The organism is Pseudoalteromonas sp. PAB 2.2 (assembly GCF_001938575.1).
GTDB lineage: Bacteria > Pseudomonadota > Gammaproteobacteria > Enterobacterales > Alteromonadaceae > Pseudoalteromonas > Pseudoalteromonas lipolytica.
The window spans coordinates 1-57,671 of sequence record NZ_LYPI01000017.1; the positions used below are offsets into that span (position 1 = coordinate 1).

Below are 57,671 nucleotides of genomic sequence, written 5' to 3' on the forward strand. Positions count from 1 at the left end.
GTCAATGTGTAATGTGTTCGTTGCGGATAAAGCGGTAGGCACCTTCCATATCGGCGGGGGATTGAGTGATGTTCACAAGTGGTTTTCCTGGTTCATTTGCAAGAGTTGATGCTAACCTTACCAGACGCGCAGTTCTTCGTGGATCACCTAAGTCCGATTTACCGAATTGTTGTGTTGCCCAATGAGTATGTTCGTTAATCATGATGTGTCTCCAAACAAGATTTGAAGATCTGATCATGACGTTGAGATTTAGTTCAAAAAAATCCCTGCTAATTTCTCAGCAGGGATTTGTGTATAAGAGACAGCCTTATGGCGCCTTTTTTGTCGTTTAAAAATACCAATGGTTTACATCTCAGCGCAGGCAAAGTTCATCAATTAAGTAATCAAGGCTCTGAAGCGCTTCATTTTATTGTCACTTCAACACCCCCAGTCACGGTGATAGAGTCGAAGTGTCGCTCAGATGAGGCTTGTGCTGTTACTTAGCCTTGATGGGCCAAGATTGCGCGCTTTCTTTATACCAAAGTGCATTAGTGAATGCTGCATTCATGGCTAAAGCCATTCCTACCTCGATTTGGAATCGTGTAGGAGGCGTTTTAACGCTGAATAGCAACTTCTTCATGGCTAAAGCCATTCCTACCTTGATTTGAAATCGTGCCAAGTGTAGGAGGCGTTTTAACGCTGAATAGCAACTTCTACGTGGCTCACGCCATTCCTACCACGATATGAAATCGTGCCAAGTGTAGGAGGCGTTTTAACGCCGAATAGCAACTTCTTCGTGACTAAAACCATTCTGGCCGCGATTTGAAATCGTGCCGAGTGTAGGAGGCGTTTTAACGCCGAATAGCAACTTATTCATGGCTACTAAAGCCATTCCTACCTAGATTTGAAATCGTGCAGAGTGTAGGAGGCGTTTTAACGCCGAATAGCAACTTCTTCATGGCTCACGCCATTCCTACCTCGATTTGAAATCGTGCCGAGTGTAGGAGGCGTTTTAACGCCGAATAGCAACTTCTTCATGGCTAAAGCCATTCCTACCTCGATATGAAGTCGTGCCGAGTATAGGAGGCGTTTTAACGCCGAATAGCAACTTCTTCGTGACTAAAACCATTCTGGCCGCGATTTGAAATCGTGCCGAGTGTAGGAGGCGTTTTAACGCCGAATAGCAACTTCTTCATGGCTAAAGCCATTCCTACCTCGATATGAAATCGTGCCGAGTGTAGGAGGCGTTTTAACGCCGAATAGCAACTTCTACGTGGCTCACGCCATTCCTATCTCGATTTGAAATCGTGCCAAGTGTAGGAGGCGTTTTAACGCCGAATAGCAACTTCTTCATGGCTAAAGCCATTCTGACCCCGATTTGAAATCGTGCCGAGTGTAGGAGGCGTTTTAACGCCGAATTAAGCGTAAAGCGTTAAGGTAAATCAACAACTCAGCAATTTCTGTGTTACGGATGATTGCGGGTTTTGGAAAATCGTTTCGGTTTGGCCGTATTCGACAATCTCGCCGTGATCAAGCACCACAAGTTGATCGCTAATATGGCGCACTAAACTTAAATGATGAGTGATCAGGACATAGCTAAGGCCCGTTTCTTTTTGTAAACGTAGTAATAAGTTTACCGTTTGAGCACGCACAGAGGGGTCTAGCGACGATAAAGCCTCATCAAGCACCACAACCTTAGGATCTAGAATTAAAGCGCGTGCAAGCGCTATACGTTGCAATTGACCACTACTGAACATATGCGGGTAATAATGACGATGGTCTAACAAGAGCCCGACTTTTGCTAACGTTTGTTTAATTTTCTCTTCGCGAGCGGCTTTGTCTAGATCAGTATTATATTGTAAGCAGTCGTTTAGCATGTCACCAATAGTGAGGCCGGGGTTGAGTGAGGCTTCAGAATCTTGGAATATAAGGCGAATATGACGACAGTCATTATCGCGAAGCCCATCATTTTCAATGATATTACCATCGAGTAAAATTTGCCCTTTATCTGCGTTGTCTGCACCTGCTAATAGTTTTGCAAGGGTGCTTTTACCTGAGCCTGTTTCACCAATAATGGCGATAGTTTCTCCTTGGCCTAAACAAAATGAAATGTCTTTCAGCACCGTAAAACGCTTGCGTGAAAAGAGTCCTGCACGCAAATTAAAACTTTTCGATAGGGCTTGCACTTTTAGCAGAGGTTGCATTATTTCATCGCCTTAATTAATGGGAAGTGACACGCATAACTATGACCATGATGTTTCGTCAATTTAGGCGTTACCACACACGCTTTTTGTGCTTGTGGGCAACGGGGGCCAAGTCGGCAACCTATCGGCAAATGTTGCAAGGTTGGAATCGTGCCTTTGAGCGCATAAAAGGGCTCTTTATGTGCCAAACCTTGCTCGTAGTCAGGTAAGCTCTTTAATAATGCTTGTGTATAAGGGTGGTGTGGCTGACTAAATATGCGGCTTGTAGGGCCTGCTTCAACCATTTGTCCGCAGTATAAAACATGCATCCCATGCGACCAGTCTATGATCTCTTCAAGCTCATGAGAGATCATTAAAATTGACATGTTTTTTAACAGGTTCAAACTTTTTAATAATCTAAAAACTTGTGCACGAGTCGTGCTCTCAAGGGCTGTGGTTGGTTCATCGGCGATAAGTAATTTAGGAGTACGAGCAATCGCCATCGCTATCATCACTTTTTGGCAGATACCTTCTGAAAGCTCATGAGGATAGCTGTCGAGCACTTTTTTGTGATCTTTAATTCCCACTTTATGAATAAGTGCTTTTACGCGGTCTTTACGTTGGCGATTTCGTTTTAAGAAAAAGCCACTGGTTGCTTCAACGGGTAAGGTTTCGGCAATTTGATCAAATATTTTTGCTGTGGGGTCCAAACAGCGGCTTGGATCTTGGTAAATCATAGCAATATCTTGACCAACTAATTTACGGCGTTGCTCATTGGATAGACGCATTAAGTCAACACCGCGCCAGTGCATTCTGTCAGCAGTGATATGCCAGCGCTTATTCAACACCCCAACAATGGCTTTCGCAATTAAGCTTTTGCCAGAGCCTGACTCACCAACCAGCGCATGAACCTCACCTTCTTTAAGGGTTAGGCTCACTTTATCAACCGCACGAATTACCGTATCAGAGGTGCGTAACTCTATCGTGAGATTGCGAATATCGAGTAATTGCATAACTAGTCGGCCTTACGTTCTTTGAGCACTTGGCGTAAACCATCACCCACCAAATTGGTAGACAGCACAGCTAAAAATAATAATACGCCGGGTAAACCCACAGTCCAAGGGGCAAGGTAAATTAAACCAAGGTTTTCGGCCAAAATCGCCCCCCATTCAGTGGTTGGCGGCTGTGCACCGAGCTTTAAAAAGCCCAGTGCTGAGATATCTAATATTGCTGTAGAAAGTGCCATTGTGAATATAACCACAATATGTTCGTAGATATTCGGGAAAATTCCTCGGGCTAATATGTGCCAGTTAGACGCACCATCTAGTTTAAAGGCGGTGATATAATCTTTATTGAGCTCTTCAACAATCAGGTTTCGAACAGAGTGAATAAACTGTGGCAGTAGAGCAAGGATAATTGCCCACACGGTGTTCATTAAGCCAGGACCAAGAATCGCGATAATAATTATGGCTAAAAGTAACGAGGGAATCGACAAGGTAATGTCGAGTAAGTGATTTAAAAAGCTTGAACGAATACCACGACTAATGCCCGCAAAAGTGCCTACCAAAACCCCAATAACCGTGGTGATAAGGGCTGCTACAACAGATAAGCCAAATGTGTAAGTTGCGCCATTCATTAATCGCGACAACACATCGCGACCTAAATCATCGGTGCCTAATAGAAACCGAACATCACCGGCATCATGCCATGACGGCGGCAATAATAACGCATCGCTGTGCTGCTGGTTTACGCCATAAGGGGCAAGTAAAGGGGCTGATGCAGCCAGTAAAGCAAAGGCAATAAATAACCATAAGCCAACAAGTGCAGGGTGGTTGGTTTTAAATTTACGCCAAAATCGCGCTAACGGCGATTTATTCGACTCTTCAGAGAATAAATTAAACTTTGCCATGAGCTTGGTTCCGCGAGAGTGGGTCGAATAGAGTGTAAGTGAGCTCTGCGACAATCGTTGCTAAAATTACGAACATAGACACAGCCAATAAGCCGCCTTGAATAGCGGGGTAATCGCGTTGATAAATACTGTCAATTAACCATCGGCCTATGCCAGGCCATGAGAAAATGACCTCGGTGATCATCGCAAGGGTGATCAGCGTACTAAATTGTAAGCCGATTTGCTTTATCACAGGCAATAACGCATTTCTAAGGGCATGATGAATAATGAGCTGGGCGCGGTTTAACCCTTTAGCGCGTGCTGTTTTAATGTAACTTTGATCAAGCACTTTGAGCATTGAATCGCGCGTAAAGCGCACCAATACAGTTGTTGGGTACATAGCTAAAACGATAGTTGGCAATGTTAGGTGGTGCAATGCATCCACAAAAGCCATGCCATGATACGGAAAGTCTCCCGCAATGATATCTATCAAAATGAACCCTGTGACAGGTTCAATTTCGTAAAGTAGCCCCATACGGCCCGACATCGGAAACCAGCCTAACTGCAGTGAAAACACCATTATTAACAGCAGTGCTAACCAGAATACGGGCATTGAATAGCCAATGAGTGTGCCTGAGTTAATGAATTTATCGGGCCAACGTCTGTAATAAGCTGCGGCTAAAATACCGCTTGGCACGCCGACGACCACTGACACGATAAGCGCATAGGTACTCAGCTCGAGTGTGGCAGGAAATAGGTCAACAATATGCTGAAATACACTTTCACCAGAGGCGAACGATACCCCCCAATCTCCTTGGACAATGCGCTCTAAAAACGCGAAGTATTGCACGGCATAATTTTCAGTAAAGTGGAACTTTTCTTCAAGCACGCTGGTTTGCGAAAAAGTGCTGTTAGTAATACCACTTAAATTGGTTAAGGCATCACCGGGGAATAAATAGCTTAACGAAAAAGTAAAAATACTTAATGTCAGCATCATAAACATTAACAGCGCTAAGCGACGAAGAATATAATCAAGTATCATTATTCTTTCCTCGCGTTAGCCAGTGAAATACCGCCAAACGGGCTTAAACTTATCCCTTTCACATCGCTGCTAGATGCTTGAAAACGCATGCCGTGGGCAATTGGCAGGATCGGCAACTCTTGTACAATAATGCGCTGAGCTTGATTGTAAAATTGCTTCCGTTTTTCTAAATCGGTGGTGTCGAGCGCTTGAGTGAGTAATAAATCAAATTCAGGGTTACACCAGTTTGCCGGATTTTTACCACTAAAAGTTGCTGTGCAACTTAGCAATGGGCTCATAAAGTTGTCGGGATCGGGCGTATCGGCTGCCCAGCCGAGTAACACGCTATCGTGGCGGTGTTCACCAACGCGTTGTAAAAAGGTATTCCATTCGTATTCCACAATACTCACGTTAACCCCGATTTTGCGCAGATCACTTTGCATCAGCTCCGCCATTTTACGGGCATTCGGGTTGTAAATTCGGCTGACTGGCATGGCCCAGATATTCATATCAAAGCCATTTTTATAGCCGGCCTCTGCAAGCAGTGTTTTCGCAAGTTCAGGATTGAATTCAGGCATCGCTTTTTGTGCTTCAAAAGCCCAAGAGGCAGGGGGCAGTAACGATTGCGCTTTAATACCATTACCGTAGTAAACTGCTTGCATGATTTTGTCGACATCAATCGCGCTGGCCAGTGCTTGGCGCACACGAATATCATCAAACGGTGGACGCTCAGTATTAAATGCCCAATAACCAATATTAAGGTTTTGCTCTTTTTGAACGTTAATATCGTCTCGTTCAGCTAAAATACTTAATTGTGCGCTGCTAGGGTGAGCGGTTACATCGCATTCTTTGGTCAGCATTTTGGCGACACGGGTGGTGCCATTTGGCGTTATGTCGTAAACCAATTGCTCAAGCACCACAGGGTGTTTCCAATAATCAGGATTACGGTAATAGCGAATTAAGCGATCGCGACGGTATTCTCTGTACACATAAGGGCCCGTGCCAACGGGGTACTGGTCAAAGAGGTTTTCTTGCTTTCGCTCTTTTAATTGCATGGCGTATTCTTTTGATAGCACCACGGCAAAATCAGTTGCAAGATTCGCTAAAAAGCTGCTTTCAGCATTATAAAGTTCAAAGCGCACCTGGTAGTCAGAAACACGCACAATGCGGCGAATTAATTGATCAATACCGACACTTTGAAAATACGGGTAATTGGCATCACCCACAAAATGATAGGGATTGTATACATCAAATAAGCGGCTAAAGGTAAAAATGACGTCATCGGCATTAAAATCACGGCTCGGTGTAAAGTACTTGGTAGTATGAAACTTCACCCCTTTTCGTAAAGTAAAAGTGATGGACTTGCCGTCTGGACTGATTTTCCAATCGGTGGCAAGTTCCGCCTGAAATTCAGCAGACACAGGGTCGATACTCAATAGGCGGTCATAAAGCTGATTAGCAATAATATCAATGGTTGAGCCCGTGGTCGTTACTTGTGGATTAAACGACACCGGGTTAGCCTCAGCGCAATACACTAAGCCCTGATTTTTTTGTTCAGTGGTTTTTTCTTCGCTATCTAGGCAGCCTACTAAGCATACCAAAGACAAAGCAAGTAACGGTTTATACACCTGATTAGCCTCTAACTATTGCTGCTGGTCTAATAAATTGTATTTTTTCAAATAGCCACGTAATTGATGATACGTTAATTCGAGCTGTTCTGCAGTTTTCTTTTGATTAAATTGACTGTGTTCCAATGCTTTTTTTATGACATCAATTTCAAAGTCATTGGAAAGTTGTTTCAAGTTACAAGGAAACTGAATTTCAGGTTTGCTTAGTGATACTGACTCTTGCGCCTGTGAAGGGGGTGTAACCGCATGTTCTATATGTGCAATTGGTGCACTGTTACTACTGCCTTTAATACGTTGCTTAGGTCTGAATTTGCTGGCAAATGGATCTAAAATAATCTGGTGAACGGGAATATGTTCATTGCCGTGACGATACAAACTTCGTTCAACAACATTTTTTAACTCACGAATATTACCCGGCCAGTCGTATGACTGCAGTGTTTCGGTAGCGCTGCGAGTAAAGCCACTAAAGAGCTCCCACTCAAGATCACGCGCCATATTAATCGCAAACTGTTCTGCAAGTAACATAATATCTTCTTGGCGTTCACGAAGCGGGGGCAGGGTAATAACATCAAAAGCGAGACGATCAAGTAGGTCGCTTCTAAACTCACCTTGCTCTGCAAGACTTGGTAGGTCTTCATTTGTTGCGCACACAAGGCGAGTATCTACTTTAACGGTTTGCTTACCGCCGACACGCTCAAACTCACCATATTCAATAACGCGTAACAGTTTTTCTTGCACCATCGCTGAGGTGTTGGCTAATTCATCTAAAAACAGCGTGCCACTGTTGGCGCGTTCAAAGCGACCTTCATGGCGTTTACTTGCTCCGGTAAAAGCCCCGCTTTCATGGCCAAATAATTCACTTTCGAGTAGGTTCTCGTTAAGCGCAGCACAGTTGAGCTTGATATAGTTCTGTTCCCAGCGTTTCGATAAAAAATGTAAACGCGCTGCAATCAGTTCTTTACCTGTACCGCGTTCACCAATAATAAGCACTGGTTTATCTAAACTAGCCAGCTGTGATACTTGATCCAGCACGCTTAAAAAGCTGTCAGATTGGCCGAGTAAATTATCCTGTTGGCGAAATTGGCTCATATTCCCTAACTCTTAGTCATTTTTACTAAGATCTAGTGTATTTCATTATCTGAGAGAACTAAAGAAATTTATAAATTTAGTTTAACTGTTTGAATATATTAAGTTATTCTAGCTTTATAAAAGTTGGCAAGCATATTGATACTAGATATACCAACTGATTAAGTTAAAACACCAAAGAGGTAAATGTTATGGGAATTTTTTCACGTTTTGCAGACATCGTTAATTCTAATATCAATGCCATCTTAGATAAAGCAGAAGACCCAGAAAAAATGGTTCGTCTGATCATCCAAGAGATGGAAGATACATTAGTAGAAGTACGCTCTACGTCAGCAAAAACACTTGCTGAGAAAAAAGAATTAGTACGTCGCGTTGATACATTAAAAGTACAAGTTGCTGATTGGCAAGAAAAAGCGGAGTTAGCACTAAGCAAAGACCGTGATGACTTAGCGCGTGCAGCCCTGATTGAAAAGCAAAAGTCTGCGGATGCTGTGGCTGCCGTTGAGTCTGAGCTTGAGCATGTTGAATCTCATATTGCAAAGCTTCAGCAAGAAGTAAGCACGTTACAAGAGAAGCTGGCTGATGCTAAATCACGTCAAAAAGCGATTATCTTACGTCAACGTTCTGCTGAGTCACGTTTAGAAGTTAAAAAAGCGCTTGATAGCTCAAAAGTGGAAGATGCGCTAAACCGCTTCGAACGTTACGAAAACAAGATCGATGGTCTAGAATCTCAAATAGAGTCTTATGATCTTGGTAAAAAATCATTAGCTGACGAAATTGCGGGTCTACAGCAAGACGAAAAGATTGATGATGAGCTTGCTGAGCTTAAGAAAAAACTGGCAGATAAAAAATAAAAAATGGGGGCAAGTCCCCCAATGCTTACACACATAACGGATTGACAGGAGAGAATCATGTTCGACGCAGAAGTTTTGATGGCACCCATTATTGTATTTATGGTGGTTGTTGCCCCACTTTGGCTTATTTTACACTACCGTAGTAAAAAGCAAGTGAGTCAAGGTTTAAGTGAACACGAACATCGCCAGCTGTTAGAGCTTGCACAAAAAGCAGACAAAATGGCAGAGCGAGTTGAAACATTAGAAGCCTTACTTGATCAAGAGGCTCCACAGTGGAGACGTAAAGTATGAGTACCAAACGCGAATTATTCAGAGACGCAGAGCGCGGTAAAATAGCCGGTGTGTGCGCGGGTATCAGCGACTACTTTAATATGGAGCTTTGGCTCGTACGTATTCTTGTCGTCACCGCAGTGTTGTTATCGGGTGGGCCATTTATTGTTGTTGCTTACATTGCTGCGTGGTTTATTTTAGATAAGAAACCATCAGAGAAAACAATGAAAACTGGCGACAGTATTCACCAAGACCCGCTTGAAGTGAAATTTAAAGTATGGCAAAAAGGGGAACCACCTCGCCGTGCACTGCAAGATTTAAAAGAGCGTCTTGCGCGAGTTGATGGTCGTTTACAAGAGATGGAACGCTATGTCACCTCAACAGAATTTACGGTTAGCCGTGAAATTAACAAACTTTAAAGGATTTTAAAGCACCTTGTTTGCAATGTGAAACCAAGCGCAAATAGGGTGCTAGACACTGTATGAGCCAATCATTTGCAAAGAACACCTTTAATAAATTAAAAAACAAAGCCGAAAAAGCGCTGCATCGTGGTTTAGATCAACACGTGAAACTTGCTGTAACAGGATTAAGTGGCAGTGGTAAAACGGCGTTTATAACCGCACTTGTTAAGCATTTAACCAGTCAAGCTGATGATAAAAACCTACCATTTTTTAATGTAATGCGTGAAAAACGCCATATTGCAACCAAAGTGGTGCCTCAGCAAGCTCTCACCATTCCAACGTTTGAATATAATCAGGCTTTGTCATCATTATTGCCCCTGGAAGGTGAACCGGCATGGCCAGCATCAACTGAGCGTATCAACACACTGCGACTGGCAATCAAGTATCAAAGTAATGCCGGGCTTCGTGGTCATTTTGCACCGCAATCCACTTTGTATTTAGACATCATTGATTACCCAGGTGAATGGTTACTCGACTTGCCAATGCTTGAGCAGTCATTTGCTGATTGGTGTGAGTTACAATATTCATTGCTTATGCAAACGGCGCGCAATGAAAAAGCTCAGCCATTTTTATCTGCACTTGCAGAGCTCGATTTATCGTCCAGTGTTGATGAAAGTTTACTTGCTGAGGTGGCAGCACTGTACCAGCAGTTACTCGTCAGTTTAAAGCAAGATACCAAACTTGCCATGTTACAACCCGGGCGTATGTTGATGCCGGGTGAACTTAAAGGTGCCCCCTTACTGCAGTTTTTCCCGGTCGCAAACGTACCAGAGGAAATTGCTGAAGGGTCAAATTTAGCGCACCTTAAAAAGCGCTATAAGGCCTACGTAAAAGAAGTTGTGAAGCCATTTTATGAGCAACATTTTCGCCATTTTGACCGACAAATTGTGCTGGTGGATGTCTTGAGTGCATTGAACGAAGGGGCCGAAACGTTACATGAGCAAAGTCGTGTAATAAACCAATTGCTTGCACATTTTAATTACGGTGAAGCCAGTTTCTTTAAACGTTTGTTTAAACCTAACATCGACAAGCTGTTGTTTGCTGCAAATAAATCAGACCATATTAGCGCGCAGTATCATAAAGATTTAGCATTATTGCTTGATTCAATCGTGCATGATCAAAGCAACCATTTAAAGTTTGAAGGCGTACAAATTGAAACCATGGCTATGTCGTCAATTTGTGCGACAGAGCCGCGCCAAGTTGTAGAAAAAGGCCAGCAATTAGCCTGTATTTACGGTAAACCATTGGGCGAGCATGAGTGGGTCACTTATTTACCCCCCCAGCCACCCTCACGACTATTGAATAAACACGAGTGGCCAGCACAAGGCTTTGAGTTTTTGTCGTTTTCGCCATTACCATGCCCTGATAAACGGTTAAAGCATATTCGTTTAGATCATGTCATGCAGTATCTGATAGGAGATAAACTAACATGAGTAAACAGCCGAACGAGGTTGATTTTCAAGCTGGGCGCCGTATTGCGAGCTCGGCTGCAAATGAAGCACCGACTGAGGAGCTTACAGCTGCAAAGGTAATTGAAAATGCAGAGTTTATTGAAAACGATGACGAATTAACTGACGACATAGAACTGGCACCGGTATACAGAAAGTCAAAATGGCAAACATTAAAAAGCCTTTTTGTTGTGAGCTTTTTAGTCTTGGTCTTGCTTGAATTTGGTATGTCGCTGTATGTGGCGTTTCAGCAATCGATTATTGTCGGTTCAGTGTATTTAACAGCGGTACTAAGTGGCGTGCTCTTGATTAGCCGTGTTATTTGGCGTGAGTATCGCATGCTGCGTAGCTTAAAGCGCAATCAGCTACATCGTACAGAGGCTGATCGATTACTTAATAGTGAGCAAGTAGGTGAAGCGCTGCCTTGGCTTGAAAAACTCAATAAACATCAAGCACTCACAGGCTTTGATGACTTTAAAACACAAATAGCCAGTCATCATACCGACAAAGAAATCATGACGTTATATGCAGACAGCTTATTAGTCAGCCAAGATCAGCAAGCAAAGAAACTGATTAATCGGTTTGCCACAGAATCGGGCTTATTGGTGGCATTAAGCCCACTTGCACTGGTTGATATGATGGCGGTACTTTGGCGTGGCACTAAATTAATTGAGCAAATTGGTCGTATTTATGGCATTGGTTTTGGTTATGCAAGTCGCATAAAATTGTACCGCTTGTTGATCAAACAAGTGCTTTTTGTAGGCAGTGCTGAACTGGTGTCCGATCTGGCTGCAACGGCACTCAGTGCAGAGCTGTTGGGTAAATTGTCGGGCCGTGCCGCGCAAGGGCTTAGCGCCGGTATTTTTACTGCTCGCATTGGCTATAAAGCCATGGAGTTAAGTAGGCCATTGCCACGTTTAGAGCACAAACGTAGCTTATTAAAAGAAACGGCTAATAGTATTGCGCGAAAAATAGCCTCGCGCAGCAGCGATAAAGACACCGAAAAGACTCAATGACAACATTTGTGTACAGTTAATAAAAACGGTTGAGTGATATTTAGCCATCTGAGCATCCGGCATGCTTGTGGTTAGGCTGTATGTGCGTTTTATTTATGAGTATGAAGTACTGATAATAAAAACGAGAACAGACAATGACTAAGCATCACTTACATACACAATGTATCCATGGTCCAGAAAAGCCAAATGATCCTCACGGCGCACTGAGTGCGCCACTTTATCAAACCTCAACATTTGCGTTCACGAGTGCAGCACAAGGGGCTGCACGTTTTGCTGGTGAAGAGCAGGGGTTTATTTACACTCGCTTAGGTAACCCAACCACGCAAGAGTTAGAGCAAAAAGTTGCACAACTTGAAAATTGTGAAGCGGCTGCAGCAACAGCAACGGGAATGGGCGCAGTATCAGCCTCAGTACTGAGCTTTTTACAGCATGGTGACCATCTTGTGGCATCAAATGCACTCTACGGTTGTACTTTTGCTTTTTTTGCTCACATGCTGCCTCGCTTCGGTATAGAAGTCAGTTTTGTTGATATGAGCGATGAAGCCGCGTTACGTGCTGCTGTTAAACCAAACAGTAAAATGATTTTTGCTGAGACGCCGATAAACCCAACCATGACTGTGCTTGATTTAAGCTTAATTGCAGAAGTCGCGAAGCAACATAAGTTGCTCAGTGTTATTGATAATACTTTTTTAACGCCTTTACTTCAGCAACCCACTTCATATGGCATCGATATTGTTATTCACAGTGCGACTAAATATTTGAACGGACATGGCGATGTGGTTGCTGGGATTGTGTGTGGTTCTAATGAGCACATTAATTTAATAAAAATGACCGTGCTTAAAGATATTGGCGCAACGATTAGTCCACATGATGCCTGGTTAATAAACAGAGGGTTAAAAACGCTTGCAGTACGAATGGAGCGCCATTGTGCGAGTGCCCAAGTGGTTGCTGAGTTTTTAGAGCAGCACCCGTTGGTGAGCAAGGTTTATTATCCTGGCCTTAAATCACATCAAGGTCATAAGTTTATTGGTACACAAATGAAAGCAGCGGGTGGTGTGATCGCGTTCGAAATTAAAGGCACCCTAGAACAAGGTGAAACCTTCATTAATAATACCCAGCTTTGTACGTTAGCAGTGAGTTTAGGTGACGCTGAAACCCTCATTCAGCATCCCGCGTCTATGACTCACTCTCCCTATACACCAGAAGAACGGGCTGCGGCTGGCATTAGTGATGGATTAATTCGCTTATCAGTCGGTTTAGAGGATGTTAACGACATAATTAACGATCTTAAAACTGCATTTACATCTATTGGGTAGGGTGTGCATTTAAGTTTACACTGAAATGGTGTTTTATCCCTTATTTTACGGTTTGTGTAAACATTTAGATCTTTTGGTGTAATTTTTTATTTACAGTAGGGGTGTTTCTGCAAACAGTAGAAACACCCAAAACTATTAAAATCTCGCTTACTTTTACATAGTATCGACTTAACAAGTTAAAGTGATTCTTATCGTGCTGATCAAGATTTAACGAAGAAGGTTATTATGGCTAAAGCAAGTAATTACACCTCCAAGCAACCCGATGAAAATGGGGTGATCCATTGGAGCGAAGACGAAAACAAAATATGGTCTGAGCTGGTTGCTCGCCAACTCGCTTGCATTGAAGGCAAAGCCTGCAATGAATACCTTGAGGGTTTAAAAAAAATAAACCTTCCTTCAGATCGTATTCCCCAATTAAGTGAATTAAACGAAGTGCTGGAAAAAACCACTGGCTGGCAAGTTGCGCCTGTGCCTGCGTTAATTGATTTTGACGAGTTTTTCCGTTTGTTAGCTAATAAGCAATTCCCCGTGGCCACGTTTATTCGCACCCGTGAAGAGTTTGACTACTTACAAGAGCCAGATATTTTCCACGAAATTTTTGGTCACTGTGCAATGTTAACAAACCCTGCATTTGCTGAGTTTACGCATAAATACGGTCAATTAGGGTATGCAGCAGAGAAAAAAGATCGCGTGTATCTGGCACGTTTATATTGGTTTACTGTTGAGTTTGGTTTAATGCAAACAGACCAAGGCTTGCGTATTTATGGTGGCGGTATTTTATCAAGCCCAGGTGAAACGCAATACGTGTACTCTGATAAACCAGAAATCAATGCAATGAATGTACTGGATGTGCTTCGCACACCGTACCGTATTGATATAATGCAGCCTGTGTACTACACCATTAATTCGATTAATGACTTATTTGATATCTCACAAATGGATATCATGTCATTGGTAAGTAAAGCAAAAGAATTAGGGCTTCATGAGCCAAAGTTTCCACCTAAAGAAAAATTAGCAAGTTAAGGATTTATAATGTCTTCATTAAGCACACAAAAGTGTGAAGCGTGTCGTGCTGATGCGCCGAAAGTATCTGATGCTGAGTTAGCAGAATTAATTAAAATGATCCCTGATTGGGTACCAGAAGTGCGCGACGGCATTATGCAATTAGAGCGTGTGTATAAGTTTAAAAACTTTAAACAAGCACTTGAATTTACAAACAAAGTAGGTGATATGGCTGAAGAAGAAGGCCATCACCCAGGTTTACTTACAGAGTGGGGCAAAGTGACTGTTACGTGGTGGAGCCACTCAATTAAAGGCTTACATAAAAACGATTTTATTTGTGCTGCAAAAACTGACGATGTCTTTGCTGCATTATAAAACGCAATAAGTTCTGCCCAGAAGGCGTGACCCAAGGTCGCGCCTTTTTATTTTTGTTAAAAAGAAAAAGCCTATATAGTGTATTTGCGTTATGAAACAACACGGTAGAAAACAATGAAGAATAAAAGCCTAATCATAGCCTCATTACTTATTTTATTGCCGCTAATCGACAGCCTTTTTGTACCTCCTGTATTTGGCATTCAATGGCATAGCCCAAAAATGATGTATCAAATAGGCGTTGCGTTACTCATTATTAAGCTGTTTATGGTCATAACGGGCATTTATTTATTACTCAAAAATAACAGGTGTGACACAGGCAGAGCAGCGTTAGATACTCAACCAACCGCTAGACGACACCTTTTATTATTCATTGTCGCAGGGCTTCAACTTGTGGTTATGGTGAGTCTGTGTTTTTGGTACCTTGTTGCAGGGACACAGGCAAAGTATTTTAAGCAGCAACAGCATATTAGTGTATTTACAGCCGATTATGGCGTTTTTACAGATGTTTACCATCATATTTCATATATTTGCTATGACCGTTATGGTTTTTATCGCCAGATCCCGGTTGCTTCATTACCGTGGGCAGGTGAATTTAGTTTTAAAGTTCATCAAGATAGTTTACAGATCTATCAAAAAAGTAATGTCGATGAGCAAACTAAACAGATTTCCTTAGAGGGGTTTAATTGTTTATAAAACTGGAATAATTAGGACGATTTTTACTTACATATCAGATATTTCTTAAATTCCCCCCTATTTCCCCTCATAACATATCATTCTCACTGTTGTTTCCTATACTTAATGAGATTTTTAGTAAGGAAGCCATCACGCATAGGGTACTGCAATTAAACAGAGAGAACATTATGTTTACGAAGTTCAGGTTAAATACACAGCTGTATCTTGCATTTGGCGCAATGATTGTTCTGCTAGGAGTAGTCAGTATAGTTGCCTTGTTAGCGCTTAACTCAGGCTATGATAATTTTGTTGATTATCGCGTAAATGCACGCGATAGCAATATCACGGGACGAGTCCAATCAAACGTATTAACTTTACGCTTAAATGCACTCAAATATTTGAAAGATCAAGAACCTCAAGCCATTTCCGATTTTAACGAGCGTCATAATTTACTCAGTGAATTAATCACTCAGAGCAAAAAACAGTTTACTGATGCCGAGAAAGTAAAAGCAATGACAGCGATAGAAAAAGGAGCAAGTAATTATAAGAATGGTTTTGAAGACATCGTTAAGTTAGTAGAAAAACGCAATGATGTAGTCGAAAATAAGCTCGATGGAAACGGGCCGTTTATGCGTGAGGCCTTAACAGAAATTATGCTGCTGAGTAAAAACAAAGAAAACAGCGCAGCATTATTTTTAAGTGCACAATTGCAAGAGTCGTTATTACTTGGGCGATTGTATGCTGCAAAGTTTTTAGTCAGCAACTCGCTGGCTGATTTTGACAGAACAATGAAAGAATTTAAGAGCGTTCAAGCTAAAACTCAGCAATTGTCAGCGGGCCTTTTTGATGCAAAAGAGCAGACATTATTGTCTGATTTCAAAACCAGAACGAATGACTATATTACAGGGCTTGAGCTAGTAAAGTCCTTGATTACAGAGCGTAATAATATAATTAGCGGGACACTTGATAAAGTAGGCCCGCAAATAGCTGAGGAAATTGAACGTATTAAACTCGCCAGCCAAAACCGCCAAGATGAAATTGGTCCCATGATACAAGCCAGCAGTGAAAATGCGATTACCACCATTTTAGTCTTTGCCATCATAATTATTACTGTGGGCATTTTCTTAAGTATCTTTATCTCGCGTTTAATAAAAGCGCCTATTGGCGGGGAGCCGAGCGAAATAGCGACCATTGTGCAATCGATAGCTGAAGGTGATTTAACATATCGTTTTAGTCAGAACGGCAACGAAACGGGCATATATTTAGCAATGCGCGAAATGGTGTCAAAGCTTAACGAAATGCTGACTCAGATCAGTGAATCTACCACGCAAGTTTCGCGCACATCACAAGATTTAACAACGATAACGGCGAGTTCTAAAACAGGTGCAGAGCATCAATCTGACCAATTAACACAAACAGCCACTGCAATGCATGAAATGTCAGCAACCATTAATGAGATTACGCAAAGTGCACAAATGGCTGCTGATGCAGCAACAAAAGCCGATAATGAAGTACTGACGGGCACGCAAGTAGTTTCACAAACGCATCTCGCAATGGGCGAGTTGGTTGAGACCATGATGAACGTGAGCAAAACGATTGAAAACTTAGAAGCAGAAACTGAGTCAGTGGGCTCCATTTTAGATGTGATAAGAGGTATTGCTGACCAAACTAACTTATTAGCATTAAATGCGGCCATCGAAGCTGCCAGAGCTGGAGAGCAAGGACGCGGTTTTGCAGTAGTTGCAGATGAAGTGCGCTCTTTAGCAAGTCGGACACAACAAAGTACTGAAGAAATTCAAGTGATGATTTCTAATTTACAGAATGAAGCGAAGCGCTCAGTCGATTCGATGAAAATGAATATGCAAAATGTGGAGCAAACCGCAGAGAAAACTGAGCAAACCGGTGAAGTCCTCGAGCAAATTTCACAATCGGTGGGCACAATTAAAGATATGAATGTACAAATTGCCAGTGCGTCTGAAGAACAAAATGTCGTGAGTATGCAAATAAGTGAAAGTGTTCAACATGTTAACGAAAAAGCACATGAAACGATGGATGGTGCAGAGCGCGCAGCAGCGATTGCTGATGGCTTAGCGCAAACAGCGCTTGAGCTAGACCAAATTGTGAAGCAATTTAAAGTCAGTTAAAAACCTAGGAGTATAAAGCCAGTGACACTGGCTTTATACTTTACTCATTTTTCATTCGGGCTTTATTTGTACATCAACCTTTTGGCCTGTTTGCAACTGTTCAGCCCCCCTTATTGCCACTTTATCGCCCGCACTAAGAGACGCAGGAGTGAGGGGACTTACCTCAACAAGCTGACCCTTGCCACTGCCAACGATAACGGGAATTTGTGCTGCTGTACTGGCGTTATCAATCTTTACGATATGCGTGCCATTTTTACGTAAAATGAGGGCATCTCGGTTCACTAATAACACATCGCCTTTACTTGTTAATGGAACAGTAACATCGACAAGTTGACCTATCGCCCATACTTGCTCTTGAGATACGTGCAATGCGGCACGTACTTCGACTGTTTGTGAACGCGGGTCTGTGGATGGGATCACTGCTGTAACTTTAGCGGTTGTTGTTTCAGGTGCTGATAAATCGCCTGCTTTGACCGGCAGTGCAATGTCTTTATGTAAAAACTTAAGGTATTTAACAGGGACATATAAACGCACTTCTAAATGAGTGATATCGAGTAAGGTGACTAATTCATCGGCGCGGTTTATTTCACGTCCAGCACGTTTATAGCGCTCGCTGATAACACCTGAAAAGGGGGCGCTGATGGTCGCACGGGATAGTTTATCGTCGATTACCTTTAACTCTACCTCAGCAAGGGCAATATCAGACAAAGCGAGGTCGTGTTTATTTTGCATTCCATCAACTTGGCTTGCCGCTGCACTGCTCGCTTTTGCGAGTTTTTGTAAACGGGCTAACTCTTGCTCGTATAAACGCAGGTTTATTTTTGCACGGTTAAGCATTTCTTGCTGACGGGCTTTTTCAAGTTCCAGTGGTAAAGTGTCCATGCGTACTAGCGTATCACCTTGCTTGACTAAAGTGCCGGGCTCTACCACATAGAGTAAGCGTCCACTAATTCCTGCGGTAAGCGTGACATCGTCTTTGCCGTATAAAGTGCCACTTACTTCAATTTCACTGGTTAGCTGTGCTTTACTCACTGTATCGACCGTGACAGGAACGACCGCGAAAGCATGAAAGGCGAAGGCACATAATACCGCGGTTACAATACGTATATTTTTTATCATCGTTTTATCACTCATTGATTCGATACCAAGCTTAAAGGCGTTTTTTCGGGTTGTTGATTATTGTTTATTGGTGGTAATTGCCTGCCAAGCTGCAATAAACTCGGCATTAAAATAAGCGTAAATAGCGCGCTAATAGCCATGCCGCCTACAATGACGGTCGCAAGACCGCGATAAATCTCTGAGCCAACACCGGGCATTAACATCAGCGGTAACATGCCAAATAAACTCGTTAAGGTACTTAAATAAACGGGGCGTGCTCTAAGTAGCACAGCTTGGCGAACTGCAGCCTCTCGGTTAAGCCCTGCAGACATCGCAACACGCGTTTGATCGACCAATAAAATTGCATTATTGACCACTAATCCCAGCAAAATGATAAAGCCAATCATGGTCAATAAATCGAGTGATTGGAAAGTGAATAAATTCAGCACAAATAAGGCCAGTACCCCGCCAGCTATCGCCAGTGGCATAACTAACAGTACCAAGAGACTGTCTTTTGCAGATTTAAATAATGCTGTCATCAGCAGGAATAAAATAAACAGGGCTAGTAAAAAGTTGAGAGTCATCTCTTGCATAGCTGAATTCATTTTTTGTGCGTTGCCAGCCAAAATCGCGCCAGCACTTTCGGGTAAGCTGGCACGTACTTTTGGCATAACGTGTTCGGCTAAAATAGCTTGTGCTTGTTGCAAACTCATATCGGCAGGTGGTGTGACGACAATACTCACTGTGCGACGTCCGTTAACACGGCGTAATTGTGTAGGGCCAACAGTGCGTTTAATTTGGGCAAGCTCGCCCAGAGTTTGAATGCCCGAGAGCGGTGTAACAATGGGCAAGGCTTTTAGTTCTTCAGGGGTTTGCCATGGAGTGCCTCGCAAAATTACATTCATGCGCTCGTTGCCGTCAAAGTATTCGTTAACAAATAAGCCGCCTGTATAAGCCTGTACCGCTTGTGAAACATCACGGCGAGTTAGCCCTGCTTGAGTAATACGGCGGTCGTTAGGTGTAAGCCTGAGCTCTGGTTCGGCCATATCTAAACGCGGTTGTGGTCTTGCTGTGGCATTTGGCATTGCTTCTGTGACTGCTTGCAAGGCGACATTAGCACCTGAAATCAGGTCATCCATGTTCGGACCGGTTAGATCAATATTGATATCTCGGCCATCTCCCCCATTCGCGACTTGGATCATAGAACCTCGAAAGAAGAATACCTGCGTGTCGGGTAAGTCGATGAAAATTTCTTCTCGAGCAACTTTCATCAATTCTTCAACGCGTTGTGGATCAGCCGAATAAATAAATCCGCCAGCGTTGGAACCAAATGCATAAAAGTTAAAGTCTTTTATTCCTGGCTCTTTCTCGCCTGTGTAGTAAGGCATTAAGCGTTTTTTGATACGCATTAATAACTCTTCTTCCATAAATTGCACATTGCCACCCGGTGGGGTATTCAAGTTAAAGAAAAAGCCATCAGTTGGCGCTCTGGGCATAAAGTCAGTTTTTGGCAGCATAGTCATGGTGGCAATTAATGAGCCACCTAATAACGAGGCAATCCAGAGCAGTTGCTTAGTGCGGGTGTTAGTGAGTGCCATGATAAAGTTAGTTAGTTTTTGCCAATAAGCACGATAAGGATCGGGTTTTAGTTCAGTGTCAGGCCAAACATGGTTCGCTAATGGAATGAGTGTAATGGCACAGACCATTGAGGCAATGACCGCAATAGAGAGGGTGAGTGCTAGGTCTGAAAACAGCTGACCTTCAATGCCTGCCATAAAGAGAATAGGGAGAAAAATAGCAACGCTGGTGGTGGTTGACGCAAATAAGGCACCGGTGACTTGCGCTGCTCCTTTTAATGCCGCTTTTTTAGTATCAAAGCCTTCGCTTCTGAGTCGGGCTATATTTTCTTGGACTATGATAGCAGCATCTAAAACTAAGCCGACAGCAAAGGCTAGGCCGGCAAGGGAAATAACATTTAAGCTGCGTTCAAAAATATTAAGGGCTAAAAACGCCACCATCAACGACACCGGGATTGTAGCGGCAATCACAAACGTGGCTTTTAACCCGCGGAAAAACAACCATAAGATCAAGCATGATAAAAGTACACCTAATCCTAAGTTACTTTTCACTAATGATAAGGCGTTACGAATATGCACTGAGGCATCAAAGCTTAACTCAATCGATAAGCCATTTTCAGCAAGAGGGCCTTCGTTTAGCTCTTTAATCGCTAAATTTATGTCATCAAGAAGTGCGACAGTATTGGCTTCGTTGGCGCGCGAAATTCGAATGTAATACGCCGGTTTACCATTTCGGCCACTCATGCCTAAACGGTCAGAAAAAGTGCGTTCTACGCGTGCAATATCGCCAAGGTAAATTGGCCTGTCGCCAGAATAACCAACGCGCATTTGTGCCATGCTCGACAAATCATACTGACCCGTAAAGCGCACGGTATATTGACGGCGTCCGACATTAGCAAGGCCTCCTGAGGTATCGCGTGAACTGGCTAATACGTTACTTATTTGGTCAAGGCTTACGCCAAGGGCAGCGGCTTTGTGAGGATCAAAGGTGATGCGCAACTCTTTTGGTCGTTCACTGGCTAAATCAACGCGGGCAACACCGGGAATACGGGCTAAACGTGGCTCAACAAATTCGTCGATTTGTTTTTGAAACTGTGCCATATCAAGATCTAAGCTATCGGCGTTGTAGTGCGTCGGAGTCACTAATAAAGTGGCAGCGGCTTCGCCATTATTGCCGCCTGCAAATACCACAGGGTCGAATGCATCTAAGGGCAGTGGCGGTGCTTGGTTTAGACTTGTGAGTACATCGAGCATGGCTTGCTGCATATTTTGCCCGACTGCAAAAGTAAGGGTGATAGAGCCATTACCTCGGTTGATATTGGTATTCACCTCTAAAGCGCCTGGCGTGTTTTTTACTGCGTTTTCGAGCGGCTCAATAATCACGGATTCTATTTCTTCTGGTGCGGCTTGGCGCCAACCTGAAAAAATAGTGATTTGCGGTTGTTCAATATCGGGTGTAAGTTGAATTGGCAGCTTGAAAATACTCAACATGCCAAACAGCATAATCAGTACTAAGATGACAATAACACTCGCTGGGTTCTTCAGTGAACTGCGCGTCAAATTCATTGTGTGTGCTCCAAAATCAATTTGTGTGCATTGTAATGCGACGTAAAAAAAGTGCCAGTAAGTTTAATGGGATGTATGTCAAAGTAGACGCTGGGTTGCTGTATATACGCGATAAAGTGTGTTTTTGAAATAAGATGTAACAATTTAATAAAGTTGATGAAAATTAACAGGTATAAAAAAAGCGCTATTCCTCATTAAGGAAAGCGCTTTTTAGTCATAACAGACTGTGTAAAATCACTGATTACTCATCAATCGAGCGAAGTAGTGCATTAATGCCTACTTTTTCGCGCGTTTGTTGATCTACTTTTTTTACGATGATGGCAGCGTATAGGCTGTGCGAACCATCTTTAGAAGGCAGTGAACCCGGTACAACAACGGCACCCGCTGGTACGCGGCCGTAGTGAACCTCGCCGGTTTCACGGTCATAAATGCGCGTACTTTGGCTGATGTATACACCCATTGAAATAACGGCGCCTTCTTCAACGACAACGCCTTCAACAATTTCAGAGCGTGCACCAATAAAGCAGTTATCTTCGATAATGGTTGGGTTTGCTTGAAGTGGCTCAAGTACACCACCAATGCCTACGCCCCCTGATAAATGAACGTTTTTACCAATTTGTGCGCACGAGCCAACGGTTGCCCAAGTATCGACCATGGTGCCCTCGTCAACGTAAGCACCAATGTTGACGTAAGAAGGCATAAGCACCACGTTTTTACCAACAAAGCTGCCTTTGCGCGCCACAGCGTTAGGGACTACGCGCATGCCGCCTTGTTGGAATTGCTCTGGCGTATAGTCGCTAAATTTTAGTGGTACTTTATCGTAGAATTGATTAACACCATCGTTCATTGGTTGGTTATCACGAATACGGAATGACAGCAGTACTGCTTTTTTCAACCATTGATGAACAACCCACTCACCACTGATTTTTTCAGCAACACGAGCCGCGCCGCTATCAAGCAGTTCAAGCGCATCAATAATGGCCTGTTTTACTTCGCTTGATACTGTGCTTGGGCTGATACTATCGCGGTTTTCCCAGGCGTTTTCGATCATGGTTTTTAAATCTGACATAAGATCCTCTTATTCGGTTTCTGCGTTGAGTTTTTTACGCAATGCTTGATGAATTTTTGCTTGTTCTTCGTCTGTTAATGCTTGGTATTCATTATTCGATACCACGAAGAAATCTTCTGCGCGTTCGCCCACTGTGGTGATCCGTGCAGCATGAATATGCAGTAAATGTGCTTGGAATACTTCGGCTATTTTGGTGAGTAAGCCCGGAATATCCACTGCTTGAATTTCAATTAGACTGCGGTCTTTTCGTGCATGCGGTCTAAGCACAATTTTTGGTTTAATATTAAAGTCTTTAAAGCGCTGCGAACGATTCTTTTTAAAGCGAATTTTCTTTTTAGGATCATTAATAGCGAGATCCAATGCACGCTTAATCGACTGTGCACGACCACTGGCAATAGGGTCGCCATTCACTTCTAAAATAACAAAGCTAAACAGCACATAACCGTCTTTGGTCGTTAACACTTGCGCATGTTGGATCTGTGCTTTTTTAGAGCCTATAACACTCACAAGGCGTGCAAATAAGCCACCAGAATAGGGGCTGTAAGCAAATACCTGTGTGCCACCATGCATTGCTGTGTCAGACACCATGACACTGGGTTGGCTTAAGTCTGCACTGTTTAACAGGTGCTCTGTGTGCCATGAAATCTGCTGCTCGCTAAAAGCGGTAAAATAATTAGCTTTAAAGCGACTCCAAATTAAATCAATCTGATCCTCGTTACAGCCAAGATTAAGCAAGCGCTGTTTTGCTTGGCGCTTTTTGTCTCGAATTTGATCTCGTTGGTCCATTGGATTTTCAAGCCCCAAGCGCAGTGCGCGCTGGGTGTGTAAATAAAGCTCTCGCAGTAGGGTGTTTTTCCAATCATTCCACAAGTTATCATTTGTAGCACGGATATCAGCCAGTGTTAAACAATATAAATAATCGAGCTGGCGTTCATTTTTCACCTTGCTGGCAAAGTCTTTAATTACATCAGGGTCGTTAATGTCTTTGCGTTGCGCGGTGACCGACATAAGTAAGTGATTGCCAACCAACCACGCAATAAGTTTACCATCTGATGCAGGAAAACGGTGCAGTTTGGCAAACGCTAAGGCATCGACCGAGCCAAGCTCTGAGTGATCGCCACCACGTCCTTTGGCAATATCGTGAAAAATACCGGCTAAATATAACAGTTCAGGTTTATCCATGCGGGTGACGATTTCACTGCACAGAGGAAACTCACTGACTCGAGACTTATCAAAATATTTGTAAATATTATTAATAAGCTTATGCGTGTGCTCATCCACAGTGTAGGCGTGGAATAGGTCAAATTGCATTTGTCCGAATATATTTCGCCACTGCGGTAAGTAAGCCGCAATAATGCCGTGTTTGTGCATGAGCGTGAATGCTCGGCCCATGCCATTAGGGTGTTTAATTAACCGTAAGAATGCTTCACGACACGCAGCGTAATCTTGTAAATCACCTAATAAACGGCGACGTACTTGGCGCATTGTACGAATCGTGCTTGGGTAAATATGCGTAATTTCGGGGTTGTCGGCAATGTGCTCAAACAACACAAAGAGTTGGTCGCGACGGAAAAATACAGAAGGGTTTTTAACCCGAATCTGATGACCAATACGCTCAAAGTTCCGGTCAAGCTCTACAACGGGTAACTCGCCTGCACCTGGCAAAATGCTTTGCTCAAAGTAAGACAGCAACATTTGGTTAAGCTCTCGTACACGGCTCATAATGCGAAATAAACGTTTCATCATGCGCTCGACCGACGCTTTACCGTCGCTACCAAAACCTAAAATTTCGGCAGCATGAGGCTGGTGATCAAACAATAAACGGTTTTCAGAACGTCCCGCAGCGATGTGCAAGGCAAAGCGGATATTCCACAGGTTTTCTAAACACTCTGAGAGTTCTTGGTATTCTTCATGAGTGAGGTAACCATGATTAATGAGTTCTTGTAATGTTTCAGCCCTAAAGTGCTTTTTTGCGACCCAAATAATGGTTTGTAAATCGCGCAAGCCACCTGGGTTTTCTTTAATATTAGGCTCAAGATTATAGGCGGTTCCATGGCATTTTTTATGGCGTAATTGTTGTTCTTGTACTTTTGCCAAAAAGAATTCATCAGAGCGCCAAATTGGCGTGTCGATTAAGTGCATTTTGAGTTTTTCAAACTCAATGTGATTGCCAAATATTAAACGGCTTTCGAGTAAGCTGGTGGCAAAAGTAACGTCTTCACGTTTTTGCTCCAGTGCTTGTTCAATAGTGCGAACACTGTGACCAATTTCGAGATTGAGGTCCCATAGCATCGTCACGAACTGGCCAATTTTTTCGCATACAGCGTCACTTGGTTGTTCACTAACCAGCAGCATAAAGTCAATATCGGAGTAGGGGTGTAGCTCGCCACGCCCATAACCACCGACAGCAATAAGTGCTAAATCACTTTCGTGGGCAAGGTCAAAGTCGTGAAACAGTTTAATCAATAAGCGGTCAATAAACTCAGCGCGGGCATTGATTAAGTTGCTGACGGGTTGTTTAGAAAATTCGTTCTGTAGCCACTTATAAAAATAACCAGAACAGTCGCGATAATCGCTAAGTTGCTCAGCTTGGCTGAGCAACTTTTTTACTTTGTTGGGTAATGCCACAGGGGCTGGCTCCTAGTGTTCGATGATCCTGTCGATAGTATCATCTGATCGGAGCGTTAAAATTTCAACACCATTTTCAGTCACTAACAGTGTGTGTTCCCACTGAGCAGACAATGAACGGTCTTTTGTAACGACAGTCCAGTTATCTTTTAATAACTTACATTGGCGTTTTCCTGCGTTCACCATTGGCTCAATTGTTAAACACATTCCTGCTTTTAACACCTCGCCTGTACCTGGTTTGCCGTAGTGCATTACTTGAGGTTCTTCGTGGAACTCAGCGCCGATACCATGACCACAATATTCACGTACAATCGAATAATTAAAGCTTTCTGCGTACTTTTGAATCGCGGCACCAATGTCACCTAAGCGAACACCTGGTTTTACCATTTTTATGGCAAGGTAAAGGCTTTCTTGGGTTATATCAGCAAGGCGTTTGCCTTGAATATTGGGTGTGCCTACATGGAACATCTTTGAGGTATCACCATGAAAGCCATCTTTAATTACGGTTACATCGATATTAACGCTGTCACCTTCTTTGAGAGGTTTGTCGTTAGGAATACCGTGACAAATAACATGATTCACTGAGGTGCAGATTGATTTAGGGAAACCGTGATAGTTTAGCGGCGCTGGAATCGCGTCTTGCACATTAACGATGTAATCGTGGCAAATTGTATTCAATTCATCTGTGGTTACACCAGGCACCACATGCGGTTCTATCATTTCGAGTACCTCAGCGGCTAAGCGCCCGGCAACACGCATTTTTTCGATTTCTTCAGGGGTCTTGATCACAGCACTCATTGAGGCTCCAAAGTTGTTTTTCAGGTCATTTTTCAGTGCACAATTTTTGCACTGAATGTTGAGTTTTCAATTTTAATATGGTATAAAGCGCGCCGTCTTTTTACAAATAAATTCTTTACTGATTTTTTGTATTTAAGACAAACACAATTTTATTTTAACACACACACGTATCGTCACATACACTTGGGTGCACATAAGTTACAAATTAACTTAGGTGTTGGTGCTATGGGATATGTGGAGGCCTAACCCTAAACTATTAGAGGAATTTACAAATGGCAAACGTTTCAATGCGCGATATGCTTCAAGCTGGTGTTCACTTTGGTCACCAAGCACGTTACTGGAATCCTAAGATGAAGCCTTTCATCTTCGGCGCTCGTAACCGTGTACATATCATCAACCTAGAGCAAACTGTACCAATGTTCAATGAAGCACTTAAGTTCTTATCGAACGCAGCTTCTAACAAAGGTAAAGTACTTTTCGTTGGTACTAAGCGCGCAGCAAGCGAAGCAGTTAAAGAAGCAGCTCTTCAAAGCGATCAGTTCTACGTAAACCACCGTTGGTTAGGTGGTATGTTGACTAACTGGAAAACAGTTCGCCAATCAATCAAGCGTCTTAAAGACCTTGAAGCACAAAGCCAAGACGGTACTTTCGAGAAATTAACTAAGAAAGAAGCGTTAATGCTTACTCGTGAAATGGAAAAGCTTGAAAAGAGCCTTGGTGGTATCAAAGATATGGGCGGTCTTCCTGACGCACTTTTCGTTATCGATGCAGACCACGAGCACATCGCTATCCGTGAAGCTAACAACCTAGGTATTCCAGTTGTTGCTATCGTTGATACTAACTCTAACCCAGACGGTGTTGATTACATCGTACCTGGTAACGACGATGCGATCCGTGCTATCAACCTTTACACAAGTGCTGTTGCAGCTGCGATCACTGAAGGTCGTGAGAACAACATCGTTGCTCAAGCTGAGAAAGACGACTTCGTAGAAGCTGAATAATTAGCTGTCATCAAGTCTTCATCTTACTTAAGGTGAAGACTTGTTATTCTTGTAAAGCGGCCTATACCGCTTCCCTAATAACAGAATTCAATTGAGGATATTCTAATGGCTGTAACTGCTGCCCTAGTTAAAGAATTACGCGAGCGTACTGGCGCTGGCATGATGGATTGTAAAAAAGCGTTAACTGAAACTAACGGTGACATTGAGTTAGCGATCGAAAACATGCGTAAGAGCGGTGCTGCAAAGGCTGCTAAAAAAGCGGGTAACATCGCTGCTGAAGGTACAATCCTTATTAAAGAAGGCAACGGTTTCGCTGCACTTCTTGAAGTTAACTGTCAAACTGACTTCGTTGCTAAAGACTCAAACTTCCTTGGTTTTGCTAACGAAGTTTTAGATGCTGCTGTTGAATCAAAAGCAGACATCGATGCACTTAAAGCACAGTTCGAAGAAACACGTGTTGCACTTGTTGCTAAAATCGGTGAAAACATCAACGTTCGTCGCGTTGAGTACATCGACGGTGAAAAACTATCTGCATACCGCCACGGCGACCGTATCGGTGTTGTTGTAGTAGGTGATGCTGACGAAGAAACACTTAAGCACGTTGCAATGCACGTTGCTGCGTCTAAGCCTGAGTTCGTAAACCCAGAAGACGTTCCAGCTGACGTTGTTGAAAAAGAAAAAGCAGTTCAAATCGACATCGCGATGAACGAAGGCAAGCCTGCTGAAATCGCTGAGAAAATGGTTGTTGGTCGTATGAAGAAATTCACTGGTGAGATCTCTCTTACTGGTCAAGCTTTCATCATGGAACCTAAGAAAACTGTTGGTGAAATTCTTAAAGAGAAAGGCGCAACTGTTACTAACTTCATCCGTTTAGAAGTTGGTGAAGGTATCGAGCGTAAAGAAGAAGATTTCGCTGCTGAAGTTGCTGCACAAATCGCTGCTGCAAAAGGCGAGTAATTTTCAACGTAAGTGACGCAACGATAATTAGATGAAATTAATCTGCTATTAGCTTTTGCGTCACTGACGAAAATTCTTTAAAATAACCGCGTTTTATGTGTAACCATAAGCGCGGTTATTTTTTATCTCATTATTAAGGCTGGCCCAAATACTATGACTATCAATCGTAAACCTATTTTTAGACGTGTTCTTCTTAAACTTAGCGGTGAAGCATTAATGGGAGACGAAGGCTTCGGCATCGACCCGAAAGTACTTGACCGTATGGCGCAAGAAATTAAAGAACTTGTAGAGCTCGACGTAGAAGTAGGTTTAGTTATCGGTGGCGGTAACTTCTTGCGTGGTGGTTCATTAGCCGAAGCGGGTATGAACCGCGTTGTAGGTGACCACATGGGTATGTTAGCGACTGTAATGAATGGTTTAGCGATGCGTGATGCGCTTCACCGTGCATTTGTTAATTGTCGTCTAATGTCTGCTATTCCACTTAATGGTGTGTGTGATGCATACAACTGGGCTGAAGCGATTAGCTTATTAAAATCTGGCCGTGTTGTTATTTTTGCTGCGGGCACAGGTAATCCATTCTTTACAACAGATTCTGCTGCGTGTTTACGTGGTATTGAAATTGAAGCTGACACCGTGATCAAAGCAACGAAAGTAGATGGTGTTTATTCTGATGACCCAGTTAAAAACCCAGAAGCTACACTATATCGCCACTTAAGCTACAATGAGATCATCGAAAAAGAGTTAAAGGTGATGGATTTGGCGGCATTCACACTTGCACGTGACCACAAAATGCCTTTAAGCGTTTTTAATATGAATAAATCAGGCGCGCTTAAGCGTGTTATTATGGGCGAAGATGAAGGAACGCTTATCTCTTCACAAGCCTCAGATGAAATTGTTAAATAGATTAGGATTGAACCGTGATTAACGATATCAAAAAAGATGCGTCAGAGCGCATGCAAAAAAGTGTTGCGGCACTAGGCAGTCAATTATCTAAAATTCGTACAGGTCGTGCTCACCCAGCATTACTAGACGGCATTCAAGTGTCTTACTACGGTGCAGACACGCCATTAAACCAAGTTGCAAATGTGACGATTGAAGATTCTCGTACTCTTGCAATTAGTGTGTTTGATAAGTCGCTTGCACAAGCGGTAGAAAAAGCAATTATGGCATCTGACCTAGGTTTAAACCCTATGTCAGCAGGTACTGTAATCCGTGTACCACTTCCTCCACTCACAGAAGAGCGTCGTAAAGACCTTATCAAAATTGTGCGTGGTGAAGTTGAAGGTGGCCGTGTTGCCATTCGTAATATTCGTCGTGATGCTAATGGCGATATTAAGAGCTTATTGAAAGATAAAGATATTTCTGAAGATGAAGCACGCCAAGCTGAAGATGAAATTCAAAAGCTAACGGACAAATTCATTAAAGAGATGGATACACAGCTGGCTGCGAAAGAAGCAGAGTTGATGGAAATCTAAGCAACTAAATTTATTAGTTTTGAAACGCCGTCTGGGGTATACTAGACGGCGTTTTTTTATGGAATACTCGATATTTATGGTTCTTAACGCTGATAAAATTTCCCAGCAAAGTTTGCCTAAGCATGTCGCTATAATCATGGATGGCAACGGTCGTTGGGCGCAAGCGAAAAATCGCCCACGTGTATATGGGCATAAAAAGGGCGTTGATGCGGTTCGTCAATCAGTGCAATTTTGTACTCGCTTAGGTATACAGTCGTTAACACTATTCGCATTTAGTAGTGAAAATTGGCGACGTCCAGAAGACGAAGTAAATACACTCATGGAACTGTTTTTATTCGTACTGGGCAAAGAAGTTAAAAAACTTCATAAGAATAATGTAAAGCTCACTATTATTGGTGATTTATCGCGCTTTTCAGAAAGTTTGCGAAACAAAGTTGATGCAGCCCATGAATTAACTCGTAATAATACGGGTCTACAATTAAATGTTGCAGCTAACTATGGCGGTCGTTGGGATATAACCAACGCAGCAACCGCACTTGCAAAAAAAGTCGCTGCGGGTGAATTAGCAGCTGAAGAGATTACAGAAGACCTCATGAATGAACACATGAGTATGGCAGGTCAAGGTGAGCTTGATTTAATGATCCGCACTGGTGGTGATTTACGCATTAGTAATTTTCTTTTATGGCAAGCTGCCTATGCTGAGCTTTACTTTACCGATACGCTTTGGCCAGACTTCAATGAAGCTGCTTTTGCTGATGCTGTCGCATGTTACGTTGCCAGAGAGCGACGATTTGGTTGTACCGGCGAACAAATAAAACAATTACTCGCCGAGACCTAATTACTAGTTGAAGGTACACACATTGCTTAAACAACGAATTTTAACCTCGCTGGTGCTGGCACCGCTTGCACTTGTACTGGTTTTTTATACCCCACTAACATTATTTAGTTATATCGCCGCTGGTATTGTTTTACTTGGTGCGTGGGAATGGTCAGCTTTTATGGGCCTGTGCGATAAAATTAAACGTTTTTCATTTGTGGCAGCCACGGCGGTCATTCTTGCTCTTTTCAATTGGCATTGGCCTATTGAAGCGTTGTGGCAAAATGGTCAGCTTGTTGGTGACGCGAACTATTTATTTACCCTTTCATTTGCATGGTGGATTGTTGCGACGTACTTAGTATGGCGCTACCCAGCCATGGCAAAAGCATGGAATGAAGGCATTCTCATGCGCGCGATTGCAGGATTCCTTACTTTAGTACCGTTGTGGCTTGCGCTCAATACCTTAAGAAGTGCAGGGTATACCGAGTCGACGCATTTTGGATCAGTGCTTATTTTAGTCGTGCTAGGTATTGTATGGAGCGCAGACATCGGCGCTTATTTCACCGGAAAAAACCTAGGTAAACGCAAGCTCATGCCGAAAGTCAGCCCAAATAAGACGATTGAAGGTCTATTGGGTGGCATTGTTGCCGCGGTTATTTTTGTTTTGGCGTTTTGTCACTTTACCAATGTAGACATGGCAGTATGGCCTATCTACGCCGTAATGACCGCGTTTATCGCCTTGTTTTCAGCAGTCGGTGATTTATTAGAAAGTATGTTTAAACGTGAAGTCGGCTTAAAAGACAGTGGCTCATGCCTACCCGGTCATGGCGGCATTTTGGACCGTATTGACAGTTTAACAGCTGCGGCGCCTATTTTTGTGCTTTGTTATGCATGGACGTTAAGTTTATGAGCAAAATAGAACAGCTTGTCGTACTTGGCGCAACTGGCTCAATCGGTTTAAGCACCTTAGACGTTGTTTCTAGAAATACAGATCGTTTTGCTGTTTTTGCATTAACCGCCGGGCAAAATGCAGAAAAAATGGCAGAGTTGTGTATTACGCATCAGCCTAAATTTGCAGTGATGGCGGATGAGAACGCTGCAAATAAATTAAAATCGTTGTTAGCTAATACCGCTTGTACAACAGCTGTGCTCGCGGGTGTCACTGCTATGAGTGAGCTGTCGGCGCATGGTGATGTTGATACAGTTATGTCGGCCATTGTCGGCGCGGCAGGTCTATTACCCACGTTAAGTGCGGTTGAAGCAGGTAAAAAAGTACTGCTTGCCAATAAAGAGTCGTTAGTTATGTCGGGTCAGTTGTTTATTGATAAAGTAAAACAACACGGTGCAACCTTGTTGCCGATTGACAGCGAACATAATGCTATTTTTCAATGTATGCCAGCAAAACTGCAAGCCTCTGCGGGGTTACTGTCCGACAACGGCGTGAGTAAAATATTACTGACAGGTTCTGGTGGGCCATTTTTGACACGTGACTTAAAGAGTTTGTCATCGGTCACTGTGGCAGAAGCTGTTGCGCACCCAAATTGGTCTATGGGACAAAAAATCTCAGTCGACTCAGCAACCATGATGAATAAAGGGCTTGAGTTTATCGAGGCTAAATGGCTGTTTAATTGCCATGCCAGCGATATTGAAGTGGTGATCCACCCACAAAGTATCATTCATTCTATGGTGCAATATCAAGATGGTTCGGTGCTTGCGCAAATGGGAAATCCTGATATGCGTACACCGATAGCGCATGCACTGGCGTTTCCTGAACGTGTTGATGCAGGGGTTAAGCCGCTTGATTTTTCTCAGATTGCTGATTTTACATTTACCAAACCTGATTATGCTCGTTACCCTAACCTTAAACTGGCGATTGATGCGTGTGAAATGGGACAGGGTGCAACAACAACAGTCAATGCTGCGAATGAGATTGCCGTCGCTGCATTTTTAAATGGGCAAATCGGTTTCACTGATATTTACCGTATAAACTCACAGACACTCAACGCGACTGAAGATGTGAACGTACACACGCTGGAAGAGATTTTAGCGTGTGATGAAGCTGCACGTATCAAAGCGAGTGAGTTTATAAAAAGGGGTCTGAACTAACATGTTTGATTTTTTCTGGAACCTTGGTTCGTTTATCTTGGCACTGGGTATTTTAGTGACTGTCCATGAGTATGGGCATTTTTGGGTAGCCCGTAAAGCGGGTGTAAAAGTGCTACGTTTCTCAATAGGTTTCGGTAAACCACTGATTAAGTGGTACGACAAACACAAAACGGAATATGTTATTGCTGCTATTCCCCTTGGTGGCTACGTTAAAATGCTGGATGAGCGTGTCGATGAAGTGCCTGCTGAAGAGCGTCATTTATCATTTAATGCTAAGTCAGTGAAAGCGCGAATTGCGATTGTAGCAGCAGGTCCTATGGCCAATTTTTTGTTCGCTATTTTTGCACTTGCTGTAATGTACATGGTCGGTGTGCAATCATTAAAGCCTGTGGTGGGGTCTGTAACCGAGGGCAGTCGTGCTGCAGCGGCTAAGATCGAACCTAATCAACAAATTATTAAAATTGGTGAAGATGATATCAGCACTTGGCAAGATGCCACATTCTCATTAATGAGCCGTTTAGGTGAGCAAAGTGTGGTCGTCACATTACGTGATCAGAATTACCAAAAACATGTCCGCACTTTAAATCTAGATGGTTGGAAACTTGATCAGCAAGATGTCCCACCATTGACCTCAATCGGTATTGTGCCCTTTAGACCTGAAGCAACATTAACCGTTGCGCAAATCACTAAAGACTCAGCCGCTGAGCTGGCTGGTTTACAGGTTAATGACACAATTGTGGCTGTAAATGGCGAAAATATCAGCAGTTGGACCCAGTTAGTTTCAGTTATTCAGCAATCACCTAACAAATCCTTACAATTTAGTGTACAAAGGCAAGATAGTATAAGAAAGTTGACTGTGACACCTCAGAGCAGAACCAATGCAGATGGTGTAGCGCAGGGCTTTTTGGGTGTGGCTCCTGTAGTTGAAGCATGGCCAGAAAATTATATTGAAACTAGACATTATGGCCCTGTCGATAGTATTGTGCTGGGCATACAAGAAACATGGCGTTTAATCACCCTAAGTTTTGACATGATTGGTAATTTAATTACAGGTCAAGTCTCGGTTAAAAATTTAAGTGGCCCTGTAGGCATTGCAGTTGGAGCGGGAACTAGCGTAAGCTATGGCTTGGTTGCATTTTTAAGCTTTTTAGCTTTGATCAGTGTAAACCTTGGCGTATTTAACTTATTACCGTTGCCAGTGCTTGATGGTGGGCACTTAATGTATTACATAATTGAACTTTTTCGCAAAAAGCCGGTCTCTGAAAAGACGCAAGAATTTGGTTTTAAAGTGGGTGCCTTGCTACTCATATTTTTAACATGTTTCGCTTTGTTCAATGATGTATCGCGTTTATAACAAATAAGTGAAAAATTCCAATTTGAACACGATTGTAAAACACCGCAAAAGTTTAATTTATAAGGTGTTGAGCGGTAATACAGTTGTAAAGGATAAAGATAACAAAATGGCTATAAAAAAACATTTGGCAGTTTCAAGTTTATTAGGTGCAAGCTTTGCAGCCCTAGGCCAAAACTCCTTTATTGTAGAAGATTTAAAAGTTGAAGGTTTACAACGTGTTGCTCTAGGTGCAGCGCTAACCCATATTCCGATCAACGTGGGCGATAATATTGATGAGTACACAATTTCAAGAACCATAAAGGCTCTCTATCGCTCTGGTCACTTTGACAATATTAAAGCGTTACGTGACGGTAATAACGTCATTTTTCGAGTAACTGAGCGCCCTACGATTAGCCTCATTGAGTTTGATGGTAACAAAGACATCAAAGATGAGCAGTTAAACGAGTCGCTAGACCAGCAAGATATTCGTACTGGTGAGCCGCTTGATAAAACGGTACTTGATAACATTGAAAAAGGCTTAGTTGAGTTTTTCCACAGTATTGGTAAATACAATGCAAAAGTGGAAGTTAGCATCACAAAGCTGCCACGTAACCGTGTAAAATTATTATTTAAGTTTGATGAAGGTGACGCCGCGTCAATTCGTCAAATAAACCTCGTGGGTAACGAGTTATTCTCTGACGAAGAATTGCTAAAACTTGCTGAGTCACAACAAGACTTGCCATGGTGGAAGTTTATGTCGAGTGACCGTTATCAAAAGCAAACCATTGAAGGCGATTTAGAGAAAATTCGTAGTTACTACTTAGACCGTGGTTACCTGCGTTTTAATATCGATTCAACACAGGTATCGGTTAGCCCTGAGCGCGATTCTGTTTATGTAACAGCTAATATTACCGAAGGTGTAAAATACACCGTAAAGGGTTTTGACTTCATCGGTGATTTATTAGGTCGAGAAGAGCTAATTAAGAGTGTTATACCGCTAAAAACTGGTGAGCTTTATAATGGCTCAGTGGTTACGTCATCTGAAGAATTTATCAAAAGCTACTTAGCACGTTTTGGTTATGCAAACGCAGAAGTGCGCACCATTCCTGAGATTGATGATGAAAAGAAAGAAGTGCAACTGACACTGTCTGTTAATCCAGGTAAGCGTGTATATGTTCGCCGAATCATTGTTGGTGGTAACCAAAATACTGCCGATGAAGTTGTTCGTCGTGAGATGACACAGCTTGAAGGTGCATGGCTTTCAAATCAAAATCTTGAGCGTTCAAAATTACAAATTCAACGTCTTCCATACATGGAAAGTGTTGATTTTAATGTGGTGCCAGTTCCCGGTGTTGACGACCAAGTTGATGTAGACTTTACGGTTAAAGAACAATCTGCTGGTAGCTTTAATGCGGGCCTTGCGTATGGTTCATACTTGGGTCTGCAATTTAATATTGGTGTGAGTGAATCAAACTTCTTAGGCACCGGTAACCAAATTGGCTTTAACATTAATACCTCACGTGGTTCTGAGCGTATCAGCTTGTCGTATACCGACCCTTACTTTACGCCAGATGGTGTATCGCAAGGAAGCAGTATCTTCTATAGCAACTATGATGCGAGCAAATTTAGTCTTATCGACTATAAATCGAAGAGTTATGGTATTGGTACCAATATTGGTTTCCCAATTGATGCGGTGAACCGTATTAACTTTGGTTTCCGTTGGATTCAAGAAGAACTGTCTGATATTGCAGAATATGAGCAAACACGTGTAATGCGTGAAACCTTCTTAGACCCAGAGAATCCAGATGCTGGTTTCGACTTTACCAAGTTTGAGCTGAGTGCAGGGTGGTCGCGTGTTACTGTAAACCGTGGTTTATTCCCAACAGCGGGTTCGCGTCAGTCACTTAACTTAACTGGTACAACGCCGAATTCAGATTTAACTTACTTTAAGCTAAATTATGATTCACGTTTTTACTGGCCAATTAGTAATGACCATCGTTGGGTATTCTCAACGCGTGCAGCCCTTGCTTATGGTAATGGTTATGGCACAACAAATGGTTATGACCAAACGCTGCCTTTCCAAGAGTTTTTCCGTATCACCGAGATGGAACTGCGTGGCTTTGACCGTAATACAATTCTACCGCGCGCGGTGTCTCGTGAGCCACAAAGTATTCCGGGCACACCACTGCCAGATGGCACAACAACAGGCAGTATCGGTGGCGCATCAGAATTTGATGTATTAATACCTCGAGGCCGAATTGGTGGTAACGCCAAAGCGGTTGCAGGTATGGAGCTTATTGTTCCTACGCCTTTCTTAGATGAAGAAAACACCAGCTCTGTACGTACAAGCTTCTTCGTGGATGCTGCGAACGTATGGGATACAGAGTTTAACATTGACCGTTATCAAAACTTGTTACCTGATCAACGCGCTAAACTAGAGGATTATTCAGATCCTATGCGCTTTAGGGTGTCAACCGGTCTATCACTACAATGGATCTCTCCAATGGGTCCAATGCTGATCAGTTTTGCGTATCCATTGCAAAAAGAAGAAGATGACGATACGAAGACCATCAGCTTTAATATTAGTAATACATTCTAAAGGAGTTTTTTGTGAAAAAATCATTTAAATCAACAGCGTTTGCACTTCTTGCTACATTGTCTATGGGCCTATCTACTAATGCTTTTGCGCACAAGGTGGGGATTGTAGACATGCAAGAAATTTATAAACAAATCCCTCAAATGGCGAAAGTTGAACAAACACTTGAAGCTGAATTCTCAGAGCGTCGTCAGGAGCTTGAAAAGCTGCAAGGTGATATCCGTTTTGAAGCTGAAAAGTTCAAGCGTGAAGCAACGACAATGAGCGACAAGCAAAAAGAAGAATTACGTACTAAGATTCAAGGTATGCAACAACAACTTGCAGAAAAAGGCCGTCCTTTAGAGCAAGAAATCAAAATGCGTCAAAACCAAGAATTAGCGAAAGTACAAAAGCTAATCTTAGATGCAATTGAAGAAGTTGCTAAAGCTGGCAAGTTTGACGAAGTAAAAGTGAAAGAAACCACAATTTACGTTAACTCTAAAACAGTATCTGATTTATCAGATAAAGTAGTTGAAAAAGTAAGTAAGCAATAGAAACCATATATGCAAAACTACACGCTTTCGCAGATTGCGGATCTTCTGGGCGCCGAACTTCAGGGTGATGGCGCTACAGAGATTAAAAAAATATCAACACTTGCAAATGCCCGTACTGGGCATATTGCATTTTTAGCGAACAAGAAATATCGCTCGCAATTAGATGATACTCAAGCCAGTGCGGTGATCTTATCACCTGCCGACGCTGAGTATTTTGCGGGTAACAAGATTATTGTTGCTAACCCGTACGTGTGCTACGCCAAGCTAGCTCAATTAATGGACACGACGCCACGCTCTGCTACGACGGGTGTTCATCCGAGTGCAGTCATTCACGATTCAGCCTCAATTGGTGATAATGTCGCGATTGCTGCTAACGTCGTGATTGAAGCCGGTGCCGTGATTGCAAATGATGTGCAAATTGGCCCTGGTTGTTTCATTGGCGAAAATGCAAAAATAGGTCAAGGCACTAAACTTTGGGCTAATGTCACTATTTACCACGACGTTGAAATTGGCAGTGACTGCTTATTTCAGGCGAATACTGTGGTCGGCAGTGACGGGTTTGGCTATGCAAATGAGCGTGGCGAGTGGGTGAAAATTCCGCAGCTGGGTCGCGTTATTATAGGTGATAAAGTTGAAGTTGGGGCATCGACCACCATTGACCGTGGTGCACTTGACGACACACTCATCCATAGTAATGTAATTATCGATAATCAATGTCAAATAGCGCATAATGTCGAGATCGGTTCAGGTACAGCCGTTGCTGGTTGCACTGTTTTTGCTGGCAGTACCGTGATTGGTAAGAATTGTCAGATTGGTGGCATGGTCGCAATTAATGGTCACATTAGCGTATGCGATGGTGCTATAATCACGGGCATGAGTATGGTGACAAAGGCAATCACTGAACCTGGGATCTACTCATCTGGTTTACCGCATCTAACCAATAAAGAATGGCGACGCAGTATCGCCCATATCCGTAATTTAGGTGATATGAAAGACCGCATTAAAGCACTTGAGTCACTGACAAAGTCACTCAATATTGAAGACAAATAAGGAAGCTATTTTGGCAAATGAATTAAATAGTCTTGATATCCAAGATATCTTGAGTTTACTTCCGCATCGTTATCCGATGTTGCTTGTTGACCGTGTACTAGATTACACGCCAGGCGAGTCGTTACATGCTATTAAAAATGTAACAGTGAATGAACCTATTTTTACGGGACATTTTCCTAATCAACCAATCTTCCCAGGTGTGTTGATTTTAGAAGCAATGGCTCAAGCGACTGGTTTACTTGGTTTTAAAACAGTTGAAAACCGCAGCGAAAATGAACTTTATTTATTTGCTGCGATTGATAATGCGCGATTCAAGCAACCCGTTTTACCTGGCGATACGATGCATTTGCATGTAGAGTTTGTAAAAGAGCGCCGCAATATATGGAAATTTGCAGCAGAAGCAAAAGTTGACGGCAAAGTAGTGTGTACTGCCGAAATCATGTGTGCGAGAAGAGAGTTTTAACAGTGATCCATCCTACGGCGATAATCGAACCAGGTGCGAAGCTTGGAAATAATGTTTCAGTTGGCCCATACAGCTACATTGGTAATGATGTAGAAATTGGTGATAACTGTATCATTGAGTCTCATGTGGTTGTTAAAGGCCCATCGACAATAGGTTCTGGTAACCATATTTTTCAATTTGCATCGGTTGGTGAAGCTTGCCAAGACAAAAAATATGCTAATGAGCCAACTACGTTAATTATCGGTGATAACAACGTAATTCGTGAATGTGCAACAATCCACCGTGGTACTATCCAAGACCAAGGCGTTACTAAAATTGGTAGCAATAACTTGTTTATGGCGTACACCCATGTTGCGCATGATGCCGTCATTGGCGATAACGTTATTTTTGCTAATAATGCATCTGTTGCAGGCCATGTACACATTGGTGATTGGGTTATCCTTGCTGGTAACTCGGGTATTCATCAATTTTGTAAAGTGGGTGCACATGCATTTGTTGGCATGTATTCAGGCGTTAACAAAGATGTTCCTCCGTTTGTTACAACGATTGGTACCCCAGCAGGACCCGTTGCTATCAATACAGAAGGCATGAAACGTCGTGGCTTTGAAAGTGATGAAATAATGGCAACACGCCGTGCGTATAAAACACTTTACCGTAAGAGCCTAGGTGTAGAAGAGGCAATCGCTGAACTCAGCGAAGATGCAGCAAAATACCCAGCCGTTCAGCTTATGATCGACTTTGTGAAAAGTTCTGAGCGCGGAATCATTCGCTAATCAATAGCGATAGACGAAAAGCCACCGACAGGTGGCTTTTTTGTATTTGTAGTTCAGGTTTTACTAAGCAATGATTTGCTAAATTTATTGATTAAAAAGGACAATCAATATGAACAAACTCTTTATTTTAGTGTTAGCGACCTTGCTAATGAGTGGCTGTAGTAGCGCACCTTCCGTACCAAAGGGCGCGATAGAAAAAGGTAAAGCGAGTTATTACGCTGACAAGTACCATGGTCGAACGACAGCAAGCGGGGAGGCTTTTAATCAACAAGCCTTGAGTGCTGCTCATAAAACACTTAGGTTTGGCAAACGGGTCAAAGTGACGAACCTTGCCAACAACAAAAGTGTGATTGTTACCATTAACGACCGCGGCCCATTTATTCGCGGTCGCATTATTGATTTATCTAAGCAGGCGTTTTCAGAAATTGCTTCCTTAAAGCACGGTGTGATTGACGTTACCGTTGAGCAGCTCGATTAAAAGCGCGTGATCAGCTCAACATAATCAGCTTCGTTTGCAAGCAACTCTGCATGAGTGGCCACTGCTCTTATTTTCCCTTGCTCTAACCAAATGACCTTATCAACCCGGCTAAGCATGGCTGGGTCATGGGTAATAGTGAGCATCGTTTTATCTGCCCAAACTGTCTCAAGTGTATTAAGCAAATGGTATTTAGTGTGGTTATCTAAACTTTCTGTCGGTTCGTCAAGAATGACTAAATTACCGTGCCTTAATATGGCTTGAGCAATTGCAATACGGCGTGATTGACCGTGCGACAGCTTTCTACCTGCTATGCCTAAACGGGTATTGAGCCCGGCCTTTAAATTGTTAAGCCAAGAGCTGAGTTCTGCTTGTTCGCAGGCTTGAATAAGCATTTCATCTGTTGCATCAGGCGCTGCATAGAGTAGGTTTTCACGCAGAGTGCCATCAAAAATATGATGCTGCTGCGCAACAATTGTCAGTTGTTTAAAGCGTGCTGAAGGTGTCATGCTCTCAAGCTCAAAACTGTGCTCGTTTGTGGTCAGCTTTAAAGAGCCTGATTGCAGTGGCCAAAGACCGGTGAGTAAATTAACAAGCGTGGTTTTACCACTGCCACTGGCACCAACCAGCGCAACCTTGCTTGCAGCACAGACAGACACGTTGATGTTATTAAGTGCCTTACGTGTGCTTCCAGCGTATTGATAACTGACATTACTTAACGTAAGACCGAGCGCTGATTGATTGTCTATTTCATTTTGCTGTGTATTGGCTTTGCTGTGATTGTCTTCAAGTACGAACAGGCGCTCTGCGGCGCTTAAGGTCAGAGGTAATTCTATAAACGCTGTAGGCAGGGTGAGTACAGTTTCAAAGCTTGCTAGAACAAATAGCGCCAGCATAGCCAGTTCAACGTTTTTCATGGTGCCCAGAGAAACCAATGGAATAATCATAAACACACTTGCCAGCATAGTCAGTTGAATAACCAAGGTGCTTAAACCATTGCTGTTTGCAACCGCTTTATGGCGGCTATAAAGCTGAGCATTGTATTGTTGGCTTAAAGAATCACAATGCGTGAGTTGAGCGTTTTGTGCTTGATATACAGCAAGCTCTCTTGCCCCTTTTAATGTATCGGCAAGTTCAGCTCTTAATTCTGCACTAAGTTGTGTTTCGACATGCGCTTCTTTATGAAGTTTACGGCTTAGTAAAGCCGGGAGTAGCACCCCTATAACCATTAATGAAATAAAGCATAGCAATGCAACGTCGGCGTTATACGCTGCCATAAACGCCAGCACAATTGGGATAGTAAAAAGCGCAACGATGATTGGCAGCAGCACATTTAAGTAAAACTTATCGAGCGCGTCGACATCGTTTTGTAATCGATTGACTAAATCGGCACTGCGGCTCATTGCTAAATCGACATTATTGAGGCGACTCAGTGTTGCGAACATTTTTACGCGAATCTCGCTCAATAATAAAAATGTCGCGTTATGTGTAATCATACGCTCGCCATAACGCGATGCGGTTCGCACAATCGCTAAAAAGCGGATCACGCCTGCAGGAGTAAAATAGTTCATTTGCACACCAGCAATGCCAGCGGCAGCCATCGCGGCCAAAAACCAGCCTGAAATAGCCAGTAAACCCACATTAGCCAGCACGGTTAAGCTTGCTAAAAAAGCCCCCAGTAACAGCATGCCAGCATGCGGTTTGCATAGTTTAAGTAAGCGTACAAAATTATGCATGGGCTTCACCTCGACTTACCAGTTTTGCAAATAGCCCTGCGTCGTTGACCAGTTGTTTATAACGGCCCGACTCTACAATGCTGCCTTGCTGCATTACGTAAAGGGTATCAGCGTGCTTTACCGTATTAAGTCTGTGAGCGATGACCAAGACTAAATGATTTTTCGCATATTCACAGATTGCTTGGTTGATAAGCTGTTCTGTTTGGCTGTCTAAATGTGCTGTAGGTTCATCGAGTAGTAGAACTGGGGCATCTTTTAAAAATGCACGGGCAAGCGCTATGCGCTGTTTTTGCCCACCGGAGAGGCCTTCACCTTGCTCACCCAGTAAGGTATCAAAGCCATGTGGTAAAGCGTTAATAAATTCAAGTGCGCCCGCTTTACTGGCGGCTTCAATGAGCTCGTCTTGGCATGCATCAGGTTTGGCTAGACGCAGGTTGTCGGCAACACTTCGGTAAAATAAAGTGGCGTGTTGAGGGATCCATGCAAGCTGTGCATGCCAATCACTTAAAGCTGTGTCACTTAAGGGTTGCCCGTTGATGCTAATGGCGTGGTTAGCGTGATGATGAAAACCTAATAGGCAGTCAAATAAAGTACTTTTCCCTGAGCCACTTTCGCCAACAAATGCAATTAAACCCGTGTTAGGTAGTGTTAAATTGATATCTGTCACCCCTTCGTTTGTTTCGGGGTAGTGATAGCTAAGTGCGGTTAATTTTATGTCTTCAAGTGGTAATGGGAGAGGGGAAGTACCCGTGTGATCATCTGCTTCACTGTGATTAATAATCTCGACCATATCAGCAGCAGCGCTGATACCTTCAAGTTTTGCATGGTAGTGGGTGCCCATTTTCCTAAGCGGTAAATAAAACTCAGGAGCCAGTAATAACACCACAAAACCAGTGGCAAAGTCGAGGGTGCCAAAGAACAGCCTAAAGCCAATGATAACGGCAACAAGGGCAACACTAATGGTGGCTAAAAACTCAAGGGCGAAAGATGATAAAAAGGCGACTTTCAACACCCCCATGGTCGCACCACGGTAATCATCAGAAATCTGACTTATGCTATTTAGCTCACGCTTGGTTGCATTAAAGAGCTTGAGTTGAGTCAGTCCTTGTAATCTGTCAAAAAAGTAATTTCCTAGTACCGCTAGCTGTTGCCAACGCTCTTGGTTTAACTGTTCAGCCTTATGGCCCACTAAAATCATAAAAAATGGGATAAGCGGGGCTGTTAATAGGAAAATGAGGCCCGCTTTGTAATCGGTTGGAAAAATCACCACTAATATTGCGAATGGAATAAGTGCACTGTAAGCCACACTTGGAATATAGTTGGCGTAATATTGATGCAGTGCTTCAACACCATTGTGTAAGGTATTAAGTGTAGCGCCGTGACCTTTTTGTTCACTGTAAGCTGGCCCAAGTTTGCTGAGCTTTTCTAGCAATGTATTTCGCATCACGTTTTTTATTTTTAACGCGGCAAGGTTACTCACGCGTTCACTTAGCGCAACCAACAAAGCACGAACTAAAATTAGCCCCGCAAGAGGCCATAATAAAGGGCTTACAGCTTGCAAGTTTGCTTGTTCAAACATGACTTGATGAACCGCGTTCGCAAGAAGGTAACAAGAGGCAATCATTAACAGGGCATTGAAAGTGCCCAGACTAATGCTTAATTTAAGAAGCCCAGAAGCGGACTGACTATACTGCTTTAAAAAAGCGCGCAGCGTTTGCTGCTGCGCGCGATTTGGTCGGGGTTTAGTTGTCATCGTTGTTTTTGAGTCTCGCGTACAGCTCTAGCTCATCATCAGCGATAGAATCTTTATGTTGATGAAATTCGTACCACATCACGTTAATTACCCCAAGTGTACAGGCTAATAGAACACCTAATATCCAGGCAAAATACCACATAATTAAATCTCCTTAATAGCTACCGTGAGTGTTGTTTTCGATTTCAGCGATAGTGACTTTTCGCCACATCTTCACATAACACCAGGTCGTGTAAGTTAAAATTAAAGGAACAAAAATAATGGCAACAACAAACATAACATTGAGGGTCATATGGCTCGAAACCGCATCCCACATAGTAAGACTAATATTAGGGTTGTTGCTTGAAGGCATAATAAACGGGAACATTGACATGCCTGCTGTTAAAATAACTCCAGCCAACATGATGCTTGATGAAACAAGTGCTAACGCAGGCTTTTGTAATTTAGATAACACAATAGCCAGTGCCGCCATCACAAATGTTAGCGCTGGGAAAAGCATCGTTAGAGGCATTTTTGTATAGTTATCAAGCCATGCACCTGGTGCCTGCGTTACTGTTTTAGCCAGTGGGTTCGCATAGCCTTGAGTGTCGCCCATGCTGACGATTGTATAACCGTCAATTTGCGATATCCAAACACCTGCTAAGGCAAACAATACAATAAACGCCATAAGTGCATATCGGCCATATTGTGCTGAGCGTTTGGCTACGTCTGCATCGGTACGAAGTTGCAGCCACATACCCGCATGACCAACCAACATAAGCACACTTATTAAGCCAGCAACGATGGCAAATGGATTAAGTAAAGCAAAGAATGAGCCTTGATAGCTTACACGTAATAAATCGTCAATATGATAAGGCACACCTTGTAGCAAGTTACCAAAAGCAACCCCAAATACGAGTGCAGGAATAAAACTGCCTGCAAACAAGCCCCAATCCCAGTTATTTCGCCAACGAGCTGACTCAATTTTTGAGCGATAATCAAACCCAAGTGGTCTGAAAAACAGCGCAAATAAGACCAACATCATTGCAAAATAAAAGCCTGAGAATGCAGCAGCATACACCATAGGCCATGCAGCGAATAATGCACCCCCAGCGGTAATAAACCACACTTGGTTACCATCCCAGTGAGCCCCGATGGTATTGATAACGGTTCGGCGCTCGACATCTGTTTTGCCAACAAGGCGGAGCAAAATAGCCACCCCCATATCCATGCCATCGGTAACAGCAAAGCCAATCAGGAGCACACCGATTAATACCCACCAGATTAATTTTAGTGTTTCGTAATCAAAGATCATGACTGTACTCCTTGGCCTGCTAGCGAGTCTTCTTTAATGAGTTCGTGATGATATTTACCTGTGTGCAAAGAGCTAGGCCCTTGTTTAACAAAGCGCAGCATCAACCAACCTTCAACGGTTGCTAGACCGGTGTAAAATACAATAAAGCCCGTAATGCTGATCAGCAAATCATTTACAGTTAACGAGGAGGTTGCTAAAAATGTGGGTAATATTTCTGAAATAGCCCATGGTTGACGTCCATATTCAGCAACAATCCAACCGAACTCAATAGCAATCCAAGGTAATGGAATACTCCACACGGCGGCCCAGAGTAACCAACGCTTATGCTCTATAACGCGTTTGGCGTTATAGTAAAAGGCCAGTACAAAGACCCCTAACATAATCACACCGCAGCCAACCATTATCCTAAATGACCAAAACATGGGCCCCACTTTCGGAAATGAGTCTTTCACCGCTTTCTGAATTTGCGCTTCTGTGGCATCAACCACATTAGGAGTGTAGCGTTTAAGCAACAGACCATAACCGAGGTCAGCTTTCAGTGTATCGAACTTGGCAATGTTCTCGGCGGAGTCATCACCACCACGCAATTTTTCGAGATACTCGTATGCTTGCATACCGTTACGAATACGTGTTTCGTGTTGTTTTTCTAAATCTTTGATACCCGTGACTTGTTCATCAATCGAACGTGTCGCAATAATGCCCAACGCATAAGGTATTTTAACCGCAGCATGGGTGACTTGCTGTTCAGAGTCAGGAATACCTACCAGTGTAAATGCTGCGGGCGCTTCTTCTGTGTGCCATTCAGCCTCGATTGTAGCCAGTTTAACTTTTTGTACTTCGCCTACTTCATAACCAGACTCATCTCCTAGTAAAATAACGCATAAAATAGAGGCAAGGCCAAAACCTGATGCAACAGAGAATGAACGTTTCGCAAAGGCCAAATCACGACCTTTGAGTATGTACCAACTACTGATGCCGAGTACGAACATTGAAGCCGCGACATAACCGGCAGACACCGTATGAATAAATTTAACCTGTGCGACGGGGTTGAATACTAGCTCCGCAAAGCTGGTCATTTCCATGCGCATGGTTTGATAGTTAAACTCTGCGCCCACAGGGTTCTGCATCCAACCATTGGCAATCAAAATCCACAATGCCGAAAGGTTAGTGCCTAAAGCCATTAAAAAAGTCGCTGCAAGGTGTTGGCGTTTTGTGAGTCGCTCCCAACCAAGGAAAAACATGCCGACAAAGGTCGATTCTAAAAAGAACGCCATCAACCCTTCAATAGCCAGAGGAGCGCCAAAAATATCACCCACATAGTGAGAGTAATAAGACCAGTTAGTACCAAACTCAAACTCCATAGTGAGACCAGTAGCCACACCAATCGCAAAGTTTATACCAAACAACTTACCCCAAAATTTAGTCATATCACGGTAAATTTCACGACCTGTCATCACATAAACGGATTCCATGATCACCAAAATCCACGTCATACCTATAGTGAGTGGTACAAATAGAAAGTGAAAGAGGGCAGTAATTGCAAATTGCAATCGCGATAGATCCACAAATGTTTCATCTATCATTGTTTAGCTCCTTATTAAAGGGTGCGGTAGACACGACAAAAAAAATAGCTTTCAAAGTTTCAGTAATTACTGAAACTTCGTGAATATTAACCTTGTATCTATTTTAGTCAATAGAAAATAGGAAATTAATATGATAGCGATTGTTCGTTAATTCTACAGATTAGAGATAAAAACTAAATATTTCAAATGATTAATCTATAGTTTAAGAAAGTAATTAATTACTAATTCAACCCCTTTGACTTACTCAAAAGTGAGTAGCCCCCTGTGCTGGCATTGTTTTTATCTATTTTATAAACGGCTTTTAGAGCAACTTTTAATCGCAATTTTAATTTCTAGTATTTATTAACTCTGTGACATTTATCCGATTGCTAAAACACGGTAAACTCATTTTTATTAGTGCAGAAAGTTGCGAATTATCAACGAATGAAAGAACAAACAAAGCCGTTACGTATTGCCTTGGTGGCAGGTGAGTTATCAGGTGATATTTTAGGTGAAGGGCTCATTAAAGCACTTAAAGTACGTTTCCCAGATGCTATTTTTGAAGGAATTGCAGGGCCGCGTATGCAAGCTGCGGGTTGTACAACGTTATTCGATATGGATGAGTTGTCGGTAATGGGGCTGGTTGAAGTGTTGGGGCGCTTACCGCGCTTATTAAAAATTCGCAAACAGCTCGTGCAACATTTTATAGATAATCCGCCTGATGTGTTTATTGGTATCGATGCGCCAGACTTTAATTTACGTGTTGAAAAGCCGCTAAAAGAAGCGGGTATCAAAACAATTCAATATGTGAGCCCCTCTGTTTGGGCGTGGCGTGAAAAGCGTATTCATAAAATCAGCGCAGCAACTAATTTAGTGTTGGCTTTATTACCATTCGAAAAAGCATTTTATGACAAACACAACGTGCCTTGCACATTTGTTGGTCATACGCTGGCTGATGATATTGCGCTGGAGCATGATCAGAGCAAAGCGCGTAATGCACTCGGTTTATCAGATTCAGACAAAGTATTGGCGCTTTTACCGGGCAGCCGAGGCTCAGAAGTGGGTCTTTTGAGTGACACTTACATTCAGACCGCCGCTAAACTACAGGCAGAAAACCCAGCACTGAAAATAGTGGTACCACTCGTTAACGAAAAACGAAAAACTCAGTTTTGTGACATTCTAGAAAAAACAGCCCCTCATTTAAAATTACAGTTACTCGATGGCCAGTCAAATCTTGCTATGCAAGCTGCCGATGCGATTTTACTTGCCTCAGGGACCGCGACATTAGAAGGCATGCTCTATAAAAAGCCAATGGTAGTAGGGTATAAAATAAAGCCAATGAGCTATTGGATATTTAAAACGCTGTTTACCTTTAACATCAAGTACTTTTCGCTACCGAATTTACTGGCCGATGAAGAGCTTGTCCCCGAGTACCTACAAACAGAATGTAATGTTGATAATTTAACAAATGCACTCACACCTATGTTAAATTCAGATAATAGTGAACTAAAAGCACGCTTTTTAGCGATTCATAAAGAAATTAGGTTAAATGCCAACGAACAAGCTGCAACAGCAGTCGCGGAGTTACTAAATGCAGATTGATCGACCACATGTAAATTATATTGCCGGTGTTGATGAAGTAGGACGTGGCCCGCTCGTTGGTGACGTAGTAACCGCCGCGGTGATCCTCGACCCTACAAAACCGATTGTGGGACTAGCCGACTCAAAAAAATTATCGGATAAAAAACGCCAACTTTTAGCTGCAGAAATTAAAGAAAAAGCCCTGTGTTATGCCATTGGTCGTTGTAGCCCAAGCGAGATTGACGAGCTTAATATTTTACATGCCACTATGCTGGCAATGAGCCGTGCGGTTGAAGGACTCAGTGTAAAACCTGAGTTTGTATTTATTGACGGTAATCGCGTTCCTAGCCAATTAACCATACCTGCGCAAGCGGTAGTTAAAGGCGACAGCTTAGTGGAAGAGATTTCGGCTGCATCAATTCTTGCGAAAGTGGCCCGAGACGACGAAATGATTGAACTCGATAAACGCTATCCAGAATACGGCTTCGCAGGACATAAAGGTTACCCAACCAAAGCGCATTTTGCTGCACTAGAACAGTATGGTGCTATTAATGAGCATCGCAAAAGCTTTAAACCTGTGCAGCGCATTTTGGCGTTAAAAGGAGAGCAACGCTAATGCCTGCGCCGCAATTTGTTCATTTACGTGTTCATTCTGATTTTTCAATGGTGGATGGCCTCGCAAAAACAAAACCAATCGTTGCCAAAGCAGAAGAGCTACAAATGCCAGCGCTGGCCATAACAGACCAGATGAACTTATGTGGTTTGGTGCGTTTTTATGGGGCTGCACATGGCGCTGGAATTAAGCCAATTGTGGGGGCTGATTTTTGGTTACGAAGCCCAGAATTCGAAGATGAACCATGCCGAATAACTATTTTAGCCAAAGATAACGAAGGCTATAAAAACCTCACGTTATTAATCTCTAAAGCGTATCAACGCGGGCATGTTTTTCATCGTCCCGTGATTGACCGTGAATGGCTGGTGGGGCTCAAAAATGGCCTCATAATTTTATCAGGCGCAAAAGATGGCGATTTAGGCAAAGCATTACTTAAAGGCAATGCCGGCCTGATTGAGTCGGTGGTGAGTTTCTATAAGCAACACTTTAGTGACCATTATTATATTGAGCTTATTCGGACTGAGCGCCCGTTTGAAGAAGATTACCTTCATTTAGCGGTAGAATTAGCAAGCCAAGAACAACTGCCCGTGGTGGCCACTAACGAGGTGGTGTTTTTAAAACCTGAAAACTTCGAAGCCCACGAAATTCGTGTTGCAATTCATGATGGTTACACCCTTGAAGATAAGCGCCGACCAAAACGTTTTTCTGATCAGCAATACCTAAAAACAGCTGAGCAAATGGCTGAGCTCTTTAGTGATATTCCTGAAGCGCTCGAAAACACCGTTGAAATTGCAAAACGCTGTAACGTAACCGTGCAGTTGGGCACCTATTTCTTACCCGATTACCCAACGGGCTCGCTCAAAATCGATGAATTCTTAGTTAAAGTATCGAAAGATGGTCTTGAAGAGCGATTGCAGTTTTTATTCCCCGATGAAGAAGAGCGAAAAGAAAAGCGCGTAGAATACGATGAGCGCTTACAAATCGAGCTTGATGTAATTAACCAAATGGGGTTCCCGGGTTACTTCTTAATCGTAATGGAGTTCATCCAGTGGAGTAAGGATAACAATATTCCAGTAGGACCAGGACGTGGTTCGGGTGCGGGCTCGTTGGTTGCATATGCACTTAAAATTACCGACTTAGATCCACTTGAATTTGACTTACTATTCGAACGTTTCTTGAACCCTGAACGTGTATCCATGCCCGACTTTGACGTTGACTTCTGCATGGACAGACGTGATGAAGTGATTGATCACGTATCGGCATTGTATGGCCGCGACGCGGTATCGCAAATTATCACCTTTGGGACCATGGCTGCAAAAGCGGTTATTCGTGATGTCGGGCGTGTACTTGGCCACCCTTATGGGTTTGTCGATCGCATATCAAAACTAGTCCCTGGCGACCCCGGTATGACGCTTGCGAAAGCGTTTGATGTAGAGCCGCGTTTACAAGAAGCCTATGACGGTGACGAAGAAGTAAAAGAGCTTATCGACATGTGTCGCATTCTTGAAGGGTGTACACGTAATGCCGGTAAACACGCAGGGGGGGTGGTAATTTCACCCACCACGATCACCGATTTTGCTGCACTTTATTGCGACGATGAAGGCAAGTTCCCGGTAACTCAATTTGACAAGAATGACGTTGAAACCGCAGGCTTGGTTAAGTTCGACTTCTTAGGTTTAAGAACATTAACCATCTTGCAATGGGCGCTCGACATGACCAACGAGCGTTTAGCGCGCGAAGGTAAAGACCCCGTTGATATCAATGCTATCCCGCTTGATGATAAACCCAGCATTGACTTATTGCTCCGCGCTGAGACGACCGCGGTTTTCCAGCTAGAATCGCGCGGCATGAAAGACCTTATTCGTCGTCTAAAACCTGACTGCTTTGAGGATATGATTGCACTCGTGGCATTATTCCGACCGGGTCCACTGCAATCAGGCATGGTAGATAACTTTATCGACCGTAAGCATGGGCGTGAAGAAATATCGTACCCCGATGTACAGTGGCAACATGAAAGCTTACAGCCAATATTAGAGCCGACCTACGGCATCATCCTGTATCAAGAGCAGGTAATGCAGATTGCGCAGGTATTGGCAGGGTATACCCTTGGTGGCGCAGACATGCTTCGCCGTGCAATGGGTAAGAAAAAACCTGAAGAAATGGCCAAGCAGCGTTCAACCTTCGAAGAAGGTGCAGAAAAGAACGGTATTGACGGCGAACTAGCGATAAAAATCTTCGACTTGGTCGAAAAGTTCGCAGGTTACGGCTTTAACAAATCTCACTCCGCTGCTTATGCATTGGTGTCGTATCAAACTCTGTGGATGAAAACGCATTATCCGGCCGAGTTTATGGCGGCCGTAATGTCGGCTGATATGGATAACACCGATAAAATTGTTACCTTGGTCGACGAATGTGAAAACATGAAGTTAACCTTGCTACCGCCTGATGTAAATGCGGGTGAGTACAAGTTTACGGTTAACTTAAAAGGCCAAATTGTTTACGGTATTGGTGCGATTAAAGGGGTGGGTGAAGCCCCAGTAGAAGCCATTTTAGAAGCGCGTAAAGAAGGCGGCCCGTTTAAAGACTTATTTGATTTTTGCGCTCGCGTTGATTTAAAACGTTTAAATAAACGCGTAGTAGAAAAACTTATTTATGCGGGGGCGCTGGATCAGTTAGGCCCTGATAAAACCCAGCCTGGTCGTGCAACATTGTTAGCTAGTTTAAAAGATGCCATGCGAGCGGCAGACCAGCATCATAAAGCAGAGTCGCTTGGTCAGGCTGATTTATTTGGTTTATTAGCCACAGAGCCAGACGAAGTTGAACAAGCCTTTATTAAAGCCCCAGACCTTACGGATAACGAATGGTTAGACGGTGAAAAAGAAACGTTAGGGCTGTATTTAACGGGCCACCCGATTAATCAGTACCGAAAAGAGCTTAAATATTATACTTCGGGGCGTTTGGTTGATTTGCAGCCAACGAATCGCGACGTGCAGTCAACCGCTGCAGGCTTAGTCATTGCGGCGCGTACGCTCATAAATAAAAAGGGAAATCGTTGGGGTCTTGTAACTTTAGATGACAAGAGTGCCCGTATTGATGTACGCTTATTCCCAGAACAGTTTGAAATGTACCAAGATATGCTGCAAGTTAACAATATCTTGGTAATATCTGGACAGGTCAGCTTTGATAACTTCTCCGGTGGCATTACAATGACCGCCAGAGACATATGCACCATTGCTCAAGCGCGAGAAAAGCGTATAAAAGCGATTAAAATGACGCTGAATATGGTGCAGATCGAGGCGAACTTCTTCGATAATTTACAAAAAGTGCTTGAACCTTATAAGTTTGGCACGTGTCCTATTAAAGTATTCTATCAACGTCCTGATGCGTTGGCTGAGATTACGTTAGGAACCGAATGGTGTGTTACGCCTAGTGATGACTTAATTCACAAGTTATCACTGATGGCGGCGCAAGATGTAGAACTAGAATTTAATTAATTAGGTAGTTTAGAGCATGAGCCTCAATTATCTTGATTTTGAGCTTCCAATCGCAGAATTAGAAGCAAAAATTGAAGAGTTACAAAATGTAAGCCGCGCTGGCGAATTAGACCTTGGATTAGAAGAGGAAGTCAGTCGATTAAAAGAAAAAAGCGCTGAAATGAAAGAGAAAATTTTCTCTGAGTTAGGTGCTTGGCAGGTTTCACAGTTAGCCCGTCATCCGTTGCGTCCTTATACTCGTGATTACATCGAGCGCATTTTCACGGAATTTGACGAACTAGCAGGTGACCGTACTTTTGCTAACGATCCCGCTATTTTAGGCGGTGTTGCGCGTTTTGAAGGCCAACCAGTCATGGTTATTGGTCAGCAAAAAGGGCGTGATACAGCTGAAAAAATCAAACGTAACTTTGGTATGCCAAAACCAGAAGGCTACCGTAAAGCATTACGTTTAATGGAAATGGCTGAGCGTTTCAAAATGCCTATCATGACATTTATCGACACGCCGGGAGCATACCCAGGTGTTGGTGCAGAAGAACGTGGTCAATCAGAAGCGATTGCACGTAATCTTAAAGTGATGGCTGCATTAAAAGTACCGACGATCTGTACTGTTATTGGTGAAGGTGGTTCGGGTGGTGCATTGGCAATAGGCGTGGGTGACCGCGTAAACATGTTGCAGTACAGCACTTACTCAGTAATTTCACCAGAGGGTTGTGCATCAATCCTTTGGAAGAGTGCAGATAAAGCGCCTATCGCTGCAGAAGCAATGGGTGTAACAGCTGCACGTGTTAAAGAACTAGATTTAATCAACAACGTGATTGAAGAGCCACTGGGTGGCGCACATCGTAACTATGATGCAATGGCGCGTAACCTTAAAAATCAACTAAAGCGCGATTTAGCTGATTTACAAGGCTTGTCACTTGATGAAATGCTTGATCAGCGTTACAAACGTTTAATGTCGTTTGGTTATTGCTAATTAGCATAATGATGAAAAAGCCGCTTTTGCGGCTTTTTTTGTTTTATAATACAACGCAATTTATTTTAAGCGTGCCAGTCGATGTTAACTTTGCCACTTTATACCGATTTTCGTAAAGAACTTGAGCCTCTAATTACAAAGGGGCACAAGGCGTATACTGTTGCCTTGTCTGGTGGTGTCGACTCTGTGGTGCTTTTGCATTTAATGGCTGAATTACACCGTGAAAATACGGCGCTGAGTGTGGATGCTGTGTATGTAAATCATGGCTTGAGTGAATATGCAGGGCAGTGGCAATCATTTTGTGAAACGTTATGCAGCTCTCTTGCAGTGCCATTTAAAGCAATAAAAGTGAACATTGAAACACAAGCACGAACCAGCCTCGAGGCGCAAGCCCGAGACGCACGTTATGATGCGCTCGATACGCATAGTCCAAAAGGCAGCGTGTTGTTACTAGGTCAGCATTTAAATGATCAGCTTGAAACGTTCTTTTTGCGCCTAAAGCGTGGCTCAGGCTTGCAAGGGTTAAGTGCAATGCAGCAGCAAAGAGTGTTGTCATCTGGGCGTGTATGCTTTAGACCCTTGCTTAATGTGACACGCCAGCAAATAGAGCTATTTGCTGAACAGCGTGGAATTCAACATATTACAGATGACTCAAACAGCGACGAGCGCTTTGACCGTAATTTTTTACGTCATCAGGTGATCCCCGTTTTAAACGACCGCTTTCAGGGCTTTGAGAAAAGTGCTGCGCGCAGTATTCGCTTATTACAGCAGCAACAATCACTGTTAGATGAATACACAGAAACAGACCTTGCGCACTGTCAAAATAAACACGGCGGTTTAAGCTGTTGTGCGGTTAAAGGTTTTTCTGATACGCGTAAAGCAAACCTTGTGCGCGCGTGGCTCAAGCAATTTACACATCAAATGCCCTCTGAAAATCAGCTTAAGCAAATTATTGAACAGGGCTTAAACGCACAGGCCGATGCCCAATTAAAAATCTGTTTAGCGAGCGGACAAGTTCGTCGCCATCAACATTACTGGTATTTCGTTACAGAACAGCCAATACCCAAATCATGTGATATAAATCTTGAAACCGTAACCTTATCGGATGGCCGAACTTTAAGATTTAAAACAGGTAAAGGAATTCGATTGCCAACGGCTGATGAGCAGGTGAAAGTGGTGTTTAATTGCCCGCAAGCGCGCATAAAGCCACTTAAAAAGCCGGGGTCAAATACGCTCAAACATTGGTTTAAAGATGCGAAGGTCGCTCCTTGGGTTCGTGCACAAGTGCCGCTTATTTTTTATAATGATCAGCTTGTTCAAGTGGTTGGCTATTTTATCAGTGCTACGCACAGTTCAGATGAAGGCATTTTTTGGGAGAGTGAAAATGAGTGAACAGGCTCATGTTGGTTTATCGCTAGTTAATAAAGCACCGCTGGGTTTTATTGTGTCGATTATAGTTGCGGTTATTGCCGGTTTTTCGTTTGCTGAGCTTGAAATGAGTACCTTGTTTTATGCGCTAGCGGGGGGCGTTGCGTGCTCGTTATTGCTGTTAGGGTATTGGTCAGGCAAAGGCGGCGTGTTTTTTATTTTAGGGGTGTTAACACCCCTCGCCCTCGTGGTTGTGTCGCCACTAACGACAATGGCTGCTTTACTTTATTTACTGAGCGGTTTTTTTGCAGGTTTTTGGTTGGTATTACTCGGTTATAAATTGGCTACAAAAAAGCCTAGCGGGGGAAGCTAGGCTTTTCGTAACGATATTTGCGAATTGTTTTGCGCTTTAAAAATGTGACTTTTAGTACGCTTTTGCGCAGTTTCTACCCGCGGCTTTAGCACGGTATAGGCCTTTATCTGCGCGGGCAAACACTTCATTTTCGCAGTCTTGGTTATTCGCAAGCGTAAACCCTATGCTCGATGTTACAGCGTATTGGGCCATTATGCTTGATTGCGAGACTAAACGCATAACGCGATCTGCGATGACTTTGTTAGTGGTAAATTCAGGGTCGTCAATTAACAGCGCAAATTCATCGCCACCAAAGCGAAAAATTGAATCTGTGCCTCGTACACAGTTACGTAAAACGTTAGCAAATTCTTGTAGTACGTCGTCGCCAATTTTATGACCGAAATTGTCGTTCACTTGTTTAAAGTTGTCTAAATCGAGCAACATTAAGCTAAATGGACGATGCTGACGGCGACAACGCTCTAGTCTTTGTGCCAAGCTGTCATTAAATTGACTACGGTTATTTAACCCCGTTAGCGCATCTTTTGTTGCCAAGCGTAATACACGTGTGTACATAATTGCATTACGAAGCGGGTAAACAAGCGCAGCATGTAATTGCTGTAGTTTGGTTTCGATAGCTTGCCCCATAGGAAATTGGCTAAAATAAATTAGCTGACCTAAACGCTCACTTTCTAAATCTAAATCAAACGAGTAGGGAGTGTGCGTGGTATCGCTGTCGACACTTTCAGACACACCCAAAGCTGATTGAAACTGCAACCCAGACAAATTGATGAGCTGTTTTGCATGCTCGGCAAAAATAGTCAAAATCCCCTCAATAGACAGGGTTGTTTGTAATTTTGTCACTAAGTCATGTGTATTGTGCTGTTCACTTATTCGGTAACGTTCTGCCGAAAACGGCATAAAGTCGCCTCTTGCAGTCACTCGCTGCGTCAAAATATGGACATTTTCCATGATTGTTCTCCCCCCGGAGTGTTAGATACTCCTTAATAAAGCGAAATTTGTGCCACTTTTTTAAACTGGCTGAAAAACATATGGTTGCTATATTTAAACGAGGGTTCGGCTTTATCATTAAGTAGAAGGAGGTAATTGCTTGCAAAATGTGCTGATTCAAGCCTTTGGGTTACTCGTAGCTGCGGTCATTTTTGTTTGGTTTTTCAAGCGAATTGGCTTACCTCCTATTCTGGCGTACCTTGCAACGGGTTTATTAGCGGGGAGTCATGGTATTGGCTGGATGGCACAAAGCCACGAAATGCACTTTGTAGCTGAGCTAGGCATTGTTTTTTTACTGTTTAGTTTAGGGCTTGAGTTTTCAGTGCCGCGCTTAATGGCAATGCGCAATATTGTATTTGGCTTAGGGTCATTGCAAGTGGTGATCACAAGCCTAGTGTTCATGTTGATTTTACTGTTACTTGAGTACAGCTTACTTAATAGCTTTACGATTGCGAGCTTAATGGCTTTATCATCAACGGCAGTGGTCGTGAAGTTACTCAAAGAATCAGGTGAGTTAAATCAGCGGCGTGGCCAGTTAGCAATTGGCGTGTTGTTGTTTCAAGATATTGCTGTCGTGCCCTTACTAATTATTTACCCCTTACTTGCTCAAAGTGGCTCTGATGAAATTGTTGGCGCACTTGCCTTTGCATTAACCAAAGGTGCTTTTGTGTGTATTTTGTTATGGGCAATAGGCAAGTGGGTACTGCCTAAAGTCTTTAGAGAAATAGCGCTTGTTAGAACCGACGAGCTCTTTGTGCTCACCACATTGTTAGTGGCATTGTTTGCAGCCGGTTTAACGTATTTGTTTGGTCTTTCTATGGCGCTGGGAGCGTTTTTGGCCGGTATGATGCTCGGTGAAAGCCAGTACCGTCACCAATTAGAAGCCGATATTAGACCGTTTCGCGATATTTTAATGGGGCTGTTTTTTGTTACCGTAGGAATGCAATTAGATATTTTGTATGTGCTGCAAAGTTGGTATTGGATTATTGCGGTATTAGTCGGTTTATTATTTTTTAAAATTGCGGTTCTGGCTATTTCTGCACAGCTTATAGGCGAGCGAAAGCAAGATGCCGTTGCAGCAGGTATTATGCTGTGGCAAATGGGCGAATTTGGCTTTGTGTTGATTGCACTCGCTTCACAGCATTTATTGATAAGCTCAGAGCAAGCCTCATTTTTAATTGCGGTAGGCGTGTTGTCTATGGCACTGACCCCTTACCTTATTGAAAAAACACCTGTTTTACTAAAGCGTTTGGGTTTGCTTTCTCAGCCAGGGCAGTATTGGCAACAGCCAGCTAATAGCAGCCCCTTGTATCATAACCATGTTGTTATATGTGGGTTCTCGCGGGTAGGGCAAACAATCGCTCGCTTTTTAAAGCCCGAAGCCATTGATTACGTTGCAATAGAAAGCAATCCCATTTTATTGCAAGAAGCAAAAGCCGCAGGTGAGCCAATTATATTTGGTCATGTAAAACAAAAAGATATTTTAAAATCTGCAGGGGTTGAACGCGCTCGTTTAGTGATCATAACGTTTACAGACTTTGAGCAGACGCAAGTCGTGGTAGATGCGATAAAACAAATTGCACCCACCGTTAAGATACTCGTACGTATGCGTGACGACTCACAGCTCGAAACCCTAAAAGAGTTAGGTGTCACAGAAGTAGTACCAGAAACCCTTGAAGCAAGTTTAATGCTTGTATCACACGTACTGTATATGTCGGGTGTACCAATGACCCGTATTATTCGCAGAGTGAGCAAAGAGCGCCGTAATCGTTATCAGTTTTTAAATGGATTTTTTACCGGTGATAAGCTCGACAGCGAAGAAAGCAGCTCAGACCGATTAGAGTACTTACATGTTATCGCTTTACCTGAACACGCATTCGCTGTGAATCACATGATAAGCGAACTTAAGCTTGAGCAGCGCCGAGTATCAGTTCGTGCATTACGTCGTCAAGACCGTGAAATAGAATCGCCCTCTGAGCAAACGGTTTTGCTCGCCGGTGATATTTTGGTATTGCAAGGCAAACCACGCAGGGTAGAGCGCGTTGAACGCTTTTTACTTGATGGATTAGAGTAACGGGTCAGTTACTCTAATTCTAAAAATTTCCGTATTTCGGGCAGTTTTTTAAGCCCATCTTGATAACCAATCTCGATCAATTTTTGGGTGTAGCGTTTTTCGAATAACAAGTAACTCGTTAAACTGGATTGAGAACGTTTTTTCACCCCGATCATGCGCAACAACACTTTAATTGCTAATGGCATATCATCGTAATACTGCGCAG

General features: G+C 43.0%; 49 protein-coding genes and 1 pseudogene (1 of these 50 running past the window's edge). 31 read left to right on the top strand and 19 right to left on the bottom strand.

Annotation, left to right across the window (positions count from 1 at the left end):
• Positions 1 to 10: 10 nt before the first annotated feature.
• The 7 genes and pseudogenes from BWD47_RS15275 to pspF form a co-directional block, all read right to left on the bottom strand.
• Positions 11 to 202: pseudogene (locus tag BWD47_RS15275) on the bottom strand (transposase); the annotation flags it as partial.
• A 1,219-nt stretch (positions 203 to 1,421) separates the two neighbouring features.
• Positions 1,422 to 2,183 (bottom strand): ATP-binding cassette domain-containing protein, encoded by a 762-nt coding sequence (locus BWD47_RS15280; protein WP_036969818.1) that lies wholly within the window; start codon positions 2,181 to 2,183, stop codon positions 1,422 to 1,424.
• Positions 2,183 to 3,175: an oligopeptide/dipeptide ABC transporter ATP-binding protein gene (locus tag BWD47_RS15285; protein ID WP_036969815.1), complete on the bottom strand. Its 993-nt coding sequence runs from the start codon at positions 3,173 to 3,175 to the stop codon at positions 2,183 to 2,185. Before BWD47_RS15285 ends, BWD47_RS15280 begins: the two co-directional genes overlap by 1 nt.
• 2 nt (positions 3,176 to 3,177) lie before the next feature.
• On the bottom strand, positions 3,178 to 4,071 hold the full coding sequence (locus tag BWD47_RS15290; RefSeq protein ID WP_036969812.1) for an ABC transporter permease subunit: 894 nt from the start codon (positions 4,069 to 4,071) through the stop codon (positions 3,178 to 3,180).
• Positions 4,058 to 5,092: an ABC transporter permease subunit gene (locus tag BWD47_RS15295; protein ID WP_036969807.1), complete on the bottom strand. Its 1,035-nt coding sequence runs from the start codon at positions 5,090 to 5,092 to the stop codon at positions 4,058 to 4,060. Before BWD47_RS15295 ends, BWD47_RS15290 begins: the two co-directional genes overlap by 14 nt.
• On the bottom strand, positions 5,092 to 6,699 hold the full coding sequence (locus BWD47_RS15300) for an ABC transporter substrate-binding protein (RefSeq protein WP_036969802.1): 1,608 nt from the start codon (positions 6,697 to 6,699) through the stop codon (positions 5,092 to 5,094). Before BWD47_RS15300 ends, BWD47_RS15295 begins: the two co-directional genes overlap by 1 nt.
• A 15-nt stretch (positions 6,700 to 6,714) precedes the next feature.
• Positions 6,715 to 7,788, bottom strand: a complete 1,074-nt coding sequence (pspF, locus tag BWD47_RS15305; protein ID WP_036969799.1) for a phage shock protein operon transcriptional activator — start codon at positions 7,786 to 7,788, stop codon at positions 6,715 to 6,717.
• A gap of 188 nt (positions 7,789 to 7,976) precedes the next feature.
• Here pspF and pspA point away from each other — a divergent pair, with 188 nt between their 5' ends.
• The 10 genes from pspA to BWD47_RS20145 all read left to right on the top strand — a co-directional run bounded on the left by pspA (position 7,977) and on the right by BWD47_RS20145 (position 17,343).
• Positions 7,977 to 8,639: a phage shock protein PspA gene (gene pspA / locus BWD47_RS15310; RefSeq protein ID WP_036969796.1), complete on the top strand. Its 663-nt coding sequence runs from the start codon at positions 7,977 to 7,979 to the stop codon at positions 8,637 to 8,639.
• Positions 8,640 to 8,696: 57 nt separating this feature from the next.
• Positions 8,697 to 8,930 (top strand): envelope stress response membrane protein PspB, encoded by a 234-nt coding sequence (gene pspB, locus BWD47_RS15315; protein ID WP_036969793.1) that lies wholly within the window; start codon positions 8,697 to 8,699, stop codon positions 8,928 to 8,930.
• Positions 8,927 to 9,328 (top strand): envelope stress response membrane protein PspC, encoded by a 402-nt coding sequence (pspC, locus tag BWD47_RS15320; RefSeq protein WP_036969787.1) that lies wholly within the window; start codon positions 8,927 to 8,929, stop codon positions 9,326 to 9,328. Before pspB ends, pspC begins: the two co-directional genes overlap by 4 nt.
• Positions 9,329 to 9,390: 62 nt before the next feature.
• The gene (locus tag BWD47_RS15325; protein ID WP_075594257.1) at positions 9,391 to 10,803 is read left to right on the top strand and encodes a YcjX family protein; all 1,413 of its coding nucleotides are present in this window, start codon (positions 9,391 to 9,393) and stop codon (positions 10,801 to 10,803) included.
• Positions 10,800 to 11,834, top strand: a complete 1,035-nt coding sequence (locus BWD47_RS15330) for a YcjF family protein (protein ID WP_036969781.1) — start codon at positions 10,800 to 10,802, stop codon at positions 11,832 to 11,834. The genes BWD47_RS15325 and BWD47_RS15330 overlap by 4 nt, the downstream gene beginning before the upstream one ends.
• A gap of 134 nt (positions 11,835 to 11,968) precedes the next feature.
• The gene (megL, locus tag BWD47_RS15335) at positions 11,969 to 13,150 is read left to right on the top strand and encodes a methionine gamma-lyase (protein WP_075594258.1); all 1,182 of its coding nucleotides are present in this window, start codon (positions 11,969 to 11,971) and stop codon (positions 13,148 to 13,150) included.
• Positions 13,151 to 13,375: 225 nt separating this feature from the next.
• Positions 13,376 to 14,173: a phenylalanine 4-monooxygenase gene (phhA, locus tag BWD47_RS15340; protein ID WP_036969774.1), complete on the top strand. Its 798-nt coding sequence runs from the start codon at positions 13,376 to 13,378 to the stop codon at positions 14,171 to 14,173.
• Between the two features lie 9 nt (positions 14,174 to 14,182).
• On the top strand, positions 14,183 to 14,527 hold the full coding sequence (locus BWD47_RS15345; protein WP_036969771.1) for a 4a-hydroxytetrahydrobiopterin dehydratase: 345 nt from the start codon (positions 14,183 to 14,185) through the stop codon (positions 14,525 to 14,527).
• Between the two features lie 114 nt (positions 14,528 to 14,641).
• On the top strand, positions 14,642 to 15,220 hold the full coding sequence (locus BWD47_RS15350) for a hypothetical protein (RefSeq protein ID WP_075594259.1): 579 nt from the start codon (positions 14,642 to 14,644) through the stop codon (positions 15,218 to 15,220).
• A 167-nt stretch (positions 15,221 to 15,387) separates the two neighbouring features.
• Positions 15,388 to 17,343 carry a methyl-accepting chemotaxis protein gene (locus BWD47_RS20145; protein ID WP_036969765.1) on the top strand — a complete coding sequence of 652 codons (1,956 nt, stop codon included), beginning with the start codon at positions 15,388 to 15,390 and terminating at the stop codon, positions 17,341 to 17,343.
• Positions 17,344 to 17,394: 51 nt separating this feature from the next.
• Here the strand turns inward: BWD47_RS20145 and BWD47_RS15360 are convergent, their stop codons facing one another.
• The 5 genes from BWD47_RS15360 to map form a co-directional block, all read right to left on the bottom strand.
• The gene (locus BWD47_RS15360) at positions 17,395 to 18,477 is read right to left on the bottom strand and encodes an efflux RND transporter periplasmic adaptor subunit (RefSeq protein ID WP_254369126.1); all 1,083 of its coding nucleotides are present in this window, start codon (positions 18,475 to 18,477) and stop codon (positions 17,395 to 17,397) included.
• On the bottom strand, positions 18,474 to 21,584 hold the full coding sequence (locus tag BWD47_RS15365) for an efflux RND transporter permease subunit (RefSeq protein WP_036969762.1): 3,111 nt from the start codon (positions 21,582 to 21,584) through the stop codon (positions 18,474 to 18,476). Before BWD47_RS15365 ends, BWD47_RS15360 begins: the two co-directional genes overlap by 4 nt.
• Positions 21,585 to 21,825: 241 nt before the next feature.
• On the bottom strand, positions 21,826 to 22,653 hold the full coding sequence (gene dapD, locus BWD47_RS15370; protein ID WP_036969760.1) for a 2,3,4,5-tetrahydropyridine-2,6-dicarboxylate N-succinyltransferase: 828 nt from the start codon (positions 22,651 to 22,653) through the stop codon (positions 21,826 to 21,828).
• Between the two features lie 9 nt (positions 22,654 to 22,662).
• Positions 22,663 to 25,281: a [protein-PII] uridylyltransferase gene (gene glnD / locus BWD47_RS15375; RefSeq protein ID WP_036969758.1), complete on the bottom strand. Its 2,619-nt coding sequence runs from the start codon at positions 25,279 to 25,281 to the stop codon at positions 22,663 to 22,665.
• A 12-nt stretch (positions 25,282 to 25,293) separates the two neighbouring features.
• Complete coding sequence (map, locus tag BWD47_RS15380) at positions 25,294 to 26,103, bottom strand: type I methionyl aminopeptidase (RefSeq protein ID WP_227006846.1); 810 nt, start codon at positions 26,101 to 26,103, stop codon at positions 25,294 to 25,296.
• A 248-nt stretch (positions 26,104 to 26,351) separates the two neighbouring features.
• Between map and rpsB the strand changes: the two genes are divergently transcribed.
• The 14 genes from rpsB (at position 26,352) to BWD47_RS15450 (ending at position 39,661) form a co-directional block, all read left to right on the top strand.
• The gene (rpsB, locus tag BWD47_RS15385) at positions 26,352 to 27,080 is read left to right on the top strand and encodes a 30S ribosomal protein S2 (RefSeq protein ID WP_036969753.1); all 729 of its coding nucleotides are present in this window, start codon (positions 26,352 to 26,354) and stop codon (positions 27,078 to 27,080) included.
• Positions 27,081 to 27,185: 105 nt separating this feature from the next.
• The gene (gene tsf / locus BWD47_RS15390) at positions 27,186 to 28,037 is read left to right on the top strand and encodes a translation elongation factor Ts (RefSeq protein ID WP_036969749.1); all 852 of its coding nucleotides are present in this window, start codon (positions 27,186 to 27,188) and stop codon (positions 28,035 to 28,037) included.
• Positions 28,038 to 28,190: 153 nt separating this feature from the next.
• Positions 28,191 to 28,940 (top strand): UMP kinase, encoded by a 750-nt coding sequence (gene pyrH / locus BWD47_RS15395; protein WP_036969747.1) that lies wholly within the window; start codon positions 28,191 to 28,193, stop codon positions 28,938 to 28,940.
• A 14-nt stretch (positions 28,941 to 28,954) separates the two neighbouring features.
• The gene (frr, locus tag BWD47_RS15400) at positions 28,955 to 29,512 is read left to right on the top strand and encodes a ribosome recycling factor (RefSeq protein WP_036969745.1); all 558 of its coding nucleotides are present in this window, start codon (positions 28,955 to 28,957) and stop codon (positions 29,510 to 29,512) included.
• 58 nt (positions 29,513 to 29,570) lie between these two features.
• Complete coding sequence (locus BWD47_RS15405; RefSeq protein ID WP_036969734.1) at positions 29,571 to 30,350, top strand: isoprenyl transferase; 780 nt, start codon at positions 29,571 to 29,573, stop codon at positions 30,348 to 30,350.
• Positions 30,351 to 30,372: 22 nt separating this feature from the next.
• A complete protein-coding gene (locus tag BWD47_RS15410; RefSeq protein ID WP_036969733.1) occupies positions 30,373 to 31,239 on the top strand; it encodes a phosphatidate cytidylyltransferase in 867 nt (288 codons plus the stop codon).
• Positions 31,236 to 32,435: a 1-deoxy-D-xylulose-5-phosphate reductoisomerase gene (gene ispC, locus BWD47_RS15415; protein WP_075594260.1), complete on the top strand. Its 1,200-nt coding sequence runs from the start codon at positions 31,236 to 31,238 to the stop codon at positions 32,433 to 32,435. The genes BWD47_RS15410 and ispC overlap by 4 nt, the downstream gene beginning before the upstream one ends.
• A 1-nt stretch (position 32,436) precedes the next feature.
• Entirely contained in the window at positions 32,437 to 33,789 is a 1,353-nt protein-coding gene (gene rseP, locus BWD47_RS15420) for a sigma E protease regulator RseP (protein WP_036969731.1), read from the top strand.
• A gap of 106 nt (positions 33,790 to 33,895) precedes the next feature.
• The gene (gene bamA / locus BWD47_RS15425; protein ID WP_075594261.1) at positions 33,896 to 36,367 is read left to right on the top strand and encodes an outer membrane protein assembly factor BamA; all 2,472 of its coding nucleotides are present in this window, start codon (positions 33,896 to 33,898) and stop codon (positions 36,365 to 36,367) included.
• A gap of 11 nt (positions 36,368 to 36,378) precedes the next feature.
• Complete coding sequence (locus BWD47_RS15430; RefSeq protein WP_036969722.1) at positions 36,379 to 36,897, top strand: OmpH family outer membrane protein; 519 nt, start codon at positions 36,379 to 36,381, stop codon at positions 36,895 to 36,897.
• A gap of 9 nt (positions 36,898 to 36,906) precedes the next feature.
• The gene (gene lpxD, locus BWD47_RS15435) at positions 36,907 to 37,947 is read left to right on the top strand and encodes a UDP-3-O-(3-hydroxymyristoyl)glucosamine N-acyltransferase (protein ID WP_075594262.1); all 1,041 of its coding nucleotides are present in this window, start codon (positions 36,907 to 36,909) and stop codon (positions 37,945 to 37,947) included.
• A gap of 10 nt (positions 37,948 to 37,957) precedes the next feature.
• Positions 37,958 to 38,410 (top strand): 3-hydroxyacyl-ACP dehydratase FabZ, encoded by a 453-nt coding sequence (gene fabZ / locus BWD47_RS15440; protein ID WP_036969715.1) that lies wholly within the window; start codon positions 37,958 to 37,960, stop codon positions 38,408 to 38,410.
• Positions 38,411 to 38,412: 2 nt separating this feature from the next.
• Positions 38,413 to 39,183, top strand: coding sequence for an acyl-ACP--UDP-N-acetylglucosamine O-acyltransferase (gene lpxA, locus BWD47_RS15445; protein ID WP_036969713.1), 771 nt, complete (start codon positions 38,413 to 38,415; stop codon positions 39,181 to 39,183).
• Between the two features lie 103 nt (positions 39,184 to 39,286).
• Complete coding sequence (locus BWD47_RS15450; protein WP_143474501.1) at positions 39,287 to 39,661, top strand: septal ring lytic transglycosylase RlpA family protein; 375 nt, start codon at positions 39,287 to 39,289, stop codon at positions 39,659 to 39,661.
• On the opposite strand, the gene cydC is transcribed toward BWD47_RS15450, so the two are convergent.
• From cydC to BWD47_RS15475, 5 genes are read right to left on the bottom strand one after another with little or no spacing between them, the layout of a single operon-like run.
• Positions 39,658 to 41,394 carry a thiol reductant ABC exporter subunit CydC gene (gene cydC, locus BWD47_RS15455; RefSeq protein ID WP_075594264.1) on the bottom strand — a complete coding sequence of 579 codons (1,737 nt, stop codon included), beginning with the start codon at positions 41,392 to 41,394 and terminating at the stop codon, positions 39,658 to 39,660. The genes BWD47_RS15450 and cydC overlap by 4 nt on opposite strands.
• Positions 41,387 to 43,147 carry a thiol reductant ABC exporter subunit CydD gene (gene cydD / locus BWD47_RS15460; RefSeq protein WP_075594265.1) on the bottom strand — a complete coding sequence of 587 codons (1,761 nt, stop codon included), beginning with the start codon at positions 43,145 to 43,147 and terminating at the stop codon, positions 41,387 to 41,389. The genes cydC and cydD overlap by 8 nt, the downstream gene beginning before the upstream one ends.
• On the bottom strand, positions 43,137 to 43,289 hold the full coding sequence (gene cydX, locus BWD47_RS15465; protein ID WP_036969707.1) for a cytochrome bd-I oxidase subunit CydX: 153 nt from the start codon (positions 43,287 to 43,289) through the stop codon (positions 43,137 to 43,139). Before cydX ends, cydD begins: the two co-directional genes overlap by 11 nt.
• A 12-nt stretch (positions 43,290 to 43,301) precedes the next feature.
• Positions 43,302 to 44,441, bottom strand: a complete 1,140-nt coding sequence (cydB, locus tag BWD47_RS15470; protein WP_074988619.1) for a cytochrome d ubiquinol oxidase subunit II — start codon at positions 44,439 to 44,441, stop codon at positions 43,302 to 43,304.
• On the bottom strand, positions 44,438 to 46,024 hold the full coding sequence (locus BWD47_RS15475) for a cytochrome ubiquinol oxidase subunit I (protein WP_036969704.1): 1,587 nt from the start codon (positions 46,022 to 46,024) through the stop codon (positions 44,438 to 44,440). The genes cydB and BWD47_RS15475 overlap by 4 nt, the downstream gene beginning before the upstream one ends.
• A gap of 423 nt (positions 46,025 to 46,447) precedes the next feature.
• On the opposite strand from BWD47_RS15475, the gene lpxB reads away from it, so the two are divergent.
• From lpxB to BWD47_RS15505, 6 genes are all read left to right on the top strand, one after another.
• On the top strand, positions 46,448 to 47,605 hold the full coding sequence (lpxB, locus tag BWD47_RS15480; RefSeq protein WP_036969702.1) for a lipid-A-disaccharide synthase: 1,158 nt from the start codon (positions 46,448 to 46,450) through the stop codon (positions 47,603 to 47,605).
• Positions 47,595 to 48,200: a ribonuclease HII gene (rnhB, locus tag BWD47_RS15485; RefSeq protein WP_075594266.1), complete on the top strand. Its 606-nt coding sequence runs from the start codon at positions 47,595 to 47,597 to the stop codon at positions 48,198 to 48,200. The genes lpxB and rnhB overlap by 11 nt, the downstream gene beginning before the upstream one ends.
• On the top strand, positions 48,200 to 51,691 hold the full coding sequence (dnaE, locus tag BWD47_RS15490; RefSeq protein ID WP_074988618.1) for a DNA polymerase III subunit alpha: 3,492 nt from the start codon (positions 48,200 to 48,202) through the stop codon (positions 51,689 to 51,691). The genes rnhB and dnaE overlap by 1 nt, the downstream gene beginning before the upstream one ends.
• Before the next feature lie 16 nt (positions 51,692 to 51,707).
• Entirely contained in the window at positions 51,708 to 52,664 is a 957-nt protein-coding gene (accA, locus tag BWD47_RS15495) for an acetyl-CoA carboxylase carboxyl transferase subunit alpha (protein ID WP_036969697.1), read from the top strand.
• Positions 52,665 to 52,745: 81 nt separating this feature from the next.
• Positions 52,746 to 54,056 (top strand): tRNA lysidine(34) synthetase TilS, encoded by a 1,311-nt coding sequence (gene tilS, locus BWD47_RS15500; RefSeq protein WP_074988617.1) that lies wholly within the window; start codon positions 52,746 to 52,748, stop codon positions 54,054 to 54,056.
• Positions 54,049 to 54,405, top strand: a complete 357-nt coding sequence (locus tag BWD47_RS15505) for a hypothetical protein (protein WP_036969693.1) — start codon at positions 54,049 to 54,051, stop codon at positions 54,403 to 54,405. The genes tilS and BWD47_RS15505 overlap by 8 nt, the downstream gene beginning before the upstream one ends.
• A 51-nt stretch (positions 54,406 to 54,456) precedes the next feature.
• Here BWD47_RS15505 and BWD47_RS15510 read toward each other — a convergent pair whose 3' ends face one another.
• The gene (locus tag BWD47_RS15510) at positions 54,457 to 55,353 is read right to left on the bottom strand and encodes a GGDEF domain-containing protein (RefSeq protein ID WP_036969691.1); all 897 of its coding nucleotides are present in this window, start codon (positions 55,351 to 55,353) and stop codon (positions 54,457 to 54,459) included.
• 139 nt (positions 55,354 to 55,492) lie between these two features.
• Between BWD47_RS15510 and BWD47_RS15515 the strand changes: the two genes are divergently transcribed.
• The gene (locus BWD47_RS15515) at positions 55,493 to 57,466 is read left to right on the top strand and encodes a monovalent cation:proton antiporter family protein (RefSeq protein ID WP_074988616.1); all 1,974 of its coding nucleotides are present in this window, start codon (positions 55,493 to 55,495) and stop codon (positions 57,464 to 57,466) included.
• A gap of 8 nt (positions 57,467 to 57,474) precedes the next feature.
• Here BWD47_RS15515 and BWD47_RS15520 read toward each other — a convergent pair whose 3' ends face one another.
• Positions 57,475 to 57,671, bottom strand: the 3' portion of a protein-coding gene (locus BWD47_RS15520) for a patatin-like phospholipase family protein (RefSeq protein WP_036971648.1). It continues 949 nt past the right edge of the window; the window shows 197 of its 1,146 coding nt (coding positions 950-1,146); its start codon lies off the right edge, out of view; it ends in the stop codon at positions 57,475 to 57,477.

Bases quoted from the DNA above. Each gene is read 5' to 3' on its own strand.
- BWD47_RS15280 (WP_036969818.1), bottom strand. From the start codon at position 2,183: ATGCAACCTCTGCTAAAAGTGCAAGCCCTATCGAAAAGTTTTAATTTG.
- BWD47_RS15285 (WP_036969815.1), bottom strand. From the start codon at position 3,175: ATGCAATTACTCGATATTCGCAATCTCACGATAGAGTTACGCACCTCT.
- BWD47_RS15290 (WP_036969812.1), bottom strand. From the start codon at position 4,071: ATGGCAAAGTTTAATTTATTCTCTGAAGAGTCGAATAAATCGCCGTTA.
- BWD47_RS15295 (WP_036969807.1), bottom strand. From the start codon at position 5,092: ATGATACTTGATTATATTCTTCGTCGCTTAGCGCTGTTAATGTTTATG.
- pspF (WP_036969799.1), bottom strand. From the start codon at position 7,788: ATGAGCCAATTTCGCCAACAGGATAATTTACTCGGCCAATCTGACAGC.
- pspA (WP_036969796.1), top strand. From the start codon at position 7,977: ATGGGAATTTTTTCACGTTTTGCAGACATCGTTAATTCTAATATCAAT.
- pspB (WP_036969793.1), top strand. From the start codon at position 8,697: ATGTTCGACGCAGAAGTTTTGATGGCACCCATTATTGTATTTATGGTG.
- pspC (WP_036969787.1), top strand. From the start codon at position 8,927: ATGAGTACCAAACGCGAATTATTCAGAGACGCAGAGCGCGGTAAAATA.
- BWD47_RS15325 (WP_075594257.1), top strand. From the start codon at position 9,391: ATGAGCCAATCATTTGCAAAGAACACCTTTAATAAATTAAAAAACAAA.
- BWD47_RS15330 (WP_036969781.1), top strand. From the start codon at position 10,800: ATGAGTAAACAGCCGAACGAGGTTGATTTTCAAGCTGGGCGCCGTATT.
- megL (WP_075594258.1), top strand. From the start codon at position 11,969: ATGACTAAGCATCACTTACATACACAATGTATCCATGGTCCAGAAAAG.
- phhA (WP_036969774.1), top strand. From the start codon at position 13,376: ATGGCTAAAGCAAGTAATTACACCTCCAAGCAACCCGATGAAAATGGG.
- BWD47_RS15345 (WP_036969771.1), top strand. From the start codon at position 14,183: ATGTCTTCATTAAGCACACAAAAGTGTGAAGCGTGTCGTGCTGATGCG.
- BWD47_RS15350 (WP_075594259.1), top strand. From the start codon at position 14,642: ATGAAGAATAAAAGCCTAATCATAGCCTCATTACTTATTTTATTGCCG.
- BWD47_RS20145 (WP_036969765.1), top strand. From the start codon at position 15,388: ATGTTTACGAAGTTCAGGTTAAATACACAGCTGTATCTTGCATTTGGC.
- BWD47_RS15360 (WP_254369126.1), bottom strand. From the start codon at position 18,477: ATGAGTGATAAAACGATGATAAAAAATATACGTATTGTAACCGCGGTA.
- BWD47_RS15365 (WP_036969762.1), bottom strand. From the start codon at position 21,584: ATGAATTTGACGCGCAGTTCACTGAAGAACCCAGCGAGTGTTATTGTC.
- dapD (WP_036969760.1), bottom strand. From the start codon at position 22,653: ATGTCAGATTTAAAAACCATGATCGAAAACGCCTGGGAAAACCGCGAT.
- rpsB (WP_036969753.1), top strand. From the start codon at position 26,352: ATGGCAAACGTTTCAATGCGCGATATGCTTCAAGCTGGTGTTCACTTT.
- tsf (WP_036969749.1), top strand. From the start codon at position 27,186: ATGGCTGTAACTGCTGCCCTAGTTAAAGAATTACGCGAGCGTACTGGC.
- pyrH (WP_036969747.1), top strand. From the start codon at position 28,191: ATGACTATCAATCGTAAACCTATTTTTAGACGTGTTCTTCTTAAACTT.
- BWD47_RS15405 (WP_036969734.1), top strand. From the start codon at position 29,571: ATGGAATACTCGATATTTATGGTTCTTAACGCTGATAAAATTTCCCAG.
- ispC (WP_075594260.1), top strand. From the start codon at position 31,236: ATGAGCAAAATAGAACAGCTTGTCGTACTTGGCGCAACTGGCTCAATC.
- rseP (WP_036969731.1), top strand. From the start codon at position 32,437: ATGTTTGATTTTTTCTGGAACCTTGGTTCGTTTATCTTGGCACTGGGT.
- bamA (WP_075594261.1), top strand. From the start codon at position 33,896: ATGGCTATAAAAAAACATTTGGCAGTTTCAAGTTTATTAGGTGCAAGC.
- lpxD (WP_075594262.1), top strand. From the start codon at position 36,907: ATGCAAAACTACACGCTTTCGCAGATTGCGGATCTTCTGGGCGCCGAA.
- cydC (WP_075594264.1), bottom strand. From the start codon at position 41,394: ATGCATAATTTTGTACGCTTACTTAAACTATGCAAACCGCATGCTGGC.
- cydD (WP_075594265.1), bottom strand. From the start codon at position 43,147: ATGACAACTAAACCCCGACCAAATCGCGCGCAGCAGCAAACGCTGCGC.
- cydX (WP_036969707.1), bottom strand. From the start codon at position 43,289: ATGTGGTATTTTGCCTGGATATTAGGTGTTCTATTAGCCTGTACACTT.
- cydB (WP_074988619.1), bottom strand. From the start codon at position 44,441: ATGATCTTTGATTACGAAACACTAAAATTAATCTGGTGGGTATTAATC.
- BWD47_RS15475 (WP_036969704.1), bottom strand. From the start codon at position 46,024: ATGATAGATGAAACATTTGTGGATCTATCGCGATTGCAATTTGCAATT.
- lpxB (WP_036969702.1), top strand. From the start codon at position 46,448: ATGAAAGAACAAACAAAGCCGTTACGTATTGCCTTGGTGGCAGGTGAG.
- rnhB (WP_075594266.1), top strand. From the start codon at position 47,595: ATGCAGATTGATCGACCACATGTAAATTATATTGCCGGTGTTGATGAA.
- dnaE (WP_074988618.1), top strand. From the start codon at position 48,200: ATGCCTGCGCCGCAATTTGTTCATTTACGTGTTCATTCTGATTTTTCA.
- accA (WP_036969697.1), top strand. From the start codon at position 51,708: ATGAGCCTCAATTATCTTGATTTTGAGCTTCCAATCGCAGAATTAGAA.
- tilS (WP_074988617.1), top strand. From the start codon at position 52,746: ATGTTAACTTTGCCACTTTATACCGATTTTCGTAAAGAACTTGAGCCT.
- BWD47_RS15505 (WP_036969693.1), top strand. From the start codon at position 54,049: ATGAGTGAACAGGCTCATGTTGGTTTATCGCTAGTTAATAAAGCACCG.
- BWD47_RS15510 (WP_036969691.1), bottom strand. From the start codon at position 55,353: ATGGAAAATGTCCATATTTTGACGCAGCGAGTGACTGCAAGAGGCGAC.